The 56,045-nt window shown below is 60.6% G+C and carries 59 protein-coding genes and 1 pseudogene (2 of these 60 running past the window's edge); 19 read left to right on the top strand and 41 right to left on the bottom strand.

Annotated features, from left to right (window positions below; genetic code table 11):
• The 7 genes from AC1DPR_RS00560 to AC1DPR_RS00530 form a co-directional block, all read right to left on the bottom strand.
• Nucleotides 1-282, bottom strand: partial view of a pyridoxal phosphate-dependent decarboxylase family protein gene (locus AC1DPR_RS00560; protein ID WP_477815594.1) — the beginning only. Its footprint begins 1,128 nt before the window's first position; 282 of the gene's 1,410 nt are visible here — the first part of the coding sequence; it begins with the start codon at nt 280-282; the stop codon falls past the left edge of the window.
• A 113-nt stretch (nt 283-395) separates the two neighbouring features.
• Entirely contained in the window at nt 396-611 is a 216-nt protein-coding gene (locus AC1DPR_RS00555) for a hypothetical protein (RefSeq protein ID WP_018854771.1), read from the bottom strand.
• A gap of 258 nt (nt 612-869) precedes the next feature.
• A complete protein-coding gene (locus tag AC1DPR_RS00550) occupies nt 870-1,028 on the bottom strand; it encodes a hypothetical protein (RefSeq protein ID WP_167354909.1) in 159 nt (52 codons plus the stop codon).
• A gap of 127 nt (nt 1,029-1,155) precedes the next feature.
• A complete protein-coding gene (locus tag AC1DPR_RS00545; RefSeq protein WP_018854769.1) occupies nt 1,156-2,817 on the bottom strand; it encodes an alpha/beta hydrolase in 1,662 nt (553 codons plus the stop codon).
• Nucleotides 2,818-2,872: 55 nt separating this feature from the next.
• Complete coding sequence (locus tag AC1DPR_RS00540) at nt 2,873-3,895, bottom strand: linear amide C-N hydrolase (protein ID WP_051085555.1); 1,023 nt, start codon at nt 3,893-3,895, stop codon at nt 2,873-2,875.
• 87 nt (nt 3,896-3,982) lie between these two features.
• The gene (locus tag AC1DPR_RS00535; RefSeq protein WP_477815593.1) at nt 3,983-4,810 is read right to left on the bottom strand and encodes a hypothetical protein; all 828 of its coding nucleotides are present in this window, start codon (nt 4,808-4,810) and stop codon (nt 3,983-3,985) included.
• 137 nt (nt 4,811-4,947) lie between these two features.
• Nucleotides 4,948-6,768: a methyl-accepting chemotaxis protein gene (locus AC1DPR_RS00530; protein WP_018854767.1), complete on the bottom strand. Its 1,821-nt coding sequence runs from the start codon at nt 6,766-6,768 to the stop codon at nt 4,948-4,950.
• A 320-nt stretch (nt 6,769-7,088) separates the two neighbouring features.
• Here AC1DPR_RS00530 and AC1DPR_RS00525 point away from each other — a divergent pair, with 320 nt between their 5' ends.
• The 4 genes from AC1DPR_RS00525 (at nt 7,089) to AC1DPR_RS00510 (ending at nt 8,906) form a co-directional block, all read left to right on the top strand.
• Complete coding sequence (locus AC1DPR_RS00525; RefSeq protein WP_018854766.1) at nt 7,089-7,472, top strand: acyl-CoA thioesterase; 384 nt, start codon at nt 7,089-7,091, stop codon at nt 7,470-7,472.
• A 2-nt stretch (nt 7,473-7,474) separates the two neighbouring features.
• Nucleotides 7,475-8,065 carry a hypothetical protein gene (locus tag AC1DPR_RS00520; protein ID WP_477815592.1) on the top strand — a complete coding sequence of 197 codons (591 nt, stop codon included), beginning with the start codon at nt 7,475-7,477 and terminating at the stop codon, nt 8,063-8,065.
• A gap of 69 nt (nt 8,066-8,134) precedes the next feature.
• The gene (locus AC1DPR_RS00515; protein WP_018116196.1) at nt 8,135-8,581 is read left to right on the top strand and encodes an SRPBCC family protein; all 447 of its coding nucleotides are present in this window, start codon (nt 8,135-8,137) and stop codon (nt 8,579-8,581) included.
• 1 nt (nt 8,582) lies between these two features.
• Nucleotides 8,583-8,906: an ArsR/SmtB family transcription factor gene (locus AC1DPR_RS00510; protein WP_169680301.1), complete on the top strand. Its 324-nt coding sequence runs from the start codon at nt 8,583-8,585 to the stop codon at nt 8,904-8,906.
• A gap of 33 nt (nt 8,907-8,939) precedes the next feature.
• On the opposite strand, the gene AC1DPR_RS00505 is transcribed toward AC1DPR_RS00510, so the two are convergent.
• Both AC1DPR_RS00505 and AC1DPR_RS00500 read right to left on the bottom strand, forming a co-directional pair.
• Complete coding sequence (locus AC1DPR_RS00505; RefSeq protein WP_018116323.1) at nt 8,940-9,293, bottom strand: DMT family protein; 354 nt, start codon at nt 9,291-9,293, stop codon at nt 8,940-8,942.
• A 410-nt stretch (nt 9,294-9,703) separates the two neighbouring features.
• Nucleotides 9,704-10,384 (bottom strand): hypothetical protein, encoded by a 681-nt coding sequence (locus tag AC1DPR_RS00500; RefSeq protein WP_477815591.1) that lies wholly within the window; start codon nt 10,382-10,384, stop codon nt 9,704-9,706.
• Between the two features lie 134 nt (nt 10,385-10,518).
• On the opposite strand from AC1DPR_RS00500, the gene AC1DPR_RS00495 reads away from it, so the two are divergent.
• Complete coding sequence (locus AC1DPR_RS00495) at nt 10,519-10,824, top strand: C40 family peptidase (protein ID WP_477815590.1); 306 nt, start codon at nt 10,519-10,521, stop codon at nt 10,822-10,824.
• 62 nt (nt 10,825-10,886) lie between these two features.
• On the opposite strand, the gene gltS is transcribed toward AC1DPR_RS00495, so the two are convergent.
• The 3 genes from gltS to AC1DPR_RS00480 all read right to left on the bottom strand — a co-directional run bounded on the left by gltS (nt 10,887) and on the right by AC1DPR_RS00480 (nt 13,644).
• Nucleotides 10,887-12,092 (bottom strand): sodium/glutamate symporter, encoded by a 1,206-nt coding sequence (gltS, locus tag AC1DPR_RS00490; RefSeq protein ID WP_477815589.1) that lies wholly within the window; start codon nt 12,090-12,092, stop codon nt 10,887-10,889.
• A 276-nt stretch (nt 12,093-12,368) separates the two neighbouring features.
• Nucleotides 12,369-13,028, bottom strand: coding sequence for a dihydrofolate reductase family protein (locus tag AC1DPR_RS00485; RefSeq protein WP_477815588.1), 660 nt, complete (start codon nt 13,026-13,028; stop codon nt 12,369-12,371).
• A gap of 178 nt (nt 13,029-13,206) precedes the next feature.
• Nucleotides 13,207-13,644, bottom strand: a complete 438-nt coding sequence (locus AC1DPR_RS00480) for a VOC family protein (RefSeq protein WP_169680190.1) — start codon at nt 13,642-13,644, stop codon at nt 13,207-13,209.
• A gap of 634 nt (nt 13,645-14,278) precedes the next feature.
• On the opposite strand from AC1DPR_RS00480, the gene AC1DPR_RS00475 reads away from it, so the two are divergent.
• The 7 genes and pseudogenes from AC1DPR_RS00475 (at nt 14,279) to AC1DPR_RS00445 (ending at nt 21,394) form a co-directional block, all read left to right on the top strand.
• Nucleotides 14,279-14,629, top strand: a complete 351-nt coding sequence (locus AC1DPR_RS00475; protein WP_477815587.1) for a hypothetical protein — start codon at nt 14,279-14,281, stop codon at nt 14,627-14,629.
• Between the two features lie 278 nt (nt 14,630-14,907).
• Nucleotides 14,908-15,291, top strand: coding sequence for a VOC family protein (locus AC1DPR_RS00470; RefSeq protein WP_477815586.1), 384 nt, complete (start codon nt 14,908-14,910; stop codon nt 15,289-15,291).
• 158 nt (nt 15,292-15,449) lie between these two features.
• A complete protein-coding gene (gene uvrB / locus AC1DPR_RS00465) occupies nt 15,450-18,362 on the top strand; it encodes an excinuclease ABC subunit UvrB (protein ID WP_169680188.1) in 2,913 nt (970 codons plus the stop codon).
• Nucleotides 18,363-18,583: 221 nt separating this feature from the next.
• A pseudogene (locus AC1DPR_RS00460) lies at nt 18,584-18,868 on the top strand (GIY-YIG nuclease family protein).
• Nucleotides 18,869-19,929: 1,061 nt separating this feature from the next.
• A complete protein-coding gene (locus AC1DPR_RS00455; RefSeq protein ID WP_026371460.1) occupies nt 19,930-20,400 on the top strand; it encodes a hypothetical protein in 471 nt (156 codons plus the stop codon).
• A 145-nt stretch (nt 20,401-20,545) separates the two neighbouring features.
• Complete coding sequence (locus AC1DPR_RS00450; protein WP_018116365.1) at nt 20,546-20,749, top strand: hypothetical protein; 204 nt, start codon at nt 20,546-20,548, stop codon at nt 20,747-20,749.
• A gap of 432 nt (nt 20,750-21,181) precedes the next feature.
• Complete coding sequence (locus AC1DPR_RS00445; protein ID WP_007533154.1) at nt 21,182-21,394, top strand: cold-shock protein; 213 nt, start codon at nt 21,182-21,184, stop codon at nt 21,392-21,394.
• A gap of 80 nt (nt 21,395-21,474) precedes the next feature.
• Here the strand turns inward: AC1DPR_RS00445 and dusA are convergent, their stop codons facing one another.
• Nucleotides 21,475-22,473 (bottom strand): tRNA dihydrouridine(20/20a) synthase DusA, encoded by a 999-nt coding sequence (gene dusA, locus AC1DPR_RS00440; RefSeq protein WP_026371459.1) that lies wholly within the window; start codon nt 22,471-22,473, stop codon nt 21,475-21,477.
• Nucleotides 22,474-22,666: 193 nt separating this feature from the next.
• Here dusA and AC1DPR_RS00435 point away from each other — a divergent pair, with 193 nt between their 5' ends.
• A complete protein-coding gene (locus tag AC1DPR_RS00435; RefSeq protein ID WP_018854752.1) occupies nt 22,667-23,362 on the top strand; it encodes a fumarylacetoacetate hydrolase family protein in 696 nt (231 codons plus the stop codon).
• Between the two features lie 11 nt (nt 23,363-23,373).
• Nucleotides 23,374-23,901, top strand: coding sequence for a gamma carbonic anhydrase family protein (locus AC1DPR_RS00430; protein WP_018854751.1), 528 nt, complete (start codon nt 23,374-23,376; stop codon nt 23,899-23,901).
• A gap of 152 nt (nt 23,902-24,053) precedes the next feature.
• Here the strand turns inward: AC1DPR_RS00430 and AC1DPR_RS00425 are convergent, their stop codons facing one another.
• The 5 genes from AC1DPR_RS00425 to AC1DPR_RS00405 form a co-directional block, all read right to left on the bottom strand.
• The gene (locus tag AC1DPR_RS00425; protein WP_018854749.1) at nt 24,054-24,257 is read right to left on the bottom strand and encodes a hypothetical protein; all 204 of its coding nucleotides are present in this window, start codon (nt 24,255-24,257) and stop codon (nt 24,054-24,056) included.
• Between the two features lie 47 nt (nt 24,258-24,304).
• Complete coding sequence (locus AC1DPR_RS00420; RefSeq protein WP_018854748.1) at nt 24,305-24,502, bottom strand: hypothetical protein; 198 nt, start codon at nt 24,500-24,502, stop codon at nt 24,305-24,307.
• A 261-nt stretch (nt 24,503-24,763) separates the two neighbouring features.
• On the bottom strand, nt 24,764-25,162 hold the full coding sequence (locus AC1DPR_RS00415) for a Fur family transcriptional regulator (protein ID WP_016554263.1): 399 nt from the start codon (nt 25,160-25,162) through the stop codon (nt 24,764-24,766).
• Complete coding sequence (gene znuB / locus AC1DPR_RS00410) at nt 25,159-25,974, bottom strand: zinc ABC transporter permease subunit ZnuB (protein ID WP_018854746.1); 816 nt, start codon at nt 25,972-25,974, stop codon at nt 25,159-25,161. The genes AC1DPR_RS00415 and znuB overlap by 4 nt, the downstream gene beginning before the upstream one ends.
• Complete coding sequence (locus tag AC1DPR_RS00405; protein WP_113471022.1) at nt 25,967-26,887, bottom strand: ATP-binding cassette domain-containing protein; 921 nt, start codon at nt 26,885-26,887, stop codon at nt 25,967-25,969. The genes znuB and AC1DPR_RS00405 overlap by 8 nt, the downstream gene beginning before the upstream one ends.
• Nucleotides 26,888-26,988: 101 nt before the next feature.
• On the opposite strand from AC1DPR_RS00405, the gene AC1DPR_RS00400 reads away from it, so the two are divergent.
• Entirely contained in the window at nt 26,989-27,975 is a 987-nt protein-coding gene (locus AC1DPR_RS00400) for a zinc ABC transporter substrate-binding protein (RefSeq protein ID WP_018854744.1), read from the top strand.
• A gap of 141 nt (nt 27,976-28,116) precedes the next feature.
• On the opposite strand, the gene AC1DPR_RS00395 is transcribed toward AC1DPR_RS00400, so the two are convergent.
• The 10 genes from AC1DPR_RS00395 to AC1DPR_RS00350 all read right to left on the bottom strand — a co-directional run bounded on the left by AC1DPR_RS00395 (nt 28,117) and on the right by AC1DPR_RS00350 (nt 40,287).
• Nucleotides 28,117-28,428, bottom strand: coding sequence for an RcnB family protein (locus AC1DPR_RS00395; protein WP_477815585.1), 312 nt, complete (start codon nt 28,426-28,428; stop codon nt 28,117-28,119).
• Between the two features lie 164 nt (nt 28,429-28,592).
• Nucleotides 28,593-30,206 carry a glycoside hydrolase family 43 protein gene (locus AC1DPR_RS00390; protein WP_018854742.1) on the bottom strand — a complete coding sequence of 538 codons (1,614 nt, stop codon included), beginning with the start codon at nt 30,204-30,206 and terminating at the stop codon, nt 28,593-28,595.
• Between the two features lie 95 nt (nt 30,207-30,301).
• Nucleotides 30,302-31,333 carry an L-glyceraldehyde 3-phosphate reductase gene (mgrA, locus tag AC1DPR_RS00385; protein ID WP_062371138.1) on the bottom strand — a complete coding sequence of 344 codons (1,032 nt, stop codon included), beginning with the start codon at nt 31,331-31,333 and terminating at the stop codon, nt 30,302-30,304.
• A 67-nt stretch (nt 31,334-31,400) separates the two neighbouring features.
• Nucleotides 31,401-32,534 carry a Gfo/Idh/MocA family protein gene (locus AC1DPR_RS00380; protein WP_018854740.1) on the bottom strand — a complete coding sequence of 378 codons (1,134 nt, stop codon included), beginning with the start codon at nt 32,532-32,534 and terminating at the stop codon, nt 31,401-31,403.
• 8 nt (nt 32,535-32,542) lie between these two features.
• Complete coding sequence (locus AC1DPR_RS00375; RefSeq protein ID WP_026371458.1) at nt 32,543-33,304, bottom strand: sugar phosphate isomerase/epimerase family protein; 762 nt, start codon at nt 33,302-33,304, stop codon at nt 32,543-32,545.
• Between the two features lie 42 nt (nt 33,305-33,346).
• The gene (locus AC1DPR_RS00370; protein ID WP_018854738.1) at nt 33,347-35,812 is read right to left on the bottom strand and encodes a beta-mannosidase; all 2,466 of its coding nucleotides are present in this window, start codon (nt 35,810-35,812) and stop codon (nt 33,347-33,349) included.
• Between the two features lie 121 nt (nt 35,813-35,933).
• A complete protein-coding gene (locus AC1DPR_RS00365) occupies nt 35,934-37,019 on the bottom strand; it encodes an ABC transporter ATP-binding protein (RefSeq protein ID WP_018854737.1) in 1,086 nt (361 codons plus the stop codon).
• Nucleotides 37,020-37,022: 3 nt separating this feature from the next.
• Complete coding sequence (locus AC1DPR_RS00360; RefSeq protein WP_018854736.1) at nt 37,023-37,943, bottom strand: carbohydrate ABC transporter permease; 921 nt, start codon at nt 37,941-37,943, stop codon at nt 37,023-37,025.
• Entirely contained in the window at nt 37,936-38,838 is a 903-nt protein-coding gene (locus tag AC1DPR_RS00355) for a carbohydrate ABC transporter permease (RefSeq protein ID WP_018854735.1), read from the bottom strand. Before AC1DPR_RS00355 ends, AC1DPR_RS00360 begins: the two co-directional genes overlap by 8 nt.
• A 213-nt stretch (nt 38,839-39,051) precedes the next feature.
• The gene (locus AC1DPR_RS00350) at nt 39,052-40,287 is read right to left on the bottom strand and encodes an ABC transporter substrate-binding protein (RefSeq protein WP_018854734.1); all 1,236 of its coding nucleotides are present in this window, start codon (nt 40,285-40,287) and stop codon (nt 39,052-39,054) included.
• Nucleotides 40,288-40,741: 454 nt separating this feature from the next.
• Between AC1DPR_RS00350 and AC1DPR_RS00345 the strand changes: the two genes are divergently transcribed.
• Nucleotides 40,742-41,785 carry a LacI family transcriptional regulator gene (locus tag AC1DPR_RS00345; RefSeq protein ID WP_018854733.1) on the top strand — a complete coding sequence of 348 codons (1,044 nt, stop codon included), beginning with the start codon at nt 40,742-40,744 and terminating at the stop codon, nt 41,783-41,785.
• 80 nt (nt 41,786-41,865) lie between these two features.
• Here the strand turns inward: AC1DPR_RS00345 and gndA are convergent, their stop codons facing one another.
• A complete protein-coding gene (gene gndA / locus AC1DPR_RS00340; RefSeq protein ID WP_192240567.1) occupies nt 41,866-43,317 on the bottom strand; it encodes an NADP-dependent phosphogluconate dehydrogenase in 1,452 nt (483 codons plus the stop codon).
• A 126-nt stretch (nt 43,318-43,443) separates the two neighbouring features.
• On the opposite strand from gndA, the gene AC1DPR_RS00335 reads away from it, so the two are divergent.
• The 3 genes from AC1DPR_RS00335 to AC1DPR_RS00325 all read left to right on the top strand — a co-directional run bounded on the left by AC1DPR_RS00335 (nt 43,444) and on the right by AC1DPR_RS00325 (nt 45,060).
• Nucleotides 43,444-44,229 (top strand): helix-turn-helix domain-containing protein, encoded by a 786-nt coding sequence (locus AC1DPR_RS00335; protein WP_477815584.1) that lies wholly within the window; start codon nt 43,444-43,446, stop codon nt 44,227-44,229.
• A gap of 69 nt (nt 44,230-44,298) precedes the next feature.
• Complete coding sequence (locus tag AC1DPR_RS00330; RefSeq protein ID WP_018854730.1) at nt 44,299-44,697, top strand: polyketide cyclase; 399 nt, start codon at nt 44,299-44,301, stop codon at nt 44,695-44,697.
• Nucleotides 44,698-44,706: 9 nt separating this feature from the next.
• Nucleotides 44,707-45,060 (top strand): VOC family protein, encoded by a 354-nt coding sequence (locus AC1DPR_RS00325; protein ID WP_018854729.1) that lies wholly within the window; start codon nt 44,707-44,709, stop codon nt 45,058-45,060.
• On the opposite strand, the gene AC1DPR_RS00320 is transcribed toward AC1DPR_RS00325, so the two are convergent.
• The 12 genes from AC1DPR_RS00320 to AC1DPR_RS00265 form a co-directional block, all read right to left on the bottom strand.
• Entirely contained in the window at nt 45,061-45,780 is a 720-nt protein-coding gene (locus AC1DPR_RS00320; protein WP_037088996.1) for a PAS domain-containing protein, read from the bottom strand. It lies immediately after the preceding gene.
• 183 nt (nt 45,781-45,963) lie between these two features.
• Nucleotides 45,964-46,899, bottom strand: a complete 936-nt coding sequence (locus AC1DPR_RS00315) for a lipid A biosynthesis lauroyl acyltransferase (RefSeq protein ID WP_018854727.1) — start codon at nt 46,897-46,899, stop codon at nt 45,964-45,966.
• A 4-nt stretch (nt 46,900-46,903) separates the two neighbouring features.
• A complete protein-coding gene (locus AC1DPR_RS00310; protein ID WP_018854726.1) occupies nt 46,904-47,932 on the bottom strand; it encodes a zinc-binding dehydrogenase in 1,029 nt (342 codons plus the stop codon).
• Between the two features lie 54 nt (nt 47,933-47,986).
• Nucleotides 47,987-49,273, bottom strand: a complete 1,287-nt coding sequence (locus AC1DPR_RS00305) for a beta-ketoacyl-ACP synthase (protein ID WP_477815583.1) — start codon at nt 49,271-49,273, stop codon at nt 47,987-47,989.
• 11 nt (nt 49,274-49,284) lie between these two features.
• Nucleotides 49,285-50,481 (bottom strand): beta-ketoacyl-ACP synthase, encoded by a 1,197-nt coding sequence (locus AC1DPR_RS00300; RefSeq protein WP_018854724.1) that lies wholly within the window; start codon nt 50,479-50,481, stop codon nt 49,285-49,287.
• Entirely contained in the window at nt 50,478-50,960 is a 483-nt protein-coding gene (locus AC1DPR_RS00295; protein WP_018854723.1) for a 3-hydroxyacyl-ACP dehydratase FabZ family protein, read from the bottom strand. The genes AC1DPR_RS00300 and AC1DPR_RS00295 overlap by 4 nt, the downstream gene beginning before the upstream one ends.
• Nucleotides 50,961-51,073: 113 nt before the next feature.
• Nucleotides 51,074-51,352 carry an acyl carrier protein gene (locus AC1DPR_RS00290; RefSeq protein WP_007533215.1) on the bottom strand — a complete coding sequence of 93 codons (279 nt, stop codon included), beginning with the start codon at nt 51,350-51,352 and terminating at the stop codon, nt 51,074-51,076.
• A 171-nt stretch (nt 51,353-51,523) separates the two neighbouring features.
• The gene (gene cbiB / locus AC1DPR_RS00285; protein WP_477815582.1) at nt 51,524-52,504 is read right to left on the bottom strand and encodes an adenosylcobinamide-phosphate synthase CbiB; all 981 of its coding nucleotides are present in this window, start codon (nt 52,502-52,504) and stop codon (nt 51,524-51,526) included.
• The gene (cobD, locus tag AC1DPR_RS00280) at nt 52,501-53,502 is read right to left on the bottom strand and encodes a threonine-phosphate decarboxylase CobD (RefSeq protein ID WP_192240563.1); all 1,002 of its coding nucleotides are present in this window, start codon (nt 53,500-53,502) and stop codon (nt 52,501-52,503) included. Before cobD ends, cbiB begins: the two co-directional genes overlap by 4 nt.
• Nucleotides 53,499-54,806 carry a cobyrinate a,c-diamide synthase gene (locus AC1DPR_RS00275; RefSeq protein ID WP_477815581.1) on the bottom strand — a complete coding sequence of 436 codons (1,308 nt, stop codon included), beginning with the start codon at nt 54,804-54,806 and terminating at the stop codon, nt 53,499-53,501. The genes cobD and AC1DPR_RS00275 overlap by 4 nt, the downstream gene beginning before the upstream one ends.
• Nucleotides 54,803-55,645 (bottom strand): uroporphyrinogen-III C-methyltransferase, encoded by an 843-nt coding sequence (cobA, locus tag AC1DPR_RS00270; protein WP_477815710.1) that lies wholly within the window; start codon nt 55,643-55,645, stop codon nt 54,803-54,805. The genes AC1DPR_RS00275 and cobA overlap by 4 nt, the downstream gene beginning before the upstream one ends.
• Nucleotides 55,646-55,794: 149 nt before the next feature.
• On the bottom strand, nt 55,795-56,045 hold the end of the coding sequence (locus tag AC1DPR_RS00265; RefSeq protein WP_477815580.1) for a nucleoside hydrolase. The gene runs 700 nt beyond the window's last position; the window shows 251 of its 951 coding nt (coding positions 701-951); its start codon lies off the right edge, out of view; it ends in the stop codon at nt 55,795-55,797.

The raw sequence follows: 56,045 nt of genomic DNA, 5'->3' as shown, positions 1-56,045 counted from the left end.
CGCACTGGTAAGGAAGTCAGCCGCTACCCCCATTGGGTGAGAGCCACCGATGACCCAGCCGAAGAAGCGAGGGCCGGTCATCAAATGCAGTCCGGGCTCGGCCGTTGTTACTAGCTCGTCAAGCACGTCGACAAGTGGCGATGGCTTTTCCGGCAGCGGAGCGGCGAAAGCCTCCAGCGAGCCGGCGTAATCCCGCAACGGATGATGAGGCCGACTATCGATCGTGTCGCGAAAGCGCGCGGCATGGTCGGCAGCGATTGAGAACAATTCCTTCGTGCCCATGCGTCCGCTCCCCCAACATCAGGCAGTTGAGCCTGCGATGGCGGAGAATAGCCTGAACTCAGTCCCGGAGCCAGCCAAACGGCTCAACCCACCGACGGAACGCTTTCAGATAATCAGGCGCCTGCACTGCGAAGTGCCACGGGCGCCTCGTGTTTCTCGCTGCCGTAGAGCTCGTTCATGATCTTGGCGACTTCGACGGCATAGCCTTCCGTCAAGCCGTGCAATATCTGCCCGCCGAAGGATGCGGGCTCCTCGGTGTCGTTGTCCCACACCATCCAGAGATCGAGCGGGTCGCAAATGACGTCGTAGCGTAGGTCGGAACTGTACATGGTAGATTGCCTCGATAACCCCACCCACTTAACCCACTGACTCTTAACGTCCTCTTGCTTTGGACTAGCAATTAGGGTGAACGATTTTTTGTGCTGGTGGCCGGAAGCCCAGAAACGACCAGGACAAAAACGGTTCCTGATCCTGCCGGAGCTCTCGCAGCGATGTCGCCTCGCGGCAGGTAGGCCCTGAATACAAGTTGCGACGCCCTTCAGAGGCGCTCGCGGCCGTCGGCACAGAGCAAATCCAAGGTCCCCGTTTTATTGCGCAGGGACGCTCCCCGTAACGATACGATCCGTTTTCATCACGTCCATCTGCGGCCAGTTGGACGCGGCTTCGGTCGCCGGACGGCTACCGACTGCCAGAATTGTGATCAGACCGGCCACGATGGCAGTCACAATCAAGCCGCTATAGGTCATGTTTCGAGCCTCAATGCTGTGGTTTCCCAGCCACTGCGGCGCAAACTGATACGAGAGCCTAAATGAAAGCATAATGAACGTGGTTAACGCACAGCCTTTCCGTTCTTGACCGGCGTGTTGTGGATAACTAATCGGCAGCACTGGCCTGCGCGGACCGCTCTTGGAACAACCGCTTCAACGCATCGAGCTTCTCAGCATCAATCTTCGGGTCGGTCACAGCGACCCAGCCATCGATATAGTGCTGGGGCGCATAGACGTGACCGTACCCCATGGGAGAGCTCGTGGCGATTGCCACGTCGACCAGCAATTGCAGCATCGTCAGCGCGGGAAACCAACGCAGGCTCGGCGAAACATCCGGGCCGCGCGGACGCCTCATCCATGCCGGCTCCCGATAGAAGGAATAGGCATCGAAGAAGGTTATTGGGTCGCTGGCATACTGCAGGTAGACGATGCGAATGGGTCCCCAGGTCGCCCCGGGAATATCCAGGTGGTTCGTCTGGTTGGTAAATCGGATGAGGGATCCGTCGCGGAACTGCGGCAGCCACGCGGGCGACTGGGGATTGCGCGCCGCCGTCACGTCTCGCCACATCCTGCTTTCAAAAGGGGGCCCGCTCCACAAAGCCCCCTGAAACGGATCCGCGACAATGTCGAATATATCGGCAGATACCTGCGAATTCAGCGCGCCAAGGCTGAGGCCATGCAGGTAGAGCTTCGGTCTCTTGTCTCGTGGCAAGGTCGTCCAGTAGCCATAGACTTCCCGAAACAACGCCTTGCCTGAGGCCGAGCCATATTCCGGCTCAACCAGCAGCGATAGCCAACTCGCCAGATAGGAATATTGAAGAGCGACGCTCGCCACGTCACCGTGATGCAGATATTCGAGCGGGTCCATCGCCTGCGGGTCGATCCAGCCGGTGCCGGTCGGAACGATGATGACGAGAAGCGAGCGTTCGAACGCGCCCTGCCGCTTCATCTCCTCGAGTGCGAGCTTTGCGCGCCCCTCGATCGTTTCAGCGTTGTTCAGGCCCACATAGGTTCGTATCGGCTCGCGCGCAGGCGCCTTCCAGAAATCGCTGATCTCGGCCGCTGTCGGTCCCGAAGCGATAAACTGGCGTCCGCGACGCCCAAGTCCCTCCCATGTGACAAGCGAGGCAGTGCTCCCGGTCTTTGCCGGGTCATCTGGCATCGGCACGCCCGTTTCCACAAGCGCGTCGACGCTGCGGAACGAACTATCAGCGAGATGCAATCCCGCCCGCAGCAATACGCCATCCACGACCGACCAGAAGAGTGCGATCGCAAGAACACCTGCGATGACCTGCGAGACGCGGCGCGGAACGTATCGTGATAGCCATCCCGACAGGAACAGACAGGTGAACCGAAACAGCCGGCCGATCAGAACAGCAACGAAGAAGGTGACGATTGCGACGAACGCGACGCTGAAGGGTTCAGCGGTATCGACGCGCTCCATGTGCCACAAGTCGCGAATGGAATTCTGCCAGTCGACAACTCGCCGAAGGAAGATTACGGCCAGCACGACGCCGAGTACGCAAACGATCAGGTTGCCGCGCAGCCTGCCAACACCGGGGACCCGCAGTTCCAGGTACTTCCAGAGCCAGCTGAAGGCCACCCCGAAGAAATATCCCACGGCCGCGGCAATGCCGGACAACACGCCTTGAATCAAATAGGAGCGTGGCATCAGGCTCGGCGTCAGCGACGCGGCGAAGAAGATGAAGCCAAGCGCCAACCCAGGCGTCGAAAGCGATACGAACAGGCGCAACAGCAAACGTTTCATGCGTTCCCTCTCATGCGTCTTGCGCCGGTAAAGGCAGCACGACCGCCCAGCCTGCCTACATCTGAAGTCCGAGGAACTTGAACGGCTGAGAGTCCTTGAACTCCTTTGTCGCGTCCCCGGAATAGGTGTGGTCCTGGTTCTCGCCCAGGTCGAGTTTCTTCACTTTACCGCTCCCCTTGGAGAAGTCGATTGCCTTGAGATCGACCCAGAACGTATTGGGTGTCAGGGCCGACTCGAAGAAATACAGCATGCGCTTGTGGTCGACGACGGTCCGCCAGCGCGTCGACGAAATGTTCGGCTCTTCGGGCGTGTTCAGGCCATAAGGGACCGAGGTGTTTCGAATGACGCTGAAGACACTCGCCAATGCCCTGTTGGGGTCCTCATCCTTGGGAATGGCATTCACATAGAACGAGGCGCGCGCGAAACGGTCGGACGCCCGATTTGTGCCCGGCAGCATGACTGTCCCGCCGATCTGCTTCCAATAGGTGTTCAGCGCCAGTTGCTCATCGAAGGTCGGCGAATTCGTCATCACCTGGTATTTGCGGTCGTGGTGAATGACCTGCTTGCCCTTGAGATATTCGACGATCGCGCTGTCGCCGGTCTTGTCGGACATGGATAGATGAAGCGTCGTGAGCCGGTTCTCACCTGGCACGTTGTCGCTGACAATCGTGAAGGGTTCCTTTTCCAACGCCGCTACAGCCTCGTCGACGGTCGCAAAGTTATCGAGCACATACTGCCCCCACGCGGCGATCGTCAGGCCGGGCTTGCTGTCCTTGTCAAACTTCGGATACTCGGATTCGACGAGCCAGAGCAGATTGACATTAAGGCCCGCCTCGTTGAGCCCATCGGTCGTCGATACGTCGTATCCCGTCGCAACGACGCTGCCGTATTTCGCGGTCCACTTGATCGAGTTTGGCCCCGCCTCACCATTGCGTTCAATGCCGCGCGGCAGCACCCACAGGTTCGTGGCAACGTCGCTCTTCCAATCCATCGACCGCGCGGTGATGATGTTGCCGTCAGGGCCGAGATAGACCAATCGCGTGCATGCCTGAGCCGCCGATTGCCCGAAGACCATCATCGATCCGACGGCGAACGCAACAAGCGAACGAGCCAGAGGGTTATTGCCGAAGATCATCCGCTACTCCATTCGTTGTTTTGAACTGAACTAGAAGCGCATCGAGAAGCCGACGACCGGCCCATATTGACTGACATCCCAGCGAAACTTGTTCGCGCCGGTGAAATCGTCGTTCTCATAGTCCTGATACAACAGACGATAGCCTGCACGCAGGATCGTCGGCTTGCCGAACATCTCCATCCGGTACCCGAGATACGCCTGCGCATTGACGCTGACCTTTGAGCCGACATCGAAACCGCCGACGTCAGCCTCGGCAAACAGGTTCCAACGGTCGGTGAGGTCGGCGTTCATTCGAAGGCCGATGAATGGATCGGCCCAGTCAGAACTCTTCGTCGAACTGACGCCAAAGGCAGAAACGTCTGCCTTCAGTTCTGTCCAGCGAACGCCGACTGTCGGCTCGAAGGATATTGTGCGCGGCTTTCCAAAGACGGTCTGCCCGCCAAGTTCTACTTCATACGCTTTGAAAAACGCCCCCGCAGCAAGTGTCGTGGTTTTTATGTCGATCCCGATCTCATGCGCGAAGACCCGCTCATCCTGGCTTGTCTGAACATGCTGCCCGTCGAAGAAGACACCCCATTTGCCGTTCGTGACTTCGACGTTGCCCATCAGCGCGAGATCGAGATGGTCGAAGATTTCAGAGAACGGCACGTCCACGTCGGTATCGAAGCCGGCAAGCGACGCGTTGCCTTTCAGGGAGGCTGCCCACACATAGGGGCTGACAATCACTGCCCATTCGGGTTCCGGCTCCATGCGTTCGGCATCAAAATCGGCAGCCCTGGCTGCCGAAAACACAATCGACGATAGGCAGAAAACGAGACTAAAAAGGCTCCTCGGCAGGCAAGGCGAGAATCGAAGCATTCTTAGCCTCCGTTGGGGACGCCATGCACTTTACTATCTGAAAGCGCAAATTCAAGGGACGCACGAGGGAGTAGACGCAGACAAGAGGGCTCCCGAACACCGTCCGGGAGCCCTCTTCCTCCTTAGGGATTTACCGTTCAGGCCGCGTACGACATGCGTCCGGCGCTGGTTCCGCCGGCAGCCCGTAGTCTGAAATTGGCAAGCAACGTGCTCAACTGCCGGCTTTCGTCGGCCAGCGTCTGGCTTGCAGCCGTGGTTTCCTCGACCATCGCGGCATTCTGCTGCGTCATCTGGTCCATGTGATTGACCGAAGTGTTGATCTCGTTGAGCCCCGTGGCCTGCTCGCGAGCCGCAGTCGCGATTGAAATGACGTGATTGTTCACGCGGTTGACCAGTTCCTCGATTTCGAGCAACGCATCCCCAGTCGAACGCACGAGCGTCACGCCGTTGTTTACCTCGCTTGCCGAGGTGCTGATCAGCACTTTGATCTCCTTCGCTGCATTGGCGGAGCGCTGTGCCAATTCGCGCACTTCCTGTGCGACCACGGCGAACCCGCGTCCCGCCTCGCCCGCGCGCGCTGCCTCCACTCCGGCATTGAGTGCGAGGAGGTTTGTCTGGAAGGCAATCTCATCGATGACGCCGATAATCTGGCCGATGCGGTTCGACGAATCCTCGATCCGGTTCATCGCGGTGACTGCGTTGCGGACGATATCGCCAGACTTGCCGGCGCTGGTCTTGGTTTCCGCCACCATCTCGCGGGCTTCTGCTGCACGTTCGGAAGCGGTCCGCACCGTCGCAGTGATCTCGTCGAGAGCTGCCGCCGTTTCTTCCAGCGCAGCCGCCTGCTGCTCGGTACGCTTCGACAGATTGTTGGTCGCCTCGCTGATGTCGCCGGCGCTGTCGTTGACGACGCTGGTCGACTCCGCGATCGCCCGGATCACGCCGTTCAGTGCGTCCACAGCGGAATTGAAGTCGGAGCGCAGCTTGGCATAATCCTGGCCGAGATCGCCGATCGACACGGTCAGGTCGCCCGCAGCCAGTTTCTCAAGTCCCGCGCCGAGCGACTGGATCGCGAAGGTCTGGCGATCCGCTGCCGAGCGCCAGTTGGCCTCGTTGCCGCGACGCTCCTCCTCGATCTGCAACTGGTGCTGGCTCTCGCGATCCCGCATCAGGGCCCGCTCGCGGACGGAATCCCGCAGCACAAGGAGAGACTTCGCCATGGCGCCGATCTCGTCGCGCCTATCGTGGTCGACAATATCGACGGCGCCGGCTTCATCGGCAATGGCGTTCATCGCACCCTTCAGCCGGGCGATCGGCGCCGTGACGCTGCGCACAATCCCGAAGGCCACGGCGATAATCACGATCGCGCCGACGAGGCAGGCGCCGGCGGCCCAGATCGCATTCTGGCGATAGAGCGCCGCAAGATCGTCAGCATAGACGCCGGTACCGACCACCCAGCCCCAGGGCTCGAAACCGACCACGTGAGAATATTTCAGCACAGGATCCGCTGCACCCGGCTTCGGCCAGTAGTAGTCGACGAAGCCCTCACCGCTCCTCTTCACGGTGTTGGCGAACTCGACGAAGATGAACTTGCCAGTCGGATCCTTGTTCTGCGACAGGTCCGTTCCGTTCAGCTCCGGCTTGATCGGATGCATGATCATCGTCGGATGCATGTCGTTGATCCAGAAGTAGCCGTTGTCGCCGTAGCGCATGGCCGAAATCACTTCCTTCGCTGCACCCTGCGCCTGCTCCCGCGTCATCGCGCCGGATTGTTCCAGCTTGTAGTATTTCTGGAAGATGGCGATGGCCGTGGCATCCATTTGCGCAAGACCGTGCTTGCGCTCGCTCTCCAGCTTCGCGTGCGAATAGTTGAGGAAGAAGGTGATCGCGAGCACCAGAATAGCCAGTGCCAGTGCCACGAGAGAATAAAGGCGGGTAGAAATCTTGACGTTACGCATTGAGCCCCGGCAGTTCAGAATTTAATAATGGTCGAATACTGCTATGCGGGTCTTACCGGATGGTGAATTTGAATTGGATTTTATTGAACTGCCGTAAGGCGAGAGATTTCGCCAGGGACTCACTTCTCGCGACAAAGCATTGATTTATTTCAACAAGCTTCCGCCCATACAAACACGCTAGGTAAGATCTTATAGAACTATGGTAGCAGTCTGCGGCGTTGTACGCATCGCCACCGGACCAGGCCGCGTTTCGCTTTAAAGGCATCTGCGCTAGGGTCCCTCGGAATCGTTGTCCCCGTATCACTGAACAGGAGCCTTTCATGACCGACGCCAAGCCGAATGGCGCGCTGACCCTTCGCACAGTGGCCATGCCGGCCGACGCCAATCCAGCCGGCGACATTTTTGGTGGCTGGGTCATGGCACAGATGGACCTTGCCTCGGGCATCACCGCATCCGAACGCGCCAAGGGCCGCGTCGTCACCGCTGCCGTCAAGGAAATGGCCTTCGCCCTACCGGTGAAGATCGGCGATACGCTGTCAGTCTTCACGACAATCGAACGCGTCGGCCGCACGTCGATCACACTGTCGGTCGAGGCCTGGGCGACCCGCGCACGATACAACAACATGGAAAAGGTGACGGCCGCGACCTTCATCATGGTCGCCCTCGACGAAAGCGGCCAGCCGACGCCGGTTCCCGCGGAGTAGGCATGGAAACGGTCGCCTCGCCGGAGGTCTTTCTCCACATCAAGGTCGTGATGGGGATGGTGATCTCGCTTAGCCTTGCGCGGCTGCTGACCGGGATCGCCGGCATTATCCAACACCCCGGAAAGGCGAAGCCCTATGCCGTGCATCTCGGCTGGGCGGCCTCCATGTTCCTCTTCATCATCCACATCTGGTGGTGGGAGTACCGGCTGCAGGCCGTAACGGTGCTCCATTTCGGCGTCTATTTGTTTCTCATCTGTTTCTGCGGGCTGTTCTTCATGTTGTGTGCCCTGCTCTTCCCCGCTTCGCTGGATGAGTACGGCGGCTACGAGGAATATTTCTACTCCCGCCGCAAGTGGTTTTTCGGCACGCTCGCCATCACCTATGCTGTCGACATCGTCGATACGGCGATCAAGGGAGCCGATCACATCCAGTCGCTCGGCTGGGAGTTTCCGGCGCGCAACGTCGTCTACATCGTACTCTGCTGTATTGCCGCCTGGACCGGAAGCCGCCGCTTCCACACTGCTTTTGTCTGGCTCAATCTCGTCTATCAGATCAGCTTCATTTTCCGCATCTACGATGTCCTCGGATTATGATGTGCAACTTTTTGGTTGCCAATTGGTCGCGGATATGAGATTAAAAAAGGCAACCAGGAGGTTGCTGATATGTCTGATCGCATCGAGAAGATCATCGAACTGAACGCGCCCGTCGAACGCGTCTGGAAGGCCATCACCGATCACCGCGAGTTCGGCGAATGGTTCCGCGTCCAGCTGGACGGACCCTTCGTGCCGGGAGAGAATTCGACCGGCCACATAACCTATCCCGGCTACGAGCACATCCGCTGGCAGGCGACCGTCAAACGCATGGAGAAGCCCGAGCTCTTCTCTTTCACCTGGCATCCCTACGCTATCGATCCCGATGTCGACTATTCCGGCGAACCGCCGACCCTCGTCGAATTCCGCCTGGAGCCGACGCCGTCAGGGTCGCGCCTGACGGTGACGGAGTCAGGTTTCGACAAGGTCCCGCCGCATCGCCGCGAGGAAGCCTTCCGGATGAACGACGGCGGCTGGGCCGAGCAAATGAAAAACATCAAGGAATACCTCGATCGCTAACATTGAATTCCGCCGCGACAATGCGGCCCCCCTGTTTGCCGCCTTGGGAGACCCGACGCGCCTGTCGCTGCTGACAACCCTCAGCGACGGGTGCGAGCGCTCGATCGCCGGCCTCTCCGCCGGCACCGAGCTTACCCGCCAGGCGATAACGAAACACCTGCATGTGCTGGAACAGGTCGGCCTCGTCCGCTCCACCAAGGTCGGGCGGGAAAGCCATTACGCCTTCCAACCCGATCGGATCGGCGAGATGCGCGCGTATCTCGACAGCGTCTCCCGGCAATGGGACGACGCGCTCGAGCGCCTCCGCGCGTTCGTGGAGCGTTAGGCCCCTGGCGTGCAGCAAGCCACCAGTCAGACCTCAGGCGCGGAAGATGAACGATGCGCCGATCGCGATCAGGGCGAAGCCAATGGCGTGGTTCCACGTCAGGTTCTCGCCGAGCCAGAAGACGGAGAAGCCGGAAAAGACGATAAGCGTGATCACCTCCTGCATCGTCTTCAGCTGTGCCGTCGTATAGACGGCCGAACCGATACGGTTGGCAGGCACGGCAAGGCAGTATTCGAAGAAGGCGATCGCCCAGCTGACGACAATGGCGATATAGAGCGCCGCGCCTTTGTGCTTGAGATGCCCGTACCAGGCGAAGGTCATGAAGATATTTGAGGCGAAAAGCATGACAACCGGCCAGATGGCGGTTGGGCTAAGGGCAAAAGGCATGGTCGATTCCTGGAGTTAAAGGTGGCGGCAGCATGTATCGCCAATTTTCTGCTCCGCAAGGGGTTACCCCATCTTGTCGCCTCATGCACGCCCGGTAACTGAAATCGATGCCCGTCAGCCAGCCTCAAAAGTACAATCCATGATTGATGTTGATTGGTGTCAATTCCTCCAAAGCTGTGCGCCTAATAGGGAAGGCATCCGCAGATTGACAGTCCGATACGCTGCAACGCAAGGCACTGCCGCGCATCGCCGGTCCGGATGGCATCACCAGACGTCTGCCGGAGGGGACGCGCCATGGACACGATCACAGATATCAACAAATCCAGTTTGGCTGGCCTGCTTGCGGCGCTCGCGACGGCGAAAATGAAGGTCGGTTCGATCGCCAATGCCGATGGCAGCTATACCGTTACCTACGAGCCCTTGCCTTCCGCATCGGACGGAGCCCAGCTCAGCGAGACTATGCCGAGCACATTGCCAACATGGATAGCCCTGCCCCGGCGCCAGCAGGCGCGCATGGACCCTTCGTCCACGCCCGCGCGATCGCGCCGAAAACGATCCTTTATACCGACACGAACGGGCGTGACGAAATCCGCGAAGGCGGCTCGCGCTCCTGGCGTAATTGCAACGCCGGCAATATCCGCAAGGGCGACTTCTCGATCAATTGCGGCGCCATCGGCGATGACGGCAGCTTCGCGATCTTTCCCGACGAGGAGAGCGGGAAGGCGGCGATCATCGCCCTGCTGAGAACGACCGCCTACATCAAGCTCACCCTCAAGCAGGCAATCTTCCGCTATGCGCCGCCGAACGAGAACCAATCCGAAGACTACGCCAAGTTCATCCGTGACAAGACCGGCATTGCGCTGACGGCGGTTCTCGCCGACCTCAAGATGGACGACTTCCGCAAGATCGCGAAATTCATCCAGGTCGTCGAGGGCTGGAAACCTGGCACAATCAGGCCGAACGGACCGCCTGCGCCGCTGATCGGCGCAGGCGCGGCCATCGGCGTGGCGTCGTCGGCGGCGTCGGCCACGCAGGACTGGATGGCCATTGCTCGCCGGGAAGCTGCCCTTCCCGCACATGAACGCAGCCAATGGCCTGATCCCGGAGAGAACCCGCGCATCCTGAACTATTTCAAGGTCTGCGCCCATGGTTCGAGGTTGATGGTTGCGACGAAGTCGATTGGTGCGCCGCCTTCGTCAACTACTGCCTTGTCACGAGTGGGTACATGGGCACCGGCCATCCAAGCGCCCGCTCCTTCTTCTGGAACAAGAAGAAGCAGTTTCATGTCCTTCAAGCCCCGCAACCAGGCGCGATCGCGGTTCGCCGCTACGCCCCCTTCTCCGACGCGAGCTGGGCAACGGGAAACGGCCATGTCGGCTTCGTGGTCTCCTGGACCAGCACGACGGTAACGCTCCTCGGCGGCAACCAGGGCAACACGATCTGCGAGAGGACATTCCCCCGTCTGGAGAAGAACGCAGCAGGCGCAAAGCAATCCGAATTCGTCGCCTTCTTGATGTCGGTCATCGTGTAGCAGCAGGCCCCGATCCGCGGAATGCCTGACGACGCCGAGGACCAGCGCTGCGTCGTCAGTCCCTATTGGACAAGATAGCCAAGGACTGCCGCGTTTATCAGGTCGATGAAGAAGGCGGAAACGAGCGGCAGAATGATGAACGCCATGCTGGAGGCACCGTGAATCTTGGTGACCGCTGTCATATTGGCGATAGCCGTCGGTGTGGCGCCTAGCGCGATACCGCCAAAGCCGGCGGAAATCACTGCAGCGTCGTAGTTCCGCCCCATCGCCGGGAACACGACGAAAAGGATGTAGATGACGGTCACGCACGTCTGCGCCCCGAGCACCAGGATGAGCGAGAGCCCTAGGCCGCTCAAGGCCCAGAGCTGCATGCTCATCAGCGACATCGAGAGAAACACGTTCAACGAAAGATCGGATATCAGCGACAGCGCACGGCTCCGCGTCGGCCATGGCAGGCGTGGAGCCGCCAACGGGACGACATTGGTCATCACGATGGCCACCAGAAGGCAAACGACGAAAAGCGGGAGCTTGAAGCCGGTCTCCTCGATCACCTCCTCCAAGGCATATCCTGTCAGGATCGCGATGTTGGTGACGAACAATGTCCTCAACAGGCTGACCGCGCTGACCTCATCGTCATGTTCACGCGCCGACTTATGCGACACCCCGATCGTCAACTCTTCGTTCGCCGCTCCGCTCAGGTGGTATCGGGCGATCAGTCGCTGTGCGATCGGCCCGCCGATAAGGCTGGCGATGACAAGGCCAAGCGTTGCGCTGGCAATGCCGACTTCCATGGCGTTGGTGACCCCGAAGCGGCTCGAAACGATTGGAGCCCAAGCGATCGTTGTGCCGTGTCCGCCAATGAGCGAAATCGAGCCGAGCAGAATGTCGATGCCCCTGGGCAGGCCGAGCGCCGCGCTTGTTCCAATGGCCGTCAGATTCTGGATGATCAGGAAGGCGACCGTTATGACCAGAAGGATCAGAAAAGGCCTGCCGCCGGCGGCAAGATCGGTGAGCCGGGCGTTGAGACCGATACCTGTGAAGAAATAGAGAAGCAGCAGATCGCGTGCCTGAAGCGCGAAGCTGATCTCGATGTCGAACAGCGTGTATGCGAGGAGCGTCACCACCGCCGCAAGCATCCCGCCTGTCACCGCCTCCGGAATGCTCCACCGTGTCAGAATGGGGAAAAGATGGTTCAGAGTTGCCCCAACAAAGAACACCAGAATTGCAATCGTGAAAGACAGTAGCCCCGGAACCTGAATTGCCGCCACGCGCCACCCTTCCCCAAGATTCGCCACGTCTGCCGCGGCGACGGTTTGCTGCCGGAAATCTGGCACACGACGCGGGATTGAGCCAGAAAAATACGCGCGATACTGGCAGGGAAAACGGCCGCGGCATCCCAACCTCAGGGACTTCTGCCGCGACGCCGCATTTTGGAATCCTTGAACCTTCATGCTCACCTTTGAAAAGGGCGTGCATGGAAGACGAAGAGCGATGCATTGCCGCCGCTCCTCGCCCAGCCTATGCCGCACCACCCGGCTATTGCCTCAGGTCAGGTTCTTGCGTCGCTCGAGCTCGGCCGTAGTCGGCTGCTCGAATTCGAACGAGCCGGTGACGACGTCGCCGTCACGAACATACTTGTTCGCAGTAACGCCGGAGCCCGAAACCCGCGAGCTGACGAGCTTCAGTTTGCCCGGAAAGGCGCCGTCACCGAACAGCTTCTTGCCCTTGCCGAGCACGACGGGAAAGAATGAAATATTCAGCTCGTCGACCAGGTCGTTCTTGAAAAGCGTCTGCAGGAAGTCGGTTGACCCTTGTGTCAACAGGTGCGGTCCATCGCCGCCTTTCAACGCCTTGAGCGCGCCGACCACATCGGCACCGAGCACCTGGCTGTTCTGCCAGCTGGCCACAAAGTCCGGGTTGCGGGTCGCGACATATTTGGTGACCCGATCGAAAAGTGGACCGATCGGGTCGTCGGCCGCGACATAGGGCCAGTGCGCGGCGAAGATGTCGTAGGTCTTGCGGCCGAGCAAAAGATCGAAAGGATTGGCGAACATCTCACCCACGGTCTCGCCCATCGCCTCGTCGAAATAGGGAGCGGCCCAGCCGCCATACCTGAAGTCGCCGATCGGGTCCTCGTCCGGACCGCCCGGCGCCTGCATGATGCCGTCGAGACTGACGAATGCACCAGTGATGATCTTCCTCATGCCTGTTCTCCTTTGTGGCCATTTAGGCTGCTGACGGCGGCTTTCTCGAGCGAGCCGGCCGGTATTGACGACTTAATTGCTCTTGGCGAGAACGCGGCCGGCCATGGCGGGATGGATCTCGAACACTGGGCCCGCCTCGGACTCGCTCGCTGACATTAGTCTTGTCTTCGTATTGCGCTCAGCTGAGTTCTTGGGCGAGCCCGATGAGAACCCCTTCAGGCCCCCTGATATAGCAGAGCTGATATATATCTTTGTACCGGACGACTTCGCCCACGAGTTGCGCGCCGCGCCTGCGGAGCCTTTCAAGCGTCTCGTCGATGTCGTCCACGGCGAACATGACGCGGAGGTAGCCTAGGGCGTTGACCGGGGCGTTCCGGTGATCTGCGACGACATCAGGCGCAAGGAAGCGGGAGAGCTCAAGCCGGCTGTGTCCATCGGGTGTGCGCATCATGGCAATCTCGACACGCTGATGGGCCAGTCCAGTGACACGTCCGGCCCATTCTCCCTCGATCGTGGCCCGCCCTTCGAGCTCGAGGCCGAGCTCGCGAAAGAATTCAATCGTCTCTCCGAGGTCTTCGACGACGATTCCCACATTATCCATCCGCTTGAGCGCCATGCTTCCAATCTCCAAGGTGTCGTTCCAATCTACAAGGTGTCGCCTAGTACTGTCCGCGTCAGACGCTTGAATCCGGACGGCCTCAAAACGCCACCCGGCTTTCAAACGTCTCTTACACTCCAAGGACGATCGCCCATGCGACGTGCCGACAACCGTCTGAGATAAAATCGAACCTGTAAGGCGCTATCCTGTCGGGCGTCGTCGACTGGGCGAAGTGACCTGAAGCCGATGACGAGGCGTCCTGCAATCACTCTCGTTCCATCCGCACCTCAACAGCAAACGCCGCCAGTTGATGCACGCGGATACAACCGGAGCGTTTACCACAAAGCGAACGCCCCAATTTTCGGTACGGAAATTTCCGCCAAGCCTCTAGTTATAAATAGTTATCGCGACAAAAGGTAATTCGTGAAATACATATACAGGTTGCAATCGCGCAACCAAGATAAGTAAGCATAAATAGATCGATACCGGCAAAACGCCCGTCAGCTGTCTGGCGGCGATGATACCGCTTGCGAAAGAACGATAGCCTGGGACCTCAGACATATTGAAGACAACAGTAGATCAATCGTCGGTCTGAACAGTTACCGTCATGCGCATTGACATCCTAGGCCGACAAGCCCTGTGGAGAGAAGCCATGCCTTTTGATCTTACCCAGCCGCTCTCGTGGGAGAACGCGGCAGGAGACGCAGCGGTGATGCTCGACGAGCTCCAACCGAACATCGTCAAGGCGCACACCCGCGAATTCCTGACCGTCCTGTTCCTGAAATTCACCGACCCGGCCGGCGGCCGGGCCCTGTTGGTGCCCGCAGGCGCCGGCAGCCCCGGTCTCAACCTGGTGATCGGCCAGAGCCCCGATATCGATTGTCCGGCGCAATGGGGCGACTCGACGATGACCACCACGACCGCACCGCCGCAGGCAGTGACCATGAAGGGCGGCGAATACTTCTTCACGCCGTCGCTGGCCTTCTTTCGCAGCCTCCCCTAGCCGGTCGGTTCCCGTTTACGCATCGAACACTCCTCACCCCTGTGCCCGTGGCAGGGGTGAGCCGCAAGAGCGAGACCGAGTGCGTGTTCGCACCCGACGTCCCAGGCGCCCAAGCTTTTCAGCCACTATACAGCCCGCATGCAAATGAGGCGCACATCATCTGCCGCGACGGGCTTCCCTTTTCTCCGGGCCGCGACACTTTTCCTGGTGAGACAATTGGCGGTTACGCGTGACGGCGACCGGCGCCACCGTTGGCCGCCCAACATCGGGAGGAGGACATGGCGGAAACCACAGTCAATGTCCGCTACATGGTCGATGATGTCGAGGCAGCCATCGCCTGGTACACGACGCATCTCGGCTTTTCCGTTCTGACGAATTACGCTCCCGCCTTCGCGGATGTGCGGCGTGGAGCGCTGCGGCTGCTGCTCAGCGGACCGACCAGTTCCGCGGGACGGCCGATGCCGGACGGCGAACTGCCCCGCCCCGGCGGTTGGAACCGCATCCATCTGATCGTCGACGATCTGTCGGCGGAAGTGGCGCGCCTGCGCGGCGCCGGCGTCCAGTTCCGCAACGAGATCGTCACCGGACCGGGCGGGTCGCAGATCCTGCTGATTGATCCCTCCGGAAATTCCGTTGAGCTCTTTCAGTCGGCACGCGGATGACGCCGACCTGATATCCGCAAGCAGCCGTAACGACGATGATCAGGACCGGGTGTCTTCAACGCCGCCTGGACGCGGCACCCCCGCCACGTCACGCGTCGCTCCCCCATCAGTACTCTTTGCCCCTTCACTTTCGCGGTGACTCTCGCCATATTCCGCCCATGGCCAAAACTCCGAAGAAATCCGCCGCCCCTGTTGGCTTCGAGGAAGCTCCGCAGTCGTCCTTCGAGGGCGCTCCCCTGTCCGGTTCCGTTGCCGACTGGGTGAAGCAGCTGGAGGCCGATGCCGAGGCGTCAAGTGTCGAGACGCAACGCCAGATCGCCTCGAAGGCCGGAAAGCACCGCAAGAAGGTCGAAATCGCCGCCTCGAAGTCGGCGCGCGGCACGTCGATGGGCGGCTCGACCGATCCGAAGACCCGTGCGGCCGCCGGCCTCAATCCGGTGGCGGGCATGGACACGACGCTGGAGGAAGCCGCCTCATTGCAGGCCGGCACCGCCGTCACCGCCACTGTCGAGGCTTTGTCGGCGCTGATCGAGAGCGGCAACCCGCTGCACAAGAACGGCAAGATCTGGACGCCGCACCGCCCCGCCCGGCCGGACAAGTCCGAAGGCGGCATCTCGATCCGCATGAACAGCGAATATCAGCCCGCCGGCGACCAGCCGACTGCCATCAAGGACCTCGTCGAGGGCCTCGGCAATGGCGACCGCAGCCAGGTCCTGCTCGGCGTCACCGGCTCCGGCAAGACCTTCACCATGGCCAAGGTGATCGAGGAAACCCAGCGCCCGGCCCTGATCCTGGCGCCGAACAAGACGCTCGCCGCGCAGCTCTATTCCGAGTTCAAGAACTTCTTCCCCGACAACGCGGTCGAGTACTTTGTCTCCTACTACGACTACTACCAGCCGGAAGCCTACGTCCCGCGCTCCGACACCTATATCGAGAAGGAATCCTCGATCAACGAGCAGATCGACCGCATGCGCCACTCGGCGACGCGCTCGCTGCTCGAGCGCGACGACTGCATCATCGTCGCCTCGGTCTCCTGCATCTACGGTATCGGCTCGGTCGAAACCTATACCGCCATGACCTTCCAGATGAACGTCGGCGACCGCCTCGACCAGCGCCAGCTGCTCGCCGACCTCGTCGCCCAGCAATACAAGCGCCGCGACATGGATTTCCAGCGCGGCTCCTTCCGCGTCCGCGGCGACACCATCGAAATCTTCCCGGCCCACCTGGAAGATGCGGCCTGGCGCATCTCCATGTTCGGCGACGAGATCGACGCCATCACCGAGTTCGACCCGCTGACCGGCGCCAAGACCGGCGACCTGAAATCGGTGAAGATCTACGCCAACTCGCACTACGTCACCCCGCGCCCTACGCTGAACGCCGCCATCAAGTCGATCAAGGAGGAGCTGAAGCTCCGTCTCGTCGAACTCGAGAAGGCCGGCCGTCTCTTGGAAGCCCAGCGCCTGGAACAGCGCACCCGCTACGATATCGAAATGCTGGAAGCGACAGGCTCCTGCCAGGGTATCGAGAATTATTCGCGCTACCTCACTGGCCGTGACCCCGGCGACCCGCCGCCGACGCTGTTCGAATACGTCCCCGACAACGCCATCGTCTTCATCGACGAAAGCCACGTCACCATCCCGCAGATCGGCGGAATGTACCGGGGCGACTTCCGCCGCAAGGCGACGCTCGCCGAATACGGCTTCCGCCTGCCCTCCTGCATGGACAACCGTCCCTTGCGCTTCGAGGAATGGGACGCCATGCGCCCCGACACGATCGCCGTCTCGGCCACCCCCGGCGGCTGGGAGATGGACCAGTCAGGCGGCGTCTTCGCCGAGCAGGTCATCCGCCCGACCGGCCTGATCGACCCTCCCGTCGAGGTCCGCTCCGCCCGCAGCCAGGTCGACGACGTGCTCGGCGAAATCCGCGAGACCGCGGCCAAGGGCTACCGCACCCTCTGCACCGTGCTGACCAAGCGCATGGCCGAGGACCTAACCGAATACCTGCACGAACAGGGCGTCCGCGTCCGCTACATGCACAGTGACATCGACACGCTGGAGCGCATCGAGATCATCCGCGACCTCCGCCTCGGCGCCTTCGACGTGCTCGTCGGCATCAACCTCCTGCGCGAAGGCCTCGACATTCCCGAATGCGGCTTCGTCGCCATCCTCGATGCCGACAAGGAAGGCTTCCTGCGCTCCGAGACCTCGCTGATCCAGACGATCGGCCGCGCCGCGCGTAACGTCGACGGCAAGGTCATCCTCTATGCCGACAACATCACCGGCTCGATGCAGCGCGCCATGGACGAGACCGCGCGGCGCCGCGAAAAGCAGGTGGCCTACAACGAGGAACACGGCATCACGCCGGAGAGCGTCAAGGCGAAGATCTCGGACATCCTCGACTCGGTTTACGAACGCGACCACGTCCGCGCCGACATATCGGGCGCCTCGGGCAAGGGCTTTGCCGATGGCGGCAACCTCGTCGGCGGCAACCTGCAGACCCATCTCAACGCGCTGGAAAAGCAGATGCGCGACGCCGCCGCGGACCTCGACTTCGAGAAGGCCGCCCGCCTGCGCGACGAGATCAAGCGCCTCAAGGCCGCCGAACTCGCGGTCATGGACGACCCGATGGCACGCGAGGAAGCCCGCTCGCAGGAAGGCAGCGGCAAGAAGAGCGGCAAGCCGGCCGCAGGCGGCGGCTCGCTCTTCGCCAAGCCCGGCCTCGACGACATGGGCCCCGGCACCGACACCGAAACCCCGCTCTTCCGCAAACCCGATCTCGACGATATGGGCCGCGACGTCGCCGACCCCGCTGGCAAGAGCCTCTTCCGCCGCAACAGCCTCGACGAAATGACCGTCGGCCGCACCGAAAAGCCGGTCGCCGGCCACCTGCCGGACAAGCCCGACGCCGCCAAGGGCACGAAGCGCTTCTCACCGCTGCTGGAAGGCCAGCCGGAGCGCGACGACGTCAGGCCGCTTGTGCGCGGCAAGGCGGGCGTGGGGAGTTATGAGGATCCGGTGGACCAGAAGCGCAAGGGGCGCACGAAGGGCAAGACGGGGCGGCCTGGGCAGTGATCGCCTCGGCCAGACCATTCCCTCTGTCGCGCCACCACCCACACTCCCCGTCATCCCGGACTTGATCGGAGATCCAGCAACCGCGCGTCCGCGCGGTGAATGAATCAGCAAACAACAGCAATCTCCGCGCGATGGACATCGCGCCGCTGGGTGCCGGATCAAGTCCGGCATGACGGCCATCGCTGATTGCATTCTATCTCAGGAACACGCATCATCCGCTCATGAAGGGCTACGTCTACATCCTGACTTCGCAGCGCAACGGCACGCTCTACACGGGCGTGACATCCAACCTGCCGCGCCGCCTCTTCGAGCATCAGACCAACCTCACCCCGGGCTTCACCAGCCGCTACGGCGTCAAGACGCTCGTCTAGGAATACGACCTCGTCACCGATGCGATCGCTCGCGAAAAGACCATCAAGAACTGGCCGCGCAAATGGAAACTCGACCTCATCGAGACAATGAACCCCGACTGGGAGGACATCGCCCATTTCCTGCACGGCCCCTGAACTCGTGCCCACAACACCACCTCATCCGCTCGGCACTCGTCGCCAACTTACCCGTCACCCCGGACCTGATCCGGGGTCCTCACGTGGTAATATTTCTCCAAAGCAGTTCTAATGCAGGCTGTGCAAAACCTGGTTTTATCTCTGGTGGTGTGTTTGACTTTTTCAACCACAAGGATCATGCATGACGGGAACACGGCGACCTGGAAGTGATGGTTCGGCCACATGGTGCGATCGGCAACAAGGTCCCGATCGCACTGATGAATCCGGGAGGCGCAACCAGCCCGCCCCCCTGACACAAGCCGGAAAACTCCAGCCTCCGCTGGTCCAACGTTTGGGAGCGGATCATATTGATGTAATATCTCCAGAATTACTATTTAGTAAGCTGAGCGAGATCAACGTGGATGATATTATAGCCGAGTTCAGCAAGGTCCGTTAGCCGGTCCTATCGGCACACGAGCGGGCCTCCGCAATAGAGGCCCGCATTGAGAAGTGCGGAGATCAGCGCATGTGAGCAAATTTATGCGCATGATTTGATGGGCCTACTTTCTTTCCTTTTACACGTTAGGTGAAATTCTACTCGAAATTCATCCCCACCCCTCCCAACACATGCCATCATCCCTCTCGTCCCGTCACGGATACACCGCAAGGCGTTGCGGCGAGGCGGGACCGGCGCGGGTGTGAGGGTCGGACGCAAAACCTCATGCACCGGGTCCGCAGAAAATGGTCTCCCTCCGGGGACGGCGGCGATCGCGCGAATGCGGCGTCGAGTTGAGCCCCGGACGTGCCTGTGTGGCACACATGGCCCCCAGGAGCAGTGAAGCTTCCTCGGGCAAGGCGGCAGAGGGACCGGAGTTGACGGCATAAACCGCCGAACGGGGCGCTCGACAGCGCCATTTTACACTTTTCAGATGAGGCTCTTTCGAGCACCCCGTCCGAACCCTGTCGCCCGCACGGGCCGGCAAACCGATGCCAGGATCAAACCACGGGCGAAACCAGCCGCGTGAAGGCAATGCCGCGCGCCGCCGCCGGCGCACCGGCGAAGGAGAGACGGAGGCGCAGACATGATGGGATCCGCAGGGAAAACGGACGAAGCGACGATGAGCGAATGGGAACGCCGGATCGGCGACTACGGCACGCTGAGGCTGCGCCTGCGCACCGCCGAGATGCTCGGCCTGCCAGCGAGGGTCTGCGGCGTGCGCAACTGCCGCCGCACGCGATCCTGCGTGCTCGTCTTCACCCACAACAGGCTGCCGCTCTGCTACACCATGCTGACCGAGGACGAGCGGAAGGCGCATGACGAGTTCTTCGATTTCGCCGCCAGCGTCTACGAGGCGGCGCAGTCCGGCCATTTCGGCAATCTCTACCGGCTGCTGATCGACAAGCCGCCCGAGTATCACTATGCGGTGACCAAGATCGTCCGCCACGCCCTGCCGCCCGGCCATCGCGCCCATGGCGGCCTCGACGCGAATGACAGGATCAGGGCCGGCCAAGCGCCCGCCGCGTGGAGCTGGAAAACACGTTTCCGGCGATGACCGCCGGAGCGGTACGGCGGCGCGTGCTCGTGTCGGACGATCTCGCACCGGACTGCAAGGCATCCTCTTCGGCAGCGCCGCCCGTTAAACTTGCTTCAACCCCTGGGTGGCATACCTGCCCCGGCAGCGCATAAGGAGACATTGCATGGCCTTCGTCGGCTTCAGGAACACCCACAACAACACGATCTATATCAACCCCGAGCAGGTCATCTACGTTTCCTCCTTCGAGGAAGACGTCACCATTGTCGCCTATGCCGTCACCGATGCCAGCGGCAAGCCCGTCGTGTCGCATGTGCGCGGCAGCGCCGACATCGTGCAGCACAAGCTCGCCAGCGCGGCTGCCCGCTAGGATTGCGCGCTCGAGGCGGTCACGGCCGAGGGGGCAAAGGCGCGCGGCGGTGCCGTTCCGGCACAGTTTCCGGAAACGGCACAGCAGTGGCTGTGAATGCTTACAATTCGTCAAGCGTCTGAATCTTTGGCGATTCCCGCTCCGGCGATTCTGGTGCCACAATATTGCCGCTTGCCTTTTGCTTCGAATGCTGTCACCAAATGCGGCTCTCGGGCATTTGCATGCCGGTGACTGGACTGATGTGGTAAAGCTTTCCGGCAGGAAGGCAGCGTGGGGGACACCCGCGTACGTAGACGTTCTTTCCCCGTTCGTGAACTACTCGACTGACCCTTCGCGCGCTGAATTTTGATGAGGGAGCGCGAAAGCTAAAGCCGTCCGTTTCCTCTCGCGGGGGATGGATACCAAACAGACTAAGGGAAAAGGACTATCCCAATGGCCACCAAGGGCACCGTAAAATTCTTCAACCAGGACAAGGGTTTTGGTTTCATCACGCCGGAAGGCGGCGCGAAGGACGTTTTCGTCCACATCTCCGCGCTCCAGGCTTCTGGCATCCAGTCGCTGCGCGAAGGCCAGCAGGTCACCTTCGACACCGAGCCGGACCGCATGGGCAAGGGCCCGAAGGCCGTCAACATCTCGGCTAACTAATTCATTCTCTGCTTCGGCAGGAAAGAGAACGGCGCTCCGCAAGGGGCGCCGTTTTTCGTTTGGCCGGTCGTAGCGTCACCCTAGGCGCTGACCGTTTCCCGCGCGCCCTCGAAATCCACCGCCGCAAAGGCGGCTGCGATCACCTCGGGGCCTGCTCCCACCTTGACCGCGTCGGTCGAGAGAATCTGTCGGTAGCGCCGCGCGCCAGGCAGCCCCGTAAACAGCCCGACCATGTGCCGCGCCACCTGCTGCAGCCGCCCGCCGTTGGCGATATGGCGCTCGGCATAAGCCATCATCCGGCCGCGGATATCGCCCCAGTCAGCTTCGTCGGCAACCGCGCCATAGAAGCGATGGTCGACATCGGCAAGAATCGCGGCGTTCTGGTAGGCCGCACGCCCGAGCATGATGCCGTCGACGTGGTTCAAATGATCAGCCGCCTCGTCCAGCGTCTGGATGCCGCCGTTGATGCCGATAAAGACATCGGGCCGCGCCTCTTTCGTGCGGTAGACGATCTCGTAGTCGAGCGGCGGGATTTCCCGATTCTCCTTCGGCGACAGGCCCTTCAGCCAGGCCTTTCGGGCGTGGATCCAGACGGCGTCGGCACCGGCATCGAGCACACGATCGAGAAGATCGGGCAGAGCCGCTTCTGGATCCTGCTCGTCGACACCAATCCGGCACTTCACCGTGACAGGCACGTCGGCCACCGCCTTCATCGCCGCCACGCAGGCAGCCACCGTCTCCGGTGTCAGCATCAGGCAAGCGCCGAAGGTGCCTGACTGCACCCGGTCCGAGGGGCAGCCGACATTGAGATTGATCTCGTCGTAGCCGTAAGGGCCAGCGATCCGAACCGCCTCGGCAAGTTTCGCCGGATCCGACCCACCGAGCTGCAGCGCCACCGGATGCTCCGCTCCGTCGAAGGACAGCAGCCGTTCGCGCGGCCCATGGATGATCGCATCGGCCACCACCATTTCCGTGTAGAGCAGCGCATTGCGGCTGATCTGCCGGTGAAAATAGCGGCAATGGCGATCGGTCCAGTCGATCATCGGCGCAATCGCGAAGATCGGCTGGCCCGACGTCAGGGCCTCGGCGTAGAAATTGGATGTCGTCATGCCGCGCTCATAGCGTAAAGGCAGGCAAAACGCCAGTTTTCCTCACGCAAGGCAGCCATGTCAGGATGCAAGGCGATGATGATGCTGCGTTGTCGAACCACGCGTTCCCCCGCCGTTGCTTTCCGTCTAAGATGTCAGGACTCACGAACAGCAAGAGCGTGCAATGTCCCTTCCCGCCACCGTCATCCCGCTTCCGCATCCCGTCCTGCTTCCCGTCGAAGGCACAGCCGAGGCGTTCCCGGTACGCCGCGTTTACTGCGTCGGGCGTAACTACGCCGACCATGCGATCGAGATGGGCCATGACCCGAGCCGCGAGCCGCCGTTCTTTTTCCAGAAGAACGCCGACAATCTGCTGCCCGCAGGCAAGGACTTCCCCTACCCGCCGCTGTCCAGCGATGTGCATTTCGAGGTCGAGTGTGTGCTGGCGCTAAAAGCCGGCGGCCAGGATATCGCCGCCGACAAGGCGCTCGACTGCATTTATGGCTACGCCGTCGGCATCGATTTCACACGTCGCGATCTACAGGCCGAGGCGAAGAAGCTCGGCCGCCCCTGGGAAGTCGCCAAGGCCTTCGAATATTCAGCACCGGTGTCGCCTATCGTCCCGGCAAGCCAATTTGGGCATCCCTCGGCGGGCCGTATCTGGTTGGAATTGAACGGCAAGCGCGTCCAGGATGGCGACCTCAACCAGATGATCTGGAAGGTGCCTGAGATCATTGCCGAACTCTCGAGACTCTTCATCCTGGCGCCGGGCGATGTCATCATGACCGGTACGCCGGCAGGCGTCGGCGCCGTAAAGAAGGGCGACCGTGTCGATTGCGGCATCGACGGCATTTCCACGCTGTCGATCAACGTGGCCTGAGGGGAGACGTCATGCCTGTCTACGCGCTTGGCGAATTGATGCCGGACCTGCCGCCATCAGGCAACTATTGGATCGCCCCGGATGCCCATGTCATTGGTCAGGTGTTACTTGGCGTCGACGTCGGCGTCTGGTTCGGTGCAGTGCTGCGCGGCGATAACGAGCCGATCACCGTCGGCGCGGCGACGAACATCCAGGAAGGCGCGATGCTGCACACCGATCCGGGATTTCCCGTAACGATCGGCGAAGGCTGCACCATCGGTCATCACGCCATCGTCCACGGCTGCACGATCGGCGACAATTCCCTAATCGGCATGGGTGCCACGGTGCTGAATGGCGCCAAGATCGGCAACAACTGCCTCGTCGGCGCAAATGCGCTGATCACCGAGGGCAAGGAGTTTCCGGATAACTCCTTGATCGTCGGCTCGCCGGCGCGCGTGGTCCGCACCCTGGACGAGGCGGCGATCGCCGGGTTACGCCGCTCAGCCGAAAAATATGTCGGCAACTGGCAACGTTTCGCGCGGGACTTGCGCCCACTCTGAACTGTTAGAACAGCAGACCGACGCCGGTCACGTTCTTGACGGCCATCTTCACGAGATCGAAAACGGCGTTCAGGATCTTCTGCGCGGCGACATAAAGGAGGAATTCGAACTCGGCCACGCGCTGTTGAGATTGAGTTCGAGAAGATGCAGCGTCAGGTCAGCAGACTTGGCGGTGATCGTCTCGCCGCAAGCTGCGCCATGACCTTGGCGGTCTTCTGCGCGATGAAACCCAGCTGGTAGGTCATCTCGTCGCGAATGGCGGTCCATTGGCCCTTTGCCGTCGCGGCAGCGACGGACAGCAGGCCTTCAAGCAGTTCTTCGGCAGATTCCGGTGCGAAATTCGCGTCAACAGACATGGCTGTCCCCCCTATTTCAATGACCCCTCCATCGTTCTGGCTATGCCTCAGGTGTTCTGAACGATCGTAATATTGTCCGTTTCGTTGGCCCGCTGACCCTTGGCCTCGAACTTCGCCCGGGATGCTTCGATCGCCTGCCGGCAGCGTTCGATGTTGTCGGCCACGAGCTGTGCGGCGCGCGCAGATGGTTTGCCCTGGAGATAAGCCGTGCGCCGCCCTGCGATATCGCCCGCGTCCTTCACCATGGCGAGAGCTTCGATGTAATATCGATTTTCGTCAGGCTCGAATGTGCGCCGTCAAGCTTCGTATAGACGGCCTCGTTGTAAACAGGCGCAAAGATGGAACATCCGCTGAGCGGAATTGCCAATATCAGCAAAGATAGATGACATTTCGGCATGTGTGAGTCCCCAGCCCCGCCGAACATCATAAATCAGCTACAAATACAATCAATACTTACATAAACAATAATCAGCAATCATAGAGAGAATTTGGTTGAGCGGTCAGGCCTAAGCGGCACACGCCTCACACAGACCACGGATCTCGATCGTGGTCTTCTCTGCCTTGAACTTCTTGCCGCGCGTCCAGTCCATGAGGCGGTGATCGACCTCGTGGTCGTGGAACTCCATGACATGCCCACAGCTCTCGCAGATCGCGAAGGCGACGATGCCGTGACTGTGGCAGTTCTGGTCCGGATGGGCGCAGGCGACGAAGGCGTTGATGCTTTCCAGCCGGTGCACCACGCCATACTCGAGCAGCTTCTCGAGGGCGCGGTAGACCTGCAGTGGCGCGCGAAAACCATGATCGCGCAGCTTGTCGAGGATCGTATAGGCGCTGAGCGGTCCGTCCGCCTTTTCGAGTACCTCGAAAACGAGAGCCTGGTTCTTGGTCAAAGCAGGTGCGTTCATGAACGTTGTCCTTCCAAGGCCTGCCCGCGCCCGCGCCTCGGCAGCAGGCTCAGAATGAAAAGGATCAGGGCCGCGACGACGATCGAGGGGCCGGAGGGCGTGTCGTAGGTCAGCGAACCGAACAGCCCGCCGACCACGGCGACGGCGCCGATCAGCGAGGCGAAGACCGCCATCACCTCAGGCGTCGAGGCGAAACGGCGCGCTGCGGCCGCCGGGATGATCAGCAGCGAGGTGATAAGCATGATGCCGACGATCTTCATGGCGATTGCGATGACAACAGCCATCAGCAGCATGAAGAACAGCCGCGCCCGCTCCGGCTGCAGTCCCTCGGCCTCGGCAAGCTCGGGGTTGACCGTGGAGGCCAGTAGCGGTCGCCAGAGCCAGGCGATCGCCGCCAAAACGAGAATGCCGCCGCCCCAGATCATGACAATATCCGTCTTCGAGACCGCAAGGATGTCGCCGAACAGGAAAGCGATGAGGTCGATGCGCACCCAGCTCATGAAGGCGACCATGACGAGACCGATCGCCAGCGTCGCGTGCGACAGAATACCGAGCAGCGCATCCGCAGACAGCGCCTGGCGTTTTTGCAGGAACAGCAGGAGGATCGACACGGTAGCCGCGACGAGGAACACGGCAAGCGTCAGGTTGAACTGCAGGAGCAGCGAGAGCGCGACGCCGAGCAGTGCCGAGTGGGCGATCGTATCGCCGAAATAAGCCATACGCCGCCAGATGATGAAACAGCCGAGCGGGCCGGTCGTCAGCGCAAGCCCGACGCCTGCAAGGATCGCGCGGACGAAGAAATCGTCAAACATGGCGCTCTCCTGCGGGCTGTTTGTGATCATGGCTATGATCGTCAGCATGATGATCGTGGCTGTGACCGGCGTGGTTGTGGTGGGCGTGGTCGTGCCCTTCGTGGCCATGATGGTGGCCGTCATCAGGATGGCAGTTATCGGTGACGGAGCCATCGGAATGCAGCACACGGCCATCCGGTAGATGCGTGTGGTCGTGGTGATGGCTGTAGACGGCAAGCGCCTGCGCAGCGCGGCTACCAAAGAGGCGGACATATTCGGCGCTCTGCGTCACCGCCTGCGGTGTGCCGCGGCAGCAGACATGGCCGTTGAGGCAGATGACGGTATCCGTCGCCGCCATGACGACATGCAGGTCGTGCGAAATCAGCAGGATGCCGCAGCCGGTCGAGTTGCGGATCGACTGGATCAGGTCGTAGATCGCGATCTCGCCTGAGAAATCGACGCCCTGAACGGGTTCGTCGAGGACGAGGAGATCAGGCTTGCGCGCAATCGCCCGCGCCATCAAGGCCCGCTGAAACTCGCCGCCCGAGAGATGCTGCACTTCGGCGCCGAGCATATGTGAAAGCCCGACGGCTTCGAGCGCGGCGGTCATGTCGTGTTCGGAGAGCGGTCCGGTCAGCGTCATCAGCCGGCGTACGGTGAGCGGCAGCGTCCAATCGATCGCAAGCTTCTGTGGCACATAACCGACCTTGAGGCCGTCGGCGCGTTCAACCGTACCCTCATCGGGCTTCAGCACGCCGATCGCCGTCTTGACGGTGGTCGATTTGCCCGAGCCATTGGGGCCGATCAGCGTCACGATCTCGCCGCGCGAGACCGAGAAATCCACGCCCCGGACGAGCCAGCGGCCGCTTCTTTGGACGCCGACGTTGGAAAGCGAGACCAATGGCTTCGCTTCGGAATTTGCGGGAGAGAACATCATTTTTCCGAATGTGCTGTTGCGACTTGCTATCGCACACGTTATAGCATAACGCAATCGATGTAATAACATTACAACTGCAATTCAAGCGGAGTACACCGATGAAATTCGCGACGGCCCTTACCCTCGCAATTCCCGCCATCTTCTTTGCCGAGGCGGGCAGAACGGCGGATGCGCCTGTCGTGGTGACCTCGATCAAGCCGGTTCACTCGCTCGTATCGGCGATCATGCAGGGCGTCGGCACACCCGAACTGATCGTCGATGGCGCCGCCTCGCCCCACACCTACAATATGAAGCCGTCAAACGCGCGCGCGCTGCAAAACGCCAAGGTGGTGTTCTGGGTCGGTCCCGGTCTTGAAACGTTTCTGGAGAAGCCGCTGGAGGCGATCGGGTCTGATGCCGTCGTCGCCGAGCTCGACAAGGCGCCCGGCCTGACCAAGCTCAAGTTCCGTGAGGGCGGCGCCTTCGAACCGCACGACCACAGCGACCATGACGGTGAAGATCATCATGACGGCGATGGACACGATCATGCCCGTGCCGACACCGATCAGGGCCACGATCACGGGACTTTCGACACCCATCTCTGGCTCGATCCGCAGAATGCCAGGGCGATGGCCTCCGAGATCACCACCACCCTCGTCGCAGCCGACCCCGCCAATGCCCTCACCTACCAGGCCAACGCCAAGACGCTGGACGACAGCCTCGACGCGCTGGACAAGGAAATCGCCGGCATCGTGTCACCGGTGAAGGACAAGCCGTTCATCGTCTTCCACGATGCCTACCAGTATTTCGAGAACCGCTATCATGTACGGGTCGCGGGCTCGATCACCGTCAGCCCCGAAACGATCCCCGGCGCGGAACGCATTGCAGAGATCCACAAGAAGGTCGGCGAACTTGGCGCCACCTGCGTCTTCGCCGAACCGCAGTTCCAGCCGCGATTGGTCGATGTGGTCATCGAGGGGACCAAGGCGAAGGCCGGTGTCCTCGATCCGGAGGCCGCCACGCTCGATGCCGGCGCGGACCTCTATCCCAACCTCATGCTCGGCATTGCCAACAGCATGAAGGCCTGCCTCGCGCGAGAAAGCTGAGATTGCAGGGGCGGGTGCGGAACCCCCGCCCTTCACTAGTTCTGGCCACGCGCACAGCGTCCTACGGAAGCCTGTAATTGGCGTCTGATTGAATCAGAAGGGCGGCATTAAAGCCCCCTTTTCACATGGTGACGTCAGCGTTTAGCGAATGACGATGTTCGCGATCACACCGTTGACCGAGCCGATGAGCAGGAAGTCGTTGTCGACCTGCACCCAGCGATAGCCGCGTGGCGGAGCCGACAGGCGGTAGCGATGATAGTCGCGCACGTCACGCATATGGCGGCGCTCGGTAGGCGTCATGCGATGGCCGCGGCTCCACTTGTACTTCGTGACGTGAACGTCGCGCTCCACGACGACCGGCCGGCGGTGATCCTGGGCGCTCGCTTCGGTCGTTGCCAGCAGCGGAGAAGCGAGCACAGCAGTAGCGAGAAGGACGGTGGTGACCTTTTTCATTGGGAGGTTCCTCGTGTTGAACACGCCCAGAACCTAGGTCCAAAATGATGAACCGAAACTGAAAGTTTGATTAAACTTACGTAATGAAAACACGTGTTTAAAAGCATCTATTAAATTAGCAAATGCGACATCGCCCGCAATTTCAGGCGATGTCGCTGGTTCGATCATAGTTCCTCGTAATTGAACCAATCGAAATCCGCGGTCTTTGCGCGACCCGACGTATCGAAGGCGAAAACGCCGGCGAATGCACCGGTGAACGAGCCGTGCTCGCCACGTCCGCCCTCGTCGGAGACCACACCGGCATCCAGCACAGGCCCGATCGGCTGCCAGGCCCCCTTGCCTTCCGTCTGCCAGAAGAACTGCAGGTCATTGTCGCGGATTTCCATGGAAAGCTGAACGCGCCCTTCGGCAGGCACCGCAACGCCGCTGCCGACCGGGAAGTCGAGACGGCTGTGGGGATAGTCGCCATTGCAGGAGAGAATGGTGACGCACCGTCCCAGCTTCTCGTGGAGGGTCACGGCGACCGCGTGGAACTTGTGCCTGTTATAGTAATGCGTCAGGCCGGCAACCTGCTGGTAGGTGTGGGGATCAAACTCCACGACCGTCTCCGCCCTGAAGCTGTGGTGCTCCTGACGACGGGCGACAAGAGACTGTTCGAACCACGAACCGATGCTTTCGCGCCCGATCAGCCTCAGATGTCCTGCCCGATCGGTAAGGTTGAAAATGCGCTCCGGCTGTGGCGTGCGAAGCCACTGGAAATCATCAGGCAGCTTTCCACCGTCGAAGCTGTATTCGCTGCGCACAGGCTTCTCGACCGGCACAGCGCCGGCCAGTCCCGGCACGGTGACATCGGGAACAACAGTGCCGTTCTCGAGGTAAAGCCACCCGTCCTCCTTCCAGACACACTTCTGCAGGCTGGTCTCGCGACCGAGCGTGCAGCGGCGCTTTGGCGGCATCGGACGACCGCAGAGGTGCGTGTGATAGGCCTGTCCGTCGGGCGTTTCGACATACTGGCCGTGCCCTGCTCGCTGGAGAATGGCTTCAGGATGATCCTTTGACGTGATGAGGTGCTTGTTCGGATGCATCTCATAGGGACCGTCGATCGTGCGCGAACGAGCCATGGTGACGGCATGGTCGTAGCCAGTGCCGCCCTCGGCGGTCGTCAGGTAATAGTAGCCGTTCCGCTTGAAGAGATGCGGTCCCTCGACGAGGCCCAGCGAACTGCCGGCGAATATGTTCTTGATCGGGCCCTTCAGCGACCTGGTCGCCGCATCCCATTCCTGCAGCAGAATGCCATCGAAGGCCGGCGACTTCGGCGCACCGCCGAAGCTCTCGGTGCGATGATTCCACTGCATGTTCATGAACCACTTGCGGCCGTCCTCATCATGGAACAGGGACGGGTCGAAGCCCGAAGAGTTCACGTAGACCGGCTCAGACCATTCGCCCTCAATGGTTGGCGAAGTCACGATGTAGTTATGCGCATCCTTGAAGTTGCCGTCGAAGCGCTTGACGTCGGTATAGACCAGCCAGAACAGCCCGTCGGCATAAGAAAGGCAGGGGGCCCAGACGCCGCAGCTGTCGGGATTGCCGCGCATGTCGAGTTGCGACTTGCGCTCGAGAGGACGCCGAACCATCGTCCAGTTCACAAGATCGCGCGAATGATGGATCTGGACGCCGGGATACCATTCGAACGTCGAGGTGGCGATATAGTAGTCGTCTCCAACGCGGCAAATGGATGGATCGGGGTTGAAGCCCGGCAGGATCGGGTTGCGGATCATGGTGAAGTCTCCTCCCTGAAATACTCGCGGCTTGCCGCACGTACATCAAAAAATGATAGGAGAAACGCCCGGCGCACTGGACCGGGCGCTTCGGTTTATTCGCGTTCCGCGGACTTTGCCCAGAGATTGATGTCGGCCTCGCGGGCATAGACATCGATCTCCTTGAGCTCAGCGGCGGTAAATTCGAGATTGTCGAGCGCCTTGACGCAATCGACGATCTGCGACGAACGGCTCGCGCCGATCAGCGCCGACGTCACCCGGTCGCCACGCAGAACCCAGGCAATCGCCATCTGCGCCAGCGTCTGGCCACGACGCTCCGCGATCTCATTGAGCTTGCGGATGTTGTCGATGATCTGAGGACGAATGAAGTCCTTCTTGAGGAAGTGGTTCTGGGCAGCACGGCTATCCTGCGGGATGCCGCCGAGATACTTGGTCGTCAGCATACCCTGCGCCAGCGGCGAGAACACGATCGACCCCATGCCGGCCTCGTCAAGCGTATCCAGCAGCTTGTCGTCCTCGACCCAGCGGTTGAGCATCGAATAACTCGGCTGATGGATCAGGCACGGCGTCCCGAGATCCTTCAGGATAGCGGCAGCCTCCCGGGTGCGCTGCGAATTGTAGGACGAGATGCCGACATAGAGCGCCCGGCCGGAGCGGACGATATGATCGAGCGCGCCGCAGGTTTCCTCGAGCGGGGTATCCGGATCGAAACGATGCGAATAGAAGATATCGACGTAGTCGAGACCCATGCGCTTCAAGCTCTGGTCACACGACGCGATCAGATACTTGCGGCTGCCCCATTCGCCGTAGGGACCCGGCCACATGTCGTAGCCGGCCTTGGACGAGATGATCAACTCGTCGCGCAGGCCTGAAAATTCAGTGCGCAGGATTTCACCGAAGGCGGTTTCGGCGCTGCCAGGAGGCGGGCCGTAGTTGTTGGCGAGGTCGAAATGGGTGATACCGAGATCGAAGGCCGTGCGGCACATGTCGATCTTGCGGTCATGCGGCGTGTCGCCGCCGAAATTGTGCCAGAGGCCGAGCGATACCGCAGGCAGCTTCAGGCCGGAACGGCCTGTGCGGTTATACTTCATCTTTGAATAGCGGTCGGAAGCCGGTTGCCAGCTCATAATTCTGATCCTTTAAGCGAAAAAGCGCGGGCTTGTCGCCCGCGCCGGACCATAGTCCTTTGGTCGCTTACTTCAAGAGCGCCTGCGCTTCTTCGATGCCGAGTGCGGCCGGCTGCGTGCAGGTCGTCGTCAGCTCGATGAAACGGCCTTCCTCGCCCGACTTCAGGATTGAAGTCATGACGTCGACGCCGTGGAGCGTGCGATCGAGCGAGCAACGCGCATCGCGCCCCTCGATGATCGCCATCGCCATGTCGGCGAGACCCGCCGTGCGGTAGTTGGCGCGCGGTCCCTGCGGGCTCTCCTGGTTGAAGATACCGAAGGGATGTTCCCAGCCTTCGACCGGCTTGATGTCCTTGTCCTTGCCGCTGGCCTCGACGACGCCGCCGAAGAAGTTCGGATCCGGCACGTAAAGCGAGCCTTCGGTGCCATAGAGCTCCATGTTGGCGTGGCGATGAGACCAGACATCCCAGCTCGCCGTCAGCGTGACAGTCGCGCCGCTGACAAATTCGAGGATCGCCTGGATCGTCGTCGGCGTCTTGACCGGGATGGTCTCGCCATGACGCGGCTGGCTGGTGATGGTGCGGGTCTCGGACGCCATGGAGGTCATCGCGCCGACGCGCTTCACCGGACCGATCAGGTTGATCAGGTTGGCGATGTAGTATGGACCGAGATCGAGGATCGGGCCGCCGCCGGGCAGGAAGAAGAAGTCCGGGTTCGGATGCCACATCTCCATGCCCGGGCTCATGACGTAGCACGCGCCCGAGGTGACGCGGCCGATGCCACCGTCGTCGATAAACTTGCGGGCAAGCTGGTGCGCGCCGCCGAGGAAGGTATCCGGCGCGCAGCCGACGGAGAGGTTCTTCTCCTTGGCAATGCGGCGCAACTCTTCACCCTGCTCGAGGGTGAGAACCAGCGGCTTTTCCGAATAGACGTGCTTGCCGGATTCAAGGATCGCCTTGGAAACCGGGAAGTGAGCATCCGGGATCGTCAGGTTGACGACGACGTCGATCTCGTCATTGGCGAGAAGCTCATCGATCGTCTGCGCCTTTACGCCGTATTCCTCGGCGCGGGCCTGGGCAGCCTGCACGTTGATATCGGCGCAGGCCAGGACCTTCAGACCCTTGAAAAGCGGAGAGAGTGAGAAGTAGGTGGTGGAGATGTTGCCGCATCCGATGATGCCGACGCCAAGTTCCTTGGTCATGATATGCCTCAATAAGTCTTGAAGGATGCGATCGAGCGCGTGATCAGGCGGTCGACATCGGCCGGGTTGTCATGCTCGACGACGTAGTGCTTGGTCTTGGTGCTCTTGAGTGCAGCGATGAGCTTGGCCCACTGCAGAGTGCCGTGGCCAACATCTGCCCAACCATCCTCGTTCTTGTTCTCGCCAGCCGGCGCAATGTCCTTGACGTGAGCCGAGGTGATGCGCGATCCGAGCTTTTCGATCCAAGCGAACGGGTCAGCACCACCGCGAACGACCCAGGCGATATCCGCTTCCCAGGAAATGTCAGGAGCGCCTTCAAAGATGCGTTCGATCGGCAGTGAGCCATCGGCGAGCTTCACGAATTCGAAGTCGTGGTTGTGCCAGCCGAACTCATAGCCGGCATCCTTGTAGGGCTTTGCCATCTCATGCAGCCGCTTGCCGAAGGCCAGCCAGCCGGCACCATCGGTCGGGCGCTGCTCGGCGGCGAGATGCGGCGCATAGATCGAGTCCATGCCGAGGACCTTTGCAATGTTCAGCGACTTCTGGACTTCGCCGTCGAGGAAATCGGGGCTGAAATGGCCACTGGCCATGACAAGACCGTTCTTGTCGAGTTCGGCACGCAGGCTGTTCAGGCCGGCATCATCGAGGTCGGCATAGATGCCGCCGAAACCTTCGACTTCCTGATAGCCGGCCTTGCCGAGCTTTTCAAAGATCGCCGAATAGGGCTGGAAGTTACGGGCGCTGTAAAGCTGGAAACTCAGTTTCGTCATCATTCCTCCTCGGGCCTCGTGCCCATTGCATTTCAGTCAGGATCAATCCACGGACTGACAGGATTGCAGGTCGTAGAAACGGAATTCCGGCAAGGTGCCGCCCTCGAGCGGCTTTGCCGGGGTGAAGGTAATGCGGCGCGTCTCGCCCGCCGCCAGATCGAAGGCATTGTCTGAATACTTGCCGTCGGTCTCGGTCTCGATCATCACGAAGAGCGCAAGTCCCTTCGCAGTGACGTTAAGGCACACGGAGCCGTCTTCCTCGACATACTCGTGTGTGACCATGAGGCCCGCAGCCTCGAGCTCCAGTGCCTTGTAGGTGCCGTGCACATAGTGCCCCTCGCCACCCATGCCATTCGACGCCGTGAAGCGCCAGGCAAGCAGTGTCCCGGCAGGAATTTCGGAAACGTCGATGCTCGTCGCCGTTACGGCTGCGTCAGGGGTGCAGACCGCCTGCACGTCCTTCAGGTGCTTGCGTTCGCCCTTCATGTCGAGGACCGAGACCGACAGGTCGATGCTGACCTCGGCAAGCGTGTCGTTGACCAGCGAGAAGCGGATCTGCTTGCCGTCCTCATCAGGGATCGCCGCAACGGCGACCGGCTGGAAGAAGCGCTTGACCAGATAATGCATCGCCTTCCAGCGACCGCCGTGGTCGAGGCTCGACCACGAGGCGACCGGCCATGTGTCATTGAGCTGCCAGTAGATGGTGCCCATGCAATGCGGCTTCAGCGACCGCCAGTATTCCACTGCGGTCTTGATTGCGAGACCCTGCTGGATCTGGCTGAGATAGACGAAATTCGGGAAGTCCTTCGGGAAGCGGAAATAGCGGAACATCGTCCCGGCAATGCGCTCGTTGCCACCTGCATTCTTCTGGTGCAGCTCCATGACAGGCGACGCTACGTTCATGTCCTTCGGATCGGCGTAGGTCTTGATGACAGGCAGCGACGTATAGGACTGGAAGCCGAATTCCGAGCAGAAGCGCGGGCGCACCGATCGATAATTGTCGAACGACTTGTTCTCGTGCCAGACCGACCAGTAGTGCATGTCGCCGGAACCGTCGGCATGCCAGGCATCGCCGAAATCGAGATAACCGGATGCCGGGCTCGACGGCCACCAGATGGCGTCGGGCGCCGCCTTCTTCATCGCCTGCTCGATCGTACGGTTGAGGCGATCGTAGGAGACAAGATAGCGGTCGCGATCCTTCTTCGACTCGTCGAACCAGGTGAGCGCACCGACCAGTTCGTTGTCGCCGCACCACAGCGCGATCGACGGATGCGAGGACAGACGGCGCACCTGATAGTCGACCTCAAGCGCGACGTTGTCGAGGAAATCCTCCGTCGAAGGATAGAGGTTGCAGGCGAACATGAAATCCTGCCAGACCATCAGGCCCATCCGATCGCAAAGATCGTAGAAATAGTCATGTTCGTAGAAGCCGCCGCCCCAGACGCGGATCATGTTCATGTTTGCGGCATGAGCCGACTGCAGCAGGTCTTCAGTCTTCTCGGGCGATGACAGCGAAAACAGCGCATCAGCCGGGATCCAGTTGGCGCCGCGGCAGAAGATCTCGCGGCCGTTGACCTTCAGCGCGAAACGGCTGCCGGCGGCATCGGGCGTCGTGATCAGCTCGACGGTGCGAAGACCGATTTGCTTGCTGACCGCATCCGACGGAAGATCGACAGTCAATGTGTAGAGCGCCTGCTCACCACTGCCCGCCGGCCACCACAAGCGCGGCTTATCGATCTGGAAGACGTGGTTGACGACGGTTTCGCCGGCGCCGACGCCGACGTCGAGCCGAATGCGTTCCCCGTCGAGCGTAAAATGAACAGGCACAATCCCCGGATTCTTGGCGAACAATGTCGCCGTCACCTGCAGATCGACGGAGCCGTCGAGATTATGGACCTGACGTGTCGTGACGTGGTCGATGCGCGCAGTCTCGAGCCTGCGCAAAGCGATCGTGCCATAGAGGCCGAGCGGCGCAATCGCGATGTTCCAGTCCCAACCGAAATGGCACTGCGGCTTGCGCAGCATATTGCCATTCGCAATAGGCGAATTGCCGGGGTGATATGGGATGTAGAACGGCTGCTTGGCCTGCCGGTCGGCACCGGCCGAAATGCTCGAGTGCAGCACGATCCGAATGTGGTTCTCGCCAGTCTTCAGCTGGCCACCTACATCGGGCCGGTAGCGACGGAAGCTGTTATCGGCGAGCAGCACCGGAGAACCGTTGACGAACACCGCGGCAACGGTATCGAGATAGTCGATATCGAGATACCACTCGCCGTCCGGCTCGGACAGCGTGAAACTGCGTTCCAGCACCCAGTCGCGCTGCGCCACCCACTGAACGATCTCCTCGTTACGGCCGAAATAGGGATCGGGGATCAGTTCAGCGGCATGCAGCGCCGTGTGCACATCGCCCGGCAGCGTGATCGATGTCGTGACCTCGCCGTCGGCTGAGGTGAGCTTCCACGATCCGGATAGGTCGAGGTTAAACCCGTTTGTCGGCAAGGAAGTCATAGCATTATCCCGATCGGGCCGCGCTTAGGACCGCCCGCAATCGCGGGCCGCAGCCGAACTTGGTGGCCAGATGGCCGATTGGAGAACGGGCGGAACTATACGCTCCGCCCTATTGCGATTTCTAGATACGAAGCTCAGTCTCCGCATCAAAGAGCGACGCCAGCGACATATCGAAGCCGAGCTTGACGGCGGAACCGGGGCTGAAGCGGCGTGCACCATTGATACGCACGGACATCGTGTGGCCGGCATGCTTCAGCCAAAGCAGGTTGTCGGCGCCCATTGGTTCCTCGATGTCGACGGTCGCTTCGTGGACCTCGGCGCCGAGATTCTCGTTGACCTTCACATGTTCAGGACGAACGCCGAGAATGACCTTGCGGCCCGCTTGCAGCGATTCGGGCGCCTCATAGGCTGCAACAGAGAAGTTCACGCCGTTGGCGGTGAAGAACGCCTCGTCACCCTGCTTGGTGATCTCCCCACGCAAGAAATTCATCGACGGCGAGCCGATAAAGCCTGCAACAAAGAGATTGCGTGGCTTGTTGTAGATCGTCGTCGGGTCGGCAAGCTGCTGGATGATGCCGTTTTTCATGATCGCGATACGATCGGCCAAGGTCAGCGCTTCGATCTGGTCGTGCGTGACGTAGATCATCGTGTTGTTCAGCGACTGGTGCAGGCGCTTGATTTCGACGCGCAGCTCCGAGCGCAGCTTGGCGTCGAGGTTCGACAGCGGCTCGTCGAACAGGAACACATCCACGTCGCGCACCAATGCGCGACCGATCGCAACGCGCTGACGCTGGCCGCCCGAGAGCTCGGCCGGCTTGCGCTTCAGCAGCGGCTGGATCTGCAGGATTTCCGCCGCACGCGCCACGCGCTTGTCGATCTCCTGCTGTGGCACCTTGGCGACCTGGAGGCCGAAAGACAGGTTCTTCTCGACGCTCATCTGCGGATAGAGCGCGTAGGACTGGAACACCATGCCGATGCCGCGATCCTTCGGCTCTTCCCAGGTGACGTTCTTGCCCTTGATGAAGATCTGGCCGTCGGATGCGTCGAGCAGTCCGGCGATGCAGTTCAACAGCGTGGACTTGCCGCAGCCGGAAGAGCCCAGGAGAACCAGGAACTCGCCGTCGTTGATTTCGAGGTTGAGGTCCTTGAGAACGCTGACCGAACCGAAGTTCAACGAGAGATCTCGGATGGAAACACTTGAATTCATGGATCAGCCTTTCACTGCGCCAGCGGCAATACCACGGACGAAAAGTCGTCCCGATACGAAATAGACAACGAGCGGCACCAGACCCGTCAGGATCGTTGCGGCCATATTGACGTTGTATTCCTTCACGCCCTGGACAGAGTTGACGATGTTGTTGAGCTGCACGGTCATCGGGTAGTACTCCGGTCGGGTGAAGACGACACCGAACAGGAAGTCGTTCCAGATGCCGGTGACCTGCAGGATCATGGCGACGACGAAGATCGGCAGCGACATGGGCAGCATGATCTTCAGGAAAATCTGCCAGAAGCCGGCCCCATCGATGCGGGCAGCCTTGAAGAGCTCCTGCGGCAGCGATGCGAAGTAGTTGCGGAACAGCAGCGTCAGGATCGGCATCCCGAAGATGCTGTGCACGATGATCAGGCCCGTCAGAGTTCCATAGACGCCGATTTCACGCAGCACGATAACGATAGGATAGATCATCACCTGATAGGGAATGAACGCGCCGACGACGAGGATCGCAAAGAAGACTTCCGAACCCTTGAAGCGCCAGTTGGCGAGCGCATAGCCGTTCACCGAGGCAATGGCAATCGACAGGACCACCGAGGGAACGGTGATACGCACCGAATTCCAGAAGCCGCGCGAGAGGCCGTCGCAGTTCAGGCCTGTGCAGGCCGTCGCCCAAGCCTTCACCCAGGGCTCGAAGGTGATTTCGACCGGCGGTGAGAAGATATTGCCGAGGCGGATTTCGGGCATGCCCTTCAGCGACGTGACCATCATCACGTAAAGCGGAAGAAGGTAATATGCAGCGGCAACAAAAAGCGTGCCATAGAGAATGATGTTGCGCGGAGAGATCACCCGCTTCGGCTTCGGGCCGCTGGGGCCGGACGCGCGGCCACCGGAGGTCTTGAGAGTAACAGAATCAGGCACGTTTACGCCCTCCGAATTCCAGATAGGCCCACGGGATGATGATGATCGCGACGGTGACCAGCATCATGGTCGAGGCGGCGAAACCCTGCCCCAGATTCTGAGCCTGGAACATGTAGTCGTAAACGTATTTCGCAGGCACTTCAGAGGCGATGCCTGGACCACCTGATGTCTGCGCCACCACCAGGTCGTAGACCTTGACGATGCCACTGGCGATGATGACAAGCGTCGTGATGAAGACAGGCCGCATCATCGGAATGACGATGAAGAGATAGGTCTTCCACATCGGGATGCCGTCGACGCGCGCGGCCTTCCAGATGTCTTCATCGATACCGCGCAAGCCGGCGAGCATAAGGCACATGACGAGACCCGTGCCCTGCCACAGCGCGGCGATCAAAATGCCGTAGATGACGATTTCAGGTGTGTAGAGCGGGTCGAAATTGAAGCTTGTCCAGCCAAACGACCGGACAACTGATTGGATGCCAAACTCAGGGTTCAGGATCCACTGCCAGACGAGGCCGGTAACGATGAAAGACAGGGCGAATGGGTAGAGGAAGATCGTACGGAACGTATTTTCGAACCGGATCTTTTGGTCCATCAACGCCGCGAGCACAAAGCCGATCACCAGGCTGAAGATAATCGATAGCACGCCGTAGATCGCAAGATTCTCGATGGACACGATCCAGCGCGGGGCAGCCCACAGGCGCCTGTATTGTTCGAGACCTACGAAGCTCAACCGCGGAAGGAGCTTCGAGTTCGTGAATGAATAAACGACCGTCCAGGCCGAGCCACCGACGAAGATGACCAAGGCGGTCAGGATCATCGGAATGGATGCAATCTTCGAATTCAGATTGCGCAGTAACTGATTTGGCCGGCCGGCTTTCGCTTGACCCGTCATTGTAATTCCTCCTGAATCGCAATTCTGCTGTGATCCAGAGCAGCGAACCGTCTACCGGTCGCCTCCTCTTCTCACTCCCATACCAAGGCCGGATGCCCTGCATCAGCTGCTACCAGCCTCGAGCCCTGCCGCCACCCGGACACGATGGGAGTTCCGGGCAAATCCGGCTCCGTCACACGGAGCCGGATCGCAACAGCGTCGGAAAAGCGACGATCAGTCGGCAGAAGCGATGATTTCAGCGAAGCGCTTCTGAGCGGCTTCCGGCGTCATCGACGGATTTGCGAAGAACTCCGAGAAGAGGTCTTCCTTCTGCTTCTGGCTATCCGCCGACAGAAGCTGGTCGGTACCTTGGATCACATTGCCCTTTGCGAGGATGTCGAGACCCTTCTTCATGCAGTCGTTGGCTGCACCAAGGTCAACGTCACCGCGAACTGGCAGCGAGCCCTTCTTCAGGTTGAAGGCAACCTGCGTCTTGGGATCGAGAAGCGTCTTGGCAAGCACAGCCTGTGCCTTAGACTTCTCTTCGTCCTTGAGCAGAGGGAAGTAGAAGGCATCACCGCCGGTGGAGATGATTTCGTTCACGCCGAGGCCCGGAAGGCAGGTGTAGTCGGTACCGGCCTTCTGACCAGCCAGCTGGAACTCGCCTTGCGCCCAGTCACCCATGATCTGGCCACCGGCCTTGCCCGTGATGACGAGGTTGGTTGCTTGATTCCAGTCCTGAACATTGCTGCCCTTGGACATACGGCGAGCGTCATCGGCGGCCTTGAAAACCTTTGCAATCTCCGGACCGGCAGCCGCTTCAGCGTCCTTGTCCTTGAACACCTTGAGGAAGGTATCCTTGCCGGCAATGGCAACCATCAGCACGTCGAACGCGCCGGCAGCTTGCCAGGGCTGACCGCCAACGGCGAGCGGAACGATGCCGGCCTTTTCGAGCGCCGGAGAGGCGGCGACAAATTCGTCCCAGTTCTTCGGCACTTCAACGCCAGCCTTCTTGAAGGCTGCATTGGAGAGCCACAGCCACTGCCAGGAGTGGATGTTGACCGGGGCACAATAGATCTTGCCGTCGATCGTGCAGGAATCGAGCAGGCTCGACGGACGAATGATGTCCTTCCAGTGCTCGGCGGTGGCGACGTCGGTCAGGTCCCGCATCAGGCCAGCCTGAACCAGCTCTTCGGCCTGACGACCATGGTTGAACTGCGTGGCACCCATCGGATCACCGCCGGTGATGCGGCTGATCATGATCGGACGCGCGGTACCGCCGGAGCCGGCGATCGCACCGTCGACCCACTTGTTGCCGGTCGCGTCGAATGCCTTTGCGAGTTCTGCCACGGCAGCGGCTTCGCCACCAGAAGTCCACCAATGGGTGACTTCAAGATCGGTCGCGTTCGCCGCACCGAGCGGCAGCACGACGGAAGCGGCAAGTGCAGCCGCGATCAAACGAAAATTCATGAGTTCTCCTCCCTCACTGAAACGTTGCCGGAAAAACTTAGTGCAATCGATATTCTCGCGCAACAGCCAGCCGATGAAAAATTTCTAAACTTCTTTCTTTGCAATCTCAGACTGCATAATGGCGTTGATTTTTGCACGGGAGAGCGTGGAAAGCACAACGAGCGAGCAAGTGCACAATCTGGATTATCGAATTGTTTTAACGCACAAAATATCGTAGTTATCGCATTTTCGGCGGCACGTTTCATTCGCAGGTGCAAAAAATGTGAGCAAAACACCATGACTAAACCTATGGGCGCACCCATGCTGTTCAAACGCGAAAAAGGTCTCGACAATTCTACTGTATCGTTACAGATTTCGCTGTCTGAGGGAGGAGCATCTTTGGTCGCACTTGCGCTTACGACGCTTCTAAAAAGACTCTATAAGCGGACCAAATCGCATAGGATGGTCTAGAGGGATGAAAAATAACGAAAAATTTGGAGACGCCACCGGCGTGCTCCAGCGGGAGAGGCCGACGCTCAAGACGATTGCCTTCATGACGGGCCTCGGTGTGACCACCGTTTCGCGTGCCCTGAAGGATGCGCCCGATATCGGTGCCGAAACCAAGGAGCGCGTGCGCATGGTCGCCCGCCAGCTCGGCTATCAGCCGAACAGAGCGGGCGTGCGCCTCAGAACCGGCAAAACCAACGTCATCGCGCTCGTGCTCAGCATCGACGAAGAGATCATGGGCTTCACCAGCCAGATTGTCTTCGGCATTTCGGACGTTTTGTCGGGCACGCCCTATCACCTCGTCGTGACGCCCTATTCCATCGCCAAGGATCCGCTATTACCGGTCCGCTACATTCTCGACACCGGCTCCGCCGACGGCGTTATTATCTCGCGAATCGAGCCCGACGACCCTCGCGTCAGCCTGATGATCGAACGCAACATGCCCTTCTCCACGCACGGGCGCACCGAGAGCGATCTCGTACATCCCTATCATGATTTCGACAGCGAGGCTTACGCTTATCAGGCCGTCCGCGCCCTCGTCGCCAAAGGCCGTCGGAAGATAGCGCTGCTGCCGCCGCCAGGCCGGCTCACCTATTTCGCCCATACGCGGATCGGCTTCCAGACGGCGCTGCATGTCTATGGCGCCGAAGAGATCCCGCTGCGCGTCAACATCGACGCGCCGTTGCAGCAGATACGCGACGAGGTGGAAGCGCTGATGCGTTCCTCGCATGCGCCAGATGGCATCGTTTCCTCCTCGGCCGCCGGCGCGATCGCCGTCAATGCCGGTGTAGAGGCTGCCGGTTGCGTCGTCGGTCGCGACGTCGACCTCGTCTCGAAGCAATCGACGGAGATCCTCAACTGGATACGACCGAATATGATCACCTGTTTCGAGGACGTTCGCGAGGCCGGCCGCGAACTCGCCCGCGCGGTGATCGGCCGCATCGAAGGCGTTCCGCCCGAAAAGCTGCAGAGCGTCAGCCAGCCGACCTGGCCGGACGGCGTCTTCGAATGACCCAACAGGAAACCAAAGCGGCGAGAATCAAAAAAGCCCAGCTCCGGCCGGGCTTTTTCATTTAGGGAACGCGCGCCGGCTCAGAAGGTCGCCGCACCGCTACCCCACGGGCCGTGGTGGAAGTCCTTGCTGTCGAGGCGATCAAAGCCGTGCGCGCCGAAGAAGTCACGCTGCGCCTGGATCAGGTTCGCGGTGCCGCGGCCTTGGCGATAGGCGTCGAAATAGGTCAGCGCCGAGGTCAGCGCCGGAACCGGCAGGCCGGCTTGCAGGGCCGCCGCAACGACGCGGCGCAGCGCCGGGATCGATTCCTTGACCATCTCGGAGAAGGCAGGCGTCACGACCAGGTTGGCAGCATCCGGAGCCTTGGTGAAGGCCGAGGTGATCTCGTCGAGGAACTGCGAGCGGATGATACAGCCGGCTCGCCAGATCTTGGCGATGACAGGCATCGGCAGCGACCAGTTGAACTCGCGCGATGCTTCCGCCATGACGGCGAAGCCCTGCGCATAAGCGCCGATCTTGGCGGCGAACAGCGCCAGCTCCAAATCCTTGTTGAGTTCGGGGCCGTAGGCGATCGGGAACTTGTATTCCGGCTTGCCGAAGATCTTCTCGGCGGCTTCGCGCTCGGTCTTCATCGACGACAGGCTGCGGGCGGCAACGGCGGCTTCGATCGCGGTTGCCGGAATGCCCATGTTCTGCGCTTCGATCGCCGACCACTTGCCGGTGCCCTTCTGGCCGGCCTTGTCAAGGATCATGTCGACCATCGGGCCACCGGAGACCGGATCACTCGCGGCCAGCACCTTCTCGGAAATCTCGATCAGGTAGGAGTTCAAGCGACCCTTGTTCCATTCGCCGAAGATGCCGGAAATGTCCTTGGCGCTCTTGCCGAGACCATCGCGCAGGATGCCGTAGATTTCGGCGATCATCTGCATGTCGGCATATTCGATGCCGTTGTGGATCGTCTTGACGAAATGGCCGGCACCGTCATTGCCGAGCCAGGCAACGCAAGGATCATCGTTGTATTTGGCGGCGATCGAGGTCAGCACCTTCTCGACGCGCTTCCAGGAGTCCTCGGTGCCACCGACCATGATCGAAGGCCCATGGCGTGCACCCTCTTCACCACCCGAGACACCCATGCCGATGAAGGTGAGGTCGGTGTTCTTCAGGCGGTCGAAACGGGCGATCGTGTCGCGGAAGTTGGCGTTGCCGGCATCGATCATGATGTCGCCCTTGGAAAGATGCGGGCGCAGTGCTTCCATCTGCTGATCGACGGCCTCACCGGCCTTGATCATGATGATGATCGGACGCGGCGGGCGGATCGCTTCGACGAACTCCTCGATCGTCTTGCAGGGAATGATCTGCTTCTTCAGATCGCCGGCGCTTTCGTAGAATTCGTCCGTTTTCTCAGGTGTACGGTTAAAGACAGCAATCTTGTTGCCTTTTTCCGCAATGTTGAGCGCCAGGTTGGAACCCATGACGGCAAGGCCGATCAGCCCGATTTCTGCCTTTTCCACGATACACCTCCGATGAGTCATTTTTGGACCGGTGTTGTGGCACTCTCTGGCTCAAACGGCAAGTTCGATTCGGCTTCGAATCGGCCTCGTATTGCCGGCATTGCAAACTAAGCCATATTCCCACTTGATCTTACAGGATGAGGACCAATGAGCCGCGCAGCAACACAGGAGGAGGCCGTTCTGGCCGCTCGCGCAGGCCGATACACGGAGTATGCGCCCTCGCCTGTGCTTGGCGCTCATTTTCATTGTCTTTGGTCACACGAGATCCGCAGCGGAGCCGATAGGATAGCGATCGTGCCGGACGGTTATTGCGACATCGTCTGGATGGGTGGCACGCTGATGGTGGCCGGACCGGACCGCAGCAGTGCCTTTCCGTCGCTTGCCGGTGGCGAGAGGATAGTGGGTGCGCGCTTCGCTCCGGGCGCCGCAGCCGGGTGGCTCAAGGTGCAGCTCTGCGACATCGTCGGACAGTCCATTCCTCTGGAGGACTTCTGGGGCGCGGCGGCCTTGAGATTGAATGAATTGCTGGGCGTCGGTGTCGGATCGAACGAACGGTTGCTGCAGTTAAAAGCCGCACTTGAGCAGGAGGCCGCCAGACGCATCGCGCCGGCCGGTGACATGGCCTCGGTGTTTGCGCGCGCAAGCGGTATTTCGCAGTCCGGCGACGTGGCCGACGCGATGCTCGAGGACCTGTCCATCGGGGCGCGCCAGCTTCGCCGGCGTTGCCACACCCATTTCGGCTACGGACCGAAGACCCTTGCGCGAATTCGCCGGTTTCAGCGCATGCTCGGCCTCTGCCGGAGCAGCAAGAGCCTTCCGCTCGCGGAGTTGGCGATGGCAGCCGGTTATGCCGACCAGGCGCATATGACCCGAGATGCGCGCGAAATTTCTACGCTGACGCCCATGCAGCTTCAGCAGCAGATAACCGGTTGAACGTCCGTTTTCTTCAATATGAAACTGGCCGTTCTGCTATCTCCATTGAGAGCAACACAGGAAAATGCCATGTCTACGATGCCCGCAAGGATCGTCCACAGCTCCATCGACAGGAACTGGCGCGACGTCTATGCCTTTGCCGCCGCCCCGGAGAACATGCCGCTTTGGGCCTCTGGACTGGCCTCCGGGCTGGAACGCAACGGCGACGACTGGATTGCCACTGGTCCGCTCGGCACGGTCAAGGTCAGTTTCGTCCCGAACAACGAGTTCGGCGTCATCGACCACACAGTGACGATCGAGAGCGGGTTACGGGTCTACAACGCACTGCGGATCGTGCCGAACGGCGATGGCTGCGAGGTCATGTTCACGTTGTTGCGCATCCCGGGCATGACGGACGAGCAGTTCGAGGCCGATGCCGCCCACGTCGCGAAAGATCTCACGGCACTCAAGGCGTTGATGGAAGCATAGGAGGCGATCATGGCTGCAACAGGGGACAACCGACGCATCGACTACGTCGAATTTAACGTCAGCAATATAGAGGCCTGCAAGGCGTTCTACGGCAAGGCTTTCGGCTGGACCTTTACCGACTATGGTCCCGAATACTGCGAATTTGATGACGGACGGCTGAAAGGCGGGTTTACGACGCTAGGCAATCCCCGGCCCGGCGGGCCTCTCGTCATTCTCTACGCGGATGATCTTGAGGCCGCCCTTTCAAGCGTGGAAGCTGCCGGCGGAACCATCGTAAAACCCATCACCGGCTTCCCCGGTGGACGCAGGTTTCACTTCAGTGATCCGGACGGATATGAACTTGCCGTGTGGACGAAGGCCTGATTACGCGACGACGGTCGGCGCCTTCGCTCCCGCGTGCTGCAAGATGATCAAGGCCCCGATCACACTTCCAGACGAATCTCGCAATGGCGACATGCGGCAGTGGACGATCTTCACCGCGTCGCTGTCGTGGCGCTCGTAGGCGTAGTCGCTGCCACGCCCCGCAAAACAAGCGTCGAGCTTTGCCTTCGCGCCTTCGTGAAAGCGCTTCTCGCCAATAAACTCCATCACGTGACGACCAATCATATCGATTGGCTTCCGGCCAAGATATGCCGAGTTGACGGTGTTCGAATAAAGATAGCGATAGTCCCTCGTCAGCACCGCGACACGGTCGGGCATCGCATCGAGGATTGCAGCATTCAGAAAGTGGCCATTGTCGACGCTCGGCGCGAACGCAAAAGGATCGGTAACAGGCTGTCGCTCAACCGGCGGCATCCGCCAACGGGGTGCAGATCCCCCGAAGTACCTTTCCATAAGCGCCGAAAGCAGCGCGACATAACCGCGAACGGTCTCACTGTCGTCCGCATATTGGTCGATAAGGCAACTGATGAATTCCAGCTGCATATGAACTTCAAGAATGCTCGTAGCGGCATGCCCGAGAATTGCGTCGACGAGCGGTTCGACCGAGCGATCCAGCATGTTCACGCGCGCGTCGTCACCGACGGCGATCGCCGCATCAATCTGCGCACAACACAATGAGAACGCTCGAAAAAGACCCAGCAAGACGCCTCCAATGCATTCCGTGAACGAATGCGACCGAGATCGACCGAGCTATGCGTCACGCAAGTTGAAGCCAACAGCGCTTAGCCACTCGCCTTGATGGCAATCGCTAACATGACGTAGGTTCATATTCAATGAACGCGGGCGCAGGTTTTTCAATGATGAGATATAGGGATCGACGCAGGCTTACTTGAACACGTCGTGTTTTATCTTCCACCGGTCGTGATACCAGAGCCACTGCTCGGGATACTCCCGCACCCAGCTCTCCACCTTGTCGTTCAAGAGCTGCGCCGTCGCGACCATATCGAGATTGCCGTTGCTATCCCGGGGCATCGCGAGCTTCGGCTCGATTTCCAGCCGATAGCGATTTCCCGGAAGCCGGATGCAGCGTGCAGGATAGACCTCGCAGTTGAATTGACGGACGAGCTTTCCGAGCAGCGGATTGGTCTGGGCGTCGAGCCCGAAGAACTTTGTCTTCAGTCCCTTGCGGAATTTCTGGTCCACAAGGACACCAACGCCCTGCCCCGCCTCCAGCTGCCGCGCCAACGCGAAAGACGAGCCAGCATGAGACGGCACGAGCTTGCCCATTCGTGCGCTGCGAAAATCGAAAACTCTCTTCGCGACATAGGGGTTGTTCGGAGGGCGAAACAGCACCGACACATGAAGGCCAAATGCCGCGCCGGCTACCGGCAGCAGCTCGAAATTGCCCGTGTGCGCAGTGAAAACGATGAATGGGCGCGGATTTTCCAGCAGATCGATGAAGATCGGTATCCCCGACACCTCGACCCGGCCCGGCTCCTTGCTCAAATAGTCGAAATCGAACAGCCGGTCGAGAAACACATACTCGGCGGCAAGACGCCCCATATTCCCCCAGCTCGCCAGCGCGATTTCCTGGATCTCCGCTTCGCTCTTCTCAGGAAACGCGTTGCGCAGATTGGTCAGCATCAGCTGGTGGCGCTTCACGCGCGGGCCGAGTTTTCGCGTCAGCCAGTCGGCAAAGTTGATCGCACCGTCAGCCGGAAACAGCTTCAGGAAGTTCAGAAAACCGAACATCGCCTGGGCGATCAACCACTGGCGAAAGTGGATGAGGGCCAGCACGACCTTAGTGATGAAGAGCTTCAAGGGCTCAATCCATCTTGAGGATGATCTTGCCGAAGATCTGGCGCGACTCCATGCGCTCCAGTGCGCGGTCGATGTCGTCGAAGCCGACTTCGGTGTCGATGACAGGATGGACCAGTCCGCGCCCCATCTTCTGCATGGCATTCGCCATGTTCTCCATGCGGCAGCCGAACGAGCCGAGCAGCTTCAGCTGTTGCTGGAAGAGCATCATAAGGTTCATGTCGGTGGAGACACCCGAGGTAGAACCGCAGGTGACAAGACGCCCGCCGCGCTTCATCGAGAGCATGGAGCCCGCCCACGTATCCTTGCCGACGTGCTCGAAGACGACGTCGACGCCCTTCTTCTTGGTGAGCTTGCGCACGACGCCTTCAAAGCGGTCGGTGCGGTAGTTGATGACATGATCGGCGCCGAGTGCCTTGGCCTTCTCGATCTTGTCGTCGGAGCCCACAGTCGTGATGACGGTGCAGCCGATCTTTTTCGCCAGCTGGATCGCCGCCGTGCCGATGCCGGAGCCGCCGGCGTGCACGAGGATGGTTTCGCCCGGTTCCAGCTTGGCGTTATCGAACAGCATGTGCTCGACCGTTCCAAAGGTCACTGGAGCAAGCGCCGCGCCGATGGCATCAACCCCGGGAGGGGCCGGAACGAGGAGGCGCGTAGGCAGGTTCACCTTTTCCTGCGCAAAACCGTCCAGATGGAAACCATGAACGCCGGAAACATGCTCACAGAGATTGTCGCGGCCCTCACTGCACGGACGGCAGAGGCCGCAGGTACGTGCACCATAGATCGACACCAGTTGGCCCGGCAGGACATTGGCAACGCCCGGCCCGATCGCTTCGACAACGCCCGCAGCTTCCGCGCCGATCACCAGCGGCATCTTGCGCTTCGCAAACGCCATGCCGCGCCAGCCCCAGACGTCGATGTGATTGAGAGCCACTGCCTTGACGCGCAGCGTAACCTCACCCGGGCCGGGAGCGGCCGGTTCTGGAAGGTCGGTGATCTCAAGCTTGCGATCGTCAATCAGTTGCAAGGCGCGCATGGCAAAGTCCTTCGCCGCGAGGGCGTTCTATCTCGATGTTTTGTCGGGAACCGATTAAGCCGGTTCGAGCGCCATGACAAGGCTGGCATTCTGCCCGCCGAAGCCGAAGGAGTTGGAAAGCACGGCGTTGACCTGGCTTTCCCGCTTCTTGTTTGGCACCACGTCGATAACGATCGATGGATCGGGGTTGGTGTAGTTGATCGTCGGCGGCAGCGTGCCCGTCAACATCGTCTGCAGCGAGAACACCGCCTCCACCGCGCCCGCAGCCGTCAGCGTGTGACCGATCATCGACTTATTCGACGACAACGGGATGGACGCCATCCGCTCGCCGAATACGGCCAGCATGGAAGCATATTCCATCTTGTCGTTCTCTGGCGTCGAGGTGCCGTGGGCATTGATGTAGCCGATATCGCCCTCGCCCATGCCAGCATCCGCCAGCGCTGCGCGGATCGTCGCAATCGCCGGGCCGCCGTCGGGAGACGAACGGGTACGATGGAAGGAGTCGGCCTTTTCGCCAGCGCCCTTCATGATGCCGAGGATCTTCGCGCCGCGCGCGACAGCTGCCTCGAGCGACTCCAACACCAGTGTGGCGGCACCTTCGGCAATGACGAAACCGTCACGATCCTTGCTGAACGGCTTGGAGGCCTTGGTCGGCGGATCGTTTTGCGTCGAGAGAGCCGAAAGCAGCGAGAAGCGGATGAGTGCCTCCGCGCTGACAGAGCCGTCGGTCGCTACCGCAAGCGCTCGCGAGCTACGACCCTGGCGGATCGCCTCGATGCCGAGCTGGATTGCAGTCGCGCCTGATGCACAGGCGGTCGACAATGTCACCGGCAGACCGCGTGTGCCGAAACGATCGGCAAGGCGCTCGGAAATTGCGCCGAACAGCGACGCCTCATGGAAAGCGCCGTCCGGGCGCTGGCGCATAGCAGCCAGGAACCGGTCATAGGCATCCCCGGCATGATCGGCCGGCGGCGAACGGTCAGCGAGATCGAAACGCGCGCTCCACTCCGGCTCGATCGGCGGCGCAGCAAGGAACAACGGACCATCAAAATCGCCGCTGATACCAGCATCGGCGAGCGCTTCGATCGTGGTTTCACGGGCAAACGCGTAAGAGCGTTCGACTGCGTTCGCGACCGGAATGTCGATGAAATCGACGGTTCCGGCGATGCGGGTCGAAAGTCCCTCGGTCGGAAAACGATTGATCGCATGAATGCCAGAGTTACCGGCGGTCAGTGCTGACCAGTTATCTTTCAGGCCCTGCCCCAGCGAGGTGATGATACCGACACCCGTCACTGCGACGATCGGGCGGCCGAGGTGATCATTGTAAGCCGAATCTTTCATTTGCACACTCCTCACGCTTCCGCGGAAAGAACCGCGACGCCTTCGCCGCGCTGATGACCGACTGTAGTAACGACGGCCGCCTTGGTCGCGGCCGCCATCGGCTTTTCATGGGCCTGATCGAAGACCGGAATCTTCGCCTTACTGTCGACGGCCAACGCCCCCAGCGCTAGGCCGAGCGTAAAATGCGCCTCAAGTCCATGGCCGGTGACACCGCCGAAGCCGCGAACAGCGGCGCCAGGCAGATGACGCTCGAGCACGGCCTTCTCACGGCCGGCGAGGTCAGGAATGCCCGTAGAGCCGGAGAAGATTGCGGTGCTCTCCGGCGGAAGGTCGGACGCGGTTTCCAGCAATCGCTCAAGGCGCTTCTCGAGGTTGCCCGAGTTGCGATTGCCGCGATCGCCTTCAATGGACGAGATCGACGCATAGATGTGCGCGCCACGTGCGTCCGCATGCGCGCGCGACTCGAGGACGAGGAACGCGCCGAGCGATCCGGAAATGACGCCGCCGTGATCTCGGGACCAAAGCGGCTGCCATTCGTTGCGGCAGTAGACATTGATCGCCTCGAACAGGAGGACCATGTCCAGACGTTCCGCCGAATAAGCCCCGCCGACCAGTGCGTGCGTCGATTCGCCCGACTTGATGCGATGGAAGGCCGTCTCGACAGCGGAGATGCCAGCGGACTCCTCGCCCATGAAGGTCCGCGAAGAACCGGTAACCTTGTGGACGATGGAAATGTTGCCGGCGAGCAGGTTGGACAGCTGCGCCAGGAATAGCGTCGGGCGCAGTTCCGTCGTCAGCTTTTCGTTCAGGAGAACCTCACGGTCGTTGCGCTTCAGGCCTTCGTCGACGATCAGCGTATCGACATTGATGTCGCGCTCGCCGCCGCCAGCAGCGACGATCATGTCCATGGTGCCGCAGGCTTCCGCGTCTTCCTTGAAGCCGGCGTCATCGAGAGCGAGACCGGCGGCGAAAACACCGATACGCTGCCAGTTTTCCATCTGCCGCTGGTCGCCGCGCTTGGCGATCTGCTGCGACCAGTCGATCTCCGGAAGCGGGTGGACCGGATAGGGCTTGAATTTCTCAAGCTCGACGATTGTCTGCGGCGCGCCTTCAGCAGTGAGCAGCGCGATATGCGGCTCCTTGCCGACGCCCTGGCACGTTACAATGCCGACGCCCGTGATCACGACATCATTCTGAGCCTTGCTCATTCATTTACTCCCTGCGAAGCAATCGCATCCATGAGGCCAACTTCAGCGGCACGCTTCTTGACGATATCTCCAAGCGGAACCTCGCTGAAAGGCATGGTCCGCAGCTTGAGCTGCGCGTCGCAGACCTTCTTACCGCCGCTCGTGATCTTTGCCTTGGTTACCGCAAATCCGGAGCCGTCGTGTTCCAGAAACGCCTCGATGTCCAACACCGCCTCGGGTTCCACGAAGGTACGCATCTTGGCCCCGTCGACGGACATCAGGAACGGCATTGCGGCAAAATCGGTGGCCGCCAGCACGAGCATGCCGGATGCCTGCGCCATCGTTTCGATCAGCAGCACACCGGGAACCAGGGGCATACCGGGAAAATGACCTTCAAAGACCGGGCTTTTCGCAGGCACGACAGAGCGCGCCTTGAGCGTCCCTTTCTGAAGGTTGACCGCCTCGATGCGGTCAATCATCTGGAAGTACTCCAGTAGCATCGAATCCTCCGGCCACAAGGATACCTGCCCTGCGGCTAGGCCTACTTAGGAACGAAACCGCCCGGCCGCCATGGTTAACAGCGGCAGGGCGGAGAAAAAGATGACGGCGCCAATCAGGCCTTGGCGGCGCGCAGCTCGTCGATCTTGGCACAGAGGTTCTTCAGCACGAAATATTCTTCCGTGGAAACCTTGCCCTCGTTGACTTCCTGCGTCCACTTCTCGAGCGGGATCTTGATGCCGAATTCCTTGTCGATCGCGAAGACGATATCGAGGAAGTCGAGGCTGTCGATACCGAGGTCGTCGATCGTATGGCTTTCCGGCTTGATCGTATCGCGATCGATCTCGCTGGTTTCTGCAATGATGTCGGCAACTTTATCGAATGTGGCGGTCACGCACTTACCTCTTGAAATGACGAGTTAACCCTCCTCATAGGCAAATCCATTTCAAAAAGCCAATGCTTTCCTCCCTCCCGGCACGCAATTTGCACGACCAGTGTTGCTTAAACAGCAAAGCACACGGGCGGCTTGCCGCACAGCGTGCTGGGTGAACTCACCCCTTCGCGATCAGAGCAGTACCAGGAAAAGAACCAGGGCGGTCCCCGCAAGGATCGAACAGCTGGCATAAAAGACCGAGACGCCATCCTCGATGTCGGCGACCGTTGCCGTTTCACGTCCGCTGCCGTTGATCATCGGCTCCATGACGACAACCCCGGAATAAACGCGTGGGCCAGCAAGTTGCACATTCAGCGCCCCCGCCATCGCCGCCTCCGGCCGGCCGGAATTGGGAGAGCGATGCAGGCCGCCGTCGCGGGCGGCAATACGCAGCGCTTCCCGGCAGGCGGCGCTCCCTCGCCGCAGCCAGGCCCCGGCCGCAATCAGGAAAATCGAAAGGCGCGCAGCCGGCCAGTTGGCAAAGTCGTCCAACCGAGCAGCCGCCCAGCCGAAATCGGCATACCTGTCGGACTTGTGTCCGATCATCGAGTCCGCCGTGTTCAGCATCTTGTAGGCGAATAGGCCGGGCAAGCCAAAAACGGCGTACCACAGCGCTGGAGCAACCACGCCATCCGAGAAATTCTCGGCCAGGCTCTCGATTGCCGCACGGCAGACGGCGGGCTCGTCCAGTGTTTCCGGATCACGCCCGACAATCCGCGAAACAGCCAGCCGGCCGCCACTGATGCCTTCGGTTTTCAATCCGGCGGCAACGGCCTCCACATGATCGGCAAGGCTCTTCTGCGCCATGAAGACGGCAACGCAAACAACTTCAAGGAGGATCCCGATCAGGCCGAACAACGAGAAGAAACGATGCAAGACGAAACCCGCAGCGGCACTGAGGATCAAAAGACCGGCGATCGACCAGACGCCGTTGCGGCGCCGCACGCGCTTGTGAAGTTCCGTGCGATTGAACATCCGGTCGACTCGAGAGATCGCGTTTCCGAAGAGCGCAACGGGGTGCGGCATGCGTATCCACAACGCATCTGGGTCCCCGACAATCCTGTCGAGCAGAAGCGCGAGAACCAGCACGAGAAGATTATGGTCAAATGTCATGATCTATAACTCTGCAATGCATCAGATAGCCGTTGGTCGCCGGCCGCATCGGCGGCGAGACCGAAACGCAGCCAACGCGGCTGATAATCGAATTTGCGAACCAGAATGCGATGCTGGCATAGATGCCGGTGCAGCTCGGCGGCTTGCTCGTGATCGACGAGTGCAAAGAGGTGCGTTCCTCCGACAATGCTTAGACTGCCTTGCTCGAGAATCGTGCGTAGCGCATCGGCCCTCTCGGAGATCCGCAGCTGTATCGGGGCCAGATCCGATGCAAGGAGATCGGTTGCGATCGAAAGCGCGGGACCGGACACCGACCACGGCCCAAGCAGGTCTTCGAGTTGCGCCAGGATTTGCGGAGCGGCGACGGCAAATCCCAGGCGCAACCCTGCCAGCCCGAAGAACTTGCCAAAGGAACGAGAGACGAGAACATTCGGCAGCCGCGAGGCAAACGGCGCCAGGCTCATCTCGGGGCATGTATCGCCGAAGGCTTCATCCACAACGACGAAACCTCCTCTGGTCCTCATCTCTTCACTGAATACTACGACCTTCTCCGGAGCGTAGACGCGACCATCGGGGTTGTTCGGATTGACGATGACGACAATTGCGTGACCGGCTTTGACGTCATCCAGACCGGAGACCAAATCCACGGAATGGCCTGCCATCCGGAAGGCGCGCTCATATTCGCCGTAGGTCGGAGCCAGAATGGCAACCCGTCCGGCAACATCAAAGAGCCGCGGCAATAGCTGGATAACCGATTGCGTACCGGGAACAGGCAGCGGGAGGATGTCGCAGCTGCGATAATAGTCTCGCGCCGCCGCACGCGCGCGATCGATGAGATGCTTGTCGGGCAGGCGATGCCAGGCGCGCATTGGGATAGCCGGCAGTGATACCGGGCACGGGTTGATACCCGTCGAAAGGTCAAGCCACTGCTCTACCTCGCCGCCGTACATTGCGGCGGCAGCCGTGATGCCACCTCCATGAACAATCGGGGCGTTCATCTTGCCCCCTCGGCAAGGTCGATCAGATGCATGTAGGACCCTGCGATCTGCCCGCGCTGGAGCCCGGCTTGTCCAAGGTCATTGCCCAACGCGTCCGTCACCTGGAAGAGACGATCGGCTTCACCCTCGGAAACCACGGCCGAATAATGAAACTCATGCGCGGTCATAGGCAGCTCAAAATAGGCGTCGTTCAATGGCTTCACGCGGCGATAACCCAGGTGGCGTTTGCGCTCCTCGTAGCTGGTCACCACAGGCAAGAGGCCGAGCATCTCATGACGGACGCTGGCCCCGTCGACCAGCCCTTCGCCGAGAACCATGTATCCGCCGCACTCCCCGTAGATGCGCACGCCCCTGTTGGCGGCGTCGAGCACTTTGGCCCGGAAATTGGCGGCCGCCGCAATACGTCCGGGGTGGAGCTCCGGATAGCCGCCCGGAAGATAGATCGCATCTGCCGCCGGATCCGGCGCCTCGTCCGCAAGCGGCGAGAAGAACGAGATTTCTGCACCGCGCCGACGCCAACCAAGCAGCATGTGCTCGTAGGAGAAGGCAAAGGCGATGTCGCGCGCCACTGCTATCCTGCTGCCGAGCGGCGGCAACCGAGCAATGTTGGCAGTGGACGGGCGATTGAGCCCCTGGCGCGCAATGCGCAGCAGGAACTCGAAATTGCATTCGTCGGACACCGCATCGGCAGCATGCTCGATGAAGCTTTCAAGCATATCATGCTCTCCCGCCTGGACGAGGCCGAGATGCCTCTCGGGAAGAGCGATGTCATTGTCACGGCGGACGACGGCAACAATCGGCATGCGGATCTCATCGAGCGCCTTGCGCAGCATCATCTCGTGGCGTTCGCCGCCAACCTTATTGAGAATGACGCCGGCGATGCGAACATCCGCGCGAAAGCCCGCAAATCCCGTTACCAGTGCAGCCACCGACTGCGACATGTGCGACGCATCGACGACAAGCACGACGGAAAGACCAAGCATGGCAGCAAGGTCGGCCGCAGTGCCCTTCCCGTCGGTCGCGCCGTCGAAAAGCCCCATCATCGCCTCGATAACGAGGACGCGGTCGCCAGAGCGATGCAGGGTCGCATTGGCGGCGATCAATTCCGCGCGCATCGCCCATGGATCGAAGTTGAGGCAGGCAACGCCGCTGGCCGCCGCATGAAAGGCCGGATCGATATAGTCGGGCCCCGCCTTGCCGGGCGCTACCGCAATGCCGCGCTTACGAAGCGCACGCAGCAGGCCCAGAGTCACCGTAGTCTTCCCCGATCCGGAGGACGGGGCCGCAATCAACAAACCGCTCATGCCGTCTCCCTGCTGTTCGAGTCCTGGAATGGATCGGGGCGCAGCCTGCGTCCTGCAAGCGCCCCCAGCCAATCGAGCGACGGCCTCAGCCGGACAACCTCCCCGACCACCACGATCGCCGGCGGTTCGAGGCCGGAGGCTGCAACAGCGGCCGGCGCCTCATCGAGCGTGGTTTCTAGCACCTGTTGGAGGCCGGTCGATGCGTTGCAGACGAAGGCAACCGGTTCCGATGGCGATCGCCCAGCGGCGACGAGCTTCTTGCTGATCTGATCGATATGCTTCATCGCCATATACATGACGATAACAGGCGAGCCCTTGCCGATGGCTTCCCAATTGATCGCATCCGGCACGATGCCCGAGGAATCGTGTCCCGTCAGGAACGTCACCGCATGGTTGACATCCCTGTGCGTGACGGGAATGCCAGCATAGGCCAGCCCGCCGATACCCGCGGTAATGCCCGGTACGATACGGAACGGGACATTGTGCTCGACTAGCGTCAACGCCTCCTCGCCACCGCGCCCGAAGACGAAGGGATCGCCGCCCTTGAGGCGCAGGACGCGCTTGCCTGCGTGGGCGAGTTCGACCAGCCGCAGCGAAATGTCGCGCTGCTTGGCGGACGGCTGGCCGCCACGCTTTCCAGCATATTCCAACAAGGCGTCGGGTCGTGCAAGCTTCAGGCAATCGACGTTCACGAGCGCATCGTGAACCACGACATCCGCCTCCGCCAATCCCTTGACGGCAAGAAGCGTCAGCAATCCGGGCTCGCCTGGGCCCGCACCAACAAGCCAAACGCTGCCCGGCTCAAGAGCCGGCAGATGTGAAAACGCAGCTTCGATCATTGGCATGATCTATGCCCCGTCGCAGGCAAGGTCAACGCCGCTGATCGCGCTCGAGACAGATGTGAAAGGCACACGTCCTCCAACCATTCCGTCTCCTCTTGCGGCAAGCAAGGTTTCACGCCCAGCCGACGCGCGACCGGGCGAAGTTCTCACCCACGCAGAAGCGTGTCGCGTATGAGACTGATCACCTTTTCGGACTCGATGCCGGTGCAGACGACCTGGCTCGGCAGGCCGTCCCAATCGCCCGGCGGGAAGCGGCGGCCGTCCGGTTTCACGATTGTCTGCCCATCGGCAATGCCGCCGCAGACGACGCGCACCGGGCCGCTGATGGTCGAGAACCGCTCGGGTGCGATTACGTAGACGCAGGCACAGCTGTCGTGAACCATCATGCCGTCTTCGA

This window comes from Rhizobium sp. 01T417, from assembly GCF_056398905.1.
This window is presented reverse-complemented; position numbering and strand designations above follow the sequence as displayed.

Bases quoted from the DNA above. Each gene is read 5' to 3' on its own strand.
- znuB (WP_018854746.1), bottom strand. From the start codon at position 25,974: ATGTTTGACGATTTCTTCGTCCGCGCGATCCTTGCAGGCGTCGGGCTT.
- AC1DPR_RS00275 (WP_477815581.1), bottom strand. From the start codon at position 54,806: ATGAGCGGTTTGTTGATTGCGGCCCCGTCCTCCGGATCGGGGAAGACT.
- AC1DPR_RS00420 (WP_018854748.1), bottom strand. From the start codon at position 24,502: ATGGTGAAGGACGCGGGCGATATCGCAGGGCGGCGCACGGCTTATCTC.
- AC1DPR_RS00540 (WP_051085555.1), bottom strand. From the start codon at position 3,895: ATGATGGTCTTCGGGCAATCGGCGGCTCAGGCATGCACGCGATTGGTC.
- AC1DPR_RS00515 (WP_018116196.1), top strand. From the start codon at position 8,135: ATGTCTGATCGCATCGAGAAGATCATCGAACTGAACGCGCCCGTCGAA.
- AC1DPR_RS00400 (WP_018854744.1), top strand. From the start codon at position 26,989: ATGAAATTCGCGACGGCCCTTACCCTCGCAATTCCCGCCATCTTCTTT.
- AC1DPR_RS00485 (WP_477815588.1), bottom strand. From the start codon at position 13,028: ATGAGGAAGATCATCACTGGTGCATTCGTCAGTCTCGACGGCATCATG.
- AC1DPR_RS00310 (WP_018854726.1), bottom strand. From the start codon at position 47,932: ATGCGCGCCTTGCAACTGATTGACGATCGCAAGCTTGAGATCACCGAC.
- AC1DPR_RS00375 (WP_026371458.1), bottom strand. From the start codon at position 33,304: ATGACGAAACTGAGTTTCCAGCTTTACAGCGCCCGTAACTTCCAGCCC.
- AC1DPR_RS00350 (WP_018854734.1), bottom strand. From the start codon at position 40,287: ATGAATTTTCGTTTGATCGCGGCTGCACTTGCCGCTTCCGTCGTGCTG.
- AC1DPR_RS00435 (WP_018854752.1), top strand. From the start codon at position 22,667: ATGTCCCTTCCCGCCACCGTCATCCCGCTTCCGCATCCCGTCCTGCTT.
- AC1DPR_RS00475 (WP_477815587.1), top strand. From the start codon at position 14,279: ATGCCTTTTGATCTTACCCAGCCGCTCTCGTGGGAGAACGCGGCAGGA.
- AC1DPR_RS00390 (WP_018854742.1), bottom strand. From the start codon at position 30,206: ATGATCCGCAACCCGATCCTGCCGGGCTTCAACCCCGATCCATCCATT.
- AC1DPR_RS00365 (WP_018854737.1), bottom strand. From the start codon at position 37,019: ATGAATTCAAGTGTTTCCATCCGAGATCTCTCGTTGAACTTCGGTTCG.
- AC1DPR_RS00530 (WP_018854767.1), bottom strand. From the start codon at position 6,768: ATGCGTAACGTCAAGATTTCTACCCGCCTTTATTCTCTCGTGGCACTG.
- AC1DPR_RS00520 (WP_477815592.1), top strand. From the start codon at position 7,475: ATGGAAACGGTCGCCTCGCCGGAGGTCTTTCTCCACATCAAGGTCGTG.
- AC1DPR_RS00415 (WP_016554263.1), bottom strand. From the start codon at position 25,162: ATGAACGCACCTGCTTTGACCAAGAACCAGGCTCTCGTTTTCGAGGTA.
- AC1DPR_RS00295 (WP_018854723.1), bottom strand. From the start codon at position 50,960: ATGCTACTGGAGTACTTCCAGATGATTGACCGCATCGAGGCGGTCAAC.
- AC1DPR_RS00335 (WP_477815584.1), top strand. From the start codon at position 43,444: ATGAGCCGCGCAGCAACACAGGAGGAGGCCGTTCTGGCCGCTCGCGCA.
- AC1DPR_RS00330 (WP_018854730.1), top strand. From the start codon at position 44,299: ATGTCTACGATGCCCGCAAGGATCGTCCACAGCTCCATCGACAGGAAC.
- cobA (WP_477815710.1), bottom strand. From the start codon at position 55,645: ATGATCGAAGCTGCGTTTTCACATCTGCCGGCTCTTGAGCCGGGCAGC.
- AC1DPR_RS00430 (WP_018854751.1), top strand. From the start codon at position 23,374: ATGCCTGTCTACGCGCTTGGCGAATTGATGCCGGACCTGCCGCCATCA.
- AC1DPR_RS00305 (WP_477815583.1), bottom strand. From the start codon at position 49,273: ATGAAAGATTCGGCTTACAATGATCACCTCGGCCGCCCGATCGTCGCA.
- AC1DPR_RS00345 (WP_018854733.1), top strand. From the start codon at position 40,742: ATGAAAAATAACGAAAAATTTGGAGACGCCACCGGCGTGCTCCAGCGG.
- AC1DPR_RS00470 (WP_477815586.1), top strand. From the start codon at position 14,908: ATGGCGGAAACCACAGTCAATGTCCGCTACATGGTCGATGATGTCGAG.
- AC1DPR_RS00455 (WP_026371460.1), top strand. From the start codon at position 19,930: ATGATGGGATCCGCAGGGAAAACGGACGAAGCGACGATGAGCGAATGG.
- AC1DPR_RS00505 (WP_018116323.1), bottom strand. From the start codon at position 9,293: ATGCCTTTTGCCCTTAGCCCAACCGCCATCTGGCCGGTTGTCATGCTT.
- AC1DPR_RS00450 (WP_018116365.1), top strand. From the start codon at position 20,546: ATGGCCTTCGTCGGCTTCAGGAACACCCACAACAACACGATCTATATC.
- AC1DPR_RS00445 (WP_007533154.1), top strand. From the start codon at position 21,182: ATGGCCACCAAGGGCACCGTAAAATTCTTCAACCAGGACAAGGGTTTT.
- AC1DPR_RS00425 (WP_018854749.1), bottom strand. From the start codon at position 24,257: ATGTCTGTTGACGCGAATTTCGCACCGGAATCTGCCGAAGAACTGCTT.
- AC1DPR_RS00395 (WP_477815585.1), bottom strand. From the start codon at position 28,428: ATGAAAAAGGTCACCACCGTCCTTCTCGCTACTGCTGTGCTCGCTTCT.
- AC1DPR_RS00325 (WP_018854729.1), top strand. From the start codon at position 44,707: ATGGCTGCAACAGGGGACAACCGACGCATCGACTACGTCGAATTTAAC.
- AC1DPR_RS00525 (WP_018854766.1), top strand. From the start codon at position 7,089: ATGACCGACGCCAAGCCGAATGGCGCGCTGACCCTTCGCACAGTGGCC.
- AC1DPR_RS00495 (WP_477815590.1), top strand. From the start codon at position 10,519: ATGGGCACCGGCCATCCAAGCGCCCGCTCCTTCTTCTGGAACAAGAAG.
- uvrB (WP_169680188.1), top strand. From the start codon at position 15,450: ATGGCCAAAACTCCGAAGAAATCCGCCGCCCCTGTTGGCTTCGAGGAA.
- AC1DPR_RS00370 (WP_018854738.1), bottom strand. From the start codon at position 35,812: ATGACTTCCTTGCCGACAAACGGGTTTAACCTCGACCTATCCGGATCG.
- AC1DPR_RS00480 (WP_169680190.1), bottom strand. From the start codon at position 13,644: ATGGCGCTCAAGCGGATGGATAATGTGGGAATCGTCGTCGAAGACCTC.
- AC1DPR_RS00355 (WP_018854735.1), bottom strand. From the start codon at position 38,838: ATGACGGGTCAAGCGAAAGCCGGCCGGCCAAATCAGTTACTGCGCAAT.
- AC1DPR_RS00405 (WP_113471022.1), bottom strand. From the start codon at position 26,887: ATGTTCTCTCCCGCAAATTCCGAAGCGAAGCCATTGGTCTCGCTTTCC.
- AC1DPR_RS00535 (WP_477815593.1), bottom strand. From the start codon at position 4,810: ATGCTTCGATTCTCGCCTTGCCTGCCGAGGAGCCTTTTTAGTCTCGTT.
- AC1DPR_RS00300 (WP_018854724.1), bottom strand. From the start codon at position 50,481: ATGAGCAAGGCTCAGAATGATGTCGTGATCACGGGCGTCGGCATTGTA.
- AC1DPR_RS00555 (WP_018854771.1), bottom strand. From the start codon at position 611: ATGTACAGTTCCGACCTACGCTACGACGTCATTTGCGACCCGCTCGAT.
- gndA (WP_192240567.1), bottom strand. From the start codon at position 43,317: ATGACTCATCGGAGGTGTATCGTGGAAAAGGCAGAAATCGGGCTGATC.
- mgrA (WP_062371138.1), bottom strand. From the start codon at position 31,333: ATGAGCTGGCAACCGGCTTCCGACCGCTATTCAAAGATGAAGTATAAC.
- cbiB (WP_477815582.1), bottom strand. From the start codon at position 52,504: ATGACATTTGACCATAATCTTCTCGTGCTGGTTCTCGCGCTTCTGCTC.
- AC1DPR_RS00380 (WP_018854740.1), bottom strand. From the start codon at position 32,534: ATGACCAAGGAACTTGGCGTCGGCATCATCGGATGCGGCAACATCTCC.
- AC1DPR_RS00545 (WP_018854769.1), bottom strand. From the start codon at position 2,817: ATGAAACGTTTGCTGTTGCGCCTGTTCGTATCGCTTTCGACGCCTGGG.
- cobD (WP_192240563.1), bottom strand. From the start codon at position 53,502: ATGAACGCCCCGATTGTTCATGGAGGTGGCATCACGGCTGCCGCCGCA.
- AC1DPR_RS00550 (WP_167354909.1), bottom strand. From the start codon at position 1,028: ATGACCTATAGCGGCTTGATTGTGACTGCCATCGTGGCCGGTCTGATC.